Genomic DNA, 57,043 nt, shown 5'->3' on the forward strand with positions numbered 1-57,043 from the left:
TACGCCGCACCATCCAACGCGACATCGAGGACAACCTGTCCGAACGGATCCTGTTCAACGAACTCACCCCAGGACAGATCGTCGTGGTCGACTGCGAAGGCGACCCCAACGACATCGACAAGTCCAAACTCGTCTTCCGCGGTTCCGGTCAACCGACGACTGGCACCCTCCCGGACGTGGGGACGGTGCCCGCATGACCGGCGTACGCGAGCGGACATCCACCGCTGCCCCGACCGGCCGCAGCCAGCTTCGGTTCCTGCGGCCAGCCGGCGGACTGCCTGACGAGGGGGAGCCCGGCAGGGTCGGGACCGGGCAGGTGCTCCGGCTCATCACCCGACAGATGTTCGCCGTCCCCGTGACCGACGACCCGGTTGGCCGGCCGGTGCCCGACGTCGCGCGGGAGGTGCCCACCGTCGACAACGGTGGAATCAGCGCGGACGGCCGTACCTGGCGTATTCGAGTGCGCTCGGGCGTGTACTGGGATGCGCAGCGTGCCCGGGAGGTAGGCGCCACCGACGCCGTGCGGGGCCTCAAGCGCACGGCCCATCCGCTGGCCCGGCCGATGCGGCCGTACTTCGGCGCGCTGATCGAAGGGCTGGCCGACTACTACCGACGATACGACGAGGAGTTCGGGCACTGGGCGGCGCACGCCCCCGCGCTCGCCCAGTTCTCCCACCTCACCCGGGTTCCGGGGCTACGGGTCGAGGGCGACACCGTCGTGTTGCGGCTCACCGAGCCGGCCAGCGACCTGATCGACCTGCTGGCCACCGGGTACGCCGCCCTGGCCCCACGTGAGTACGACTACTACGTGCCGGACAGCCCCGAGTTGTACCGCTGCAACCCGGCCTGCGGGCCGTACCGGATCGCCCGGCAGCTGACCCCCGGTGGTGACTTCGTCCTGGAGCCCAACCCCCGGTGGGACCCGGCCACCGACCCGATCCGCCGGCGGACCGCGTCCCGCATCGACGTCGTGGCCTCCCCGGGAGACCAGCCGCTGGACGACGCTACCGACTTCGGGGTTCGCTCCTGGGACCTGCCGGCGTCGCCAGCCCGCTTCGGCGGCACCGGTTGCAGCTACTACCTGTCCGCGACGCCCGGCGGGGCGGCGTGGTCACTCGCTGCCCGCCGCGCGCTGACCTGGGCGGTCGACCGGGCTGCCCTCGCGGAGGCGGCACGCGCTGCCGGTGCCGTCGGTGCCGCCGCGCAGCACGGTGTCCTGCAACCCGGAGACCCGGGTGCCGCGTCCGACACCGACGTCGCACCCGATAACGGTGACCTGACACGGGGTCGACACCTGCTCGCTGACGCCGGTCTGACGCCGGGAAGCAGGCTGGTCCTGGCGGTGCCGGTCGGGTCACGGCCGGCGGTCGTGGCGGCGGCCGTGGCCGATGTGTTCATCCGGTACGGAGTCGAAGTCGTCACTGTGTCGGCGGGGGAGCCGGGTGCCGATCTCACCTTGCACGAGTGGGTGCCGCGCTGGGCCGGTAACGCCAACCGGGATCTGCTGCACCGGATCTGGCCGGCTGACGGCGGTGCCGGTGACCCGGCCGGCGTCGCCACCGAGGCGTTGCGGACGCTCGACCCGGGCACGGCCACCACGCTGTGGCGCCGCTTCGACCGGTTGGCCACCGCCGACCTGCGCCTGGTGCCCCTGATCGTGGCTGACTGGCCGCGCACCCGGGCCAACGCCGTGGCCACCGGAGTCGCCAGGTGGTGACCGTAGCGGGACGTTGACGATCCCGAGCGGGGGGACCGATCGATCGGTCCCCCCGCTCGTCGATCGGGTCATTCAGCGGATGCCGAACAAAGCGCGGTTCAGGATCGGCTTGGCCGTCTCCTGGAAGTCGATGTCCGGATCGAGCGACCGTACGGTGCCCTCGACCACGAGCAGCGACAGCAACGGAAACACCAGCTCCGGCGACGCCGCGACGCCGTACCGGCGTTGCAGGTCGAACAGTTCGCCCGCGAACGCGATCAGGCTGAACTCCTTGGCGGACAGCTTGTAGCTGCGGGCCACCAGATCCGTGACCCCTTCGGTGAACGCCCCCACGTCCGCGCCATCGGACACCCCGATGGCGCTCTCCAGCACGATCGCCGCGCAGCGCTCGCCCCGGCCGATCGACATGTTGAGGAAGAAGTTGGCGAACAGGTCCCGCATCCGCTCCGACAGTTGGACGCTGAACCCGGCGTCCAGCACCACCACCTGGCCACCTCGGGTGAAGTAGAGGTTGCCCGGGTGCAGGTCACAGTGGACGAACCCGTTGATGAACAGCATCTGGTAGACCACGGTCAGCGCGGAGGCCGCGAACCTCCGGCGCAACGCCGGGGGACACCGGTCCGCGGTGTCGACGGCCAGGTCCGGGACGAAGTCCATGACGATGGCGGCCGGGCGACTCGCCTCCGGATGCACCCGGGGCACCAGGACCCGCGGCACCGTGCCCAGATCCTCGCGCAGGCGGCCGAGGTCCCGCCCTTCACGGCCGAGGTCGATCTGCCCGAGCACCGACTCACAGAGGTTGTCAACGACCTCACGCACCGGCACCCCTCGAAACATCGGTAACCGGGCGACGAGCGCCGCTCCCCGGCGCAGCAACGCGAGGTCGGCAGCCATCCGGGGACCGATTCCGGGACGGCGCAGTTTGAGCGCGACCGTACCGCCGTCGAGCAGGGTGGCCCGGTAGACACAGGCGATGCTGCCGCTGGCCGTCGGAACCTTCTCGACGGTGACGAACACCTCGTCCAGTTCGTCGCCGTACGCCTCGCGCAGCGCGGTGCGTCCCTGCGTCGCGGTCATCGGCGGCACATCGTCCTGGAGCATCGACAACTCGTCGCAGAGCCAGGCCGGCACGACGTCTCGGCGGGTGCCGAGGACCTGGGCAGCCTTGATGAAGGTGGGGCCGAGGCGGGCGACGGTCCGGGCGATCTCCCGGGCGAGCCGGCGCCGACCGGCCGGCCTTCCGTGCCGTACCGCAGTGGCCGAGGCGCCGACGACACCCGCTGCCATCGAGGCGGTGGCCACCGAACCGATGACGAGCGCGCGACCGGTCAGCTGGAGACGTTCGGGGGCGGGCGGGCGGGATGACTCAAGTGACGGCGCGCCGATGGGAGAGAGGCTGAGGAGATACTTGAGCGGTAGCATCAGGCGCCTTTCTGCCGGGGGTCGACCGGGTCCTGATCAGCCCCGCGCGGTGGACAGCCCGGGGACGTCCAGCGCCCGCAGACGCATGTTGCCGGCGTCGGCGTACCACAGGCGGAGCCCGTCCCAGGTCAGGCTGGTGGCGGGTCGACCGTCGACCTGGATCTGCAACACGTTGCGTCCGGTCTGGAGGTCGAAGACCGTGATGGCCTCGCCGAGCAGATCGGTGTGCGCGACGTACCGGTCGGTGACCGTGATGCCGGCGACACCGAGTGGCGCGGGTATGGCCGCGAGCAGCCGCAGGTTGGAGGCGTCCCGCAACTCCAGGGCGTCCGGCCAGCCGAGCCAGATGCCGTCCTTGCCCGCCTCCATGCCGCAGACCTGCGTATCCGGTCGAGGGCTGGCCACCTCACGCAGCACATCCCCGCTCTGCGGTTCGGTCAGCCGCAAGGTGGTCGACGTGGCGTAGAGGAGGCACCCGCCGAGAGTGGTCAGCCCGGTGACCAGACCGGGACAGGCCAGTTCGGCGCCGGGCACCCCGGTACGCGGGTCAAGGCAGACCGCCCGCCCGCGCCCGGCGTCGGCGTACCAGAGGGTGTGACCGGACCAGGTGAGGCCCGAGATCCGGTCGGCGTCGACGGAGTGGTCACGGACGGAGGCGGCGGTGTAAATGATCATTGTTTGCTCACCCGGTCGAGACGACAGTCGAGGCGCCACTGGGTCACGTCCCGCGCGGCGGAACCATCGGGACGTCGGGGACGCACGTGTACGGTGTCGCCGGCCGCGACGGCGGTGTGCCGGAGCGGCCAGACGAAGACCGCCCAGTTGCAGCCCGGGTACGACGGCATGTTGGACAGCTCGATCCCCGGGGCGAGCGTGGCGGTGAAGTAGCCGAGCACGGCGTGCAGCGTTCCGGCTGTGTGCAGCGGTAGGGCCAGGGGCCGCGCGTTGCGTAGTCCGGTGTCGCCACGGCCGGTGTCGACAAGCGCGACCGGTTCGCCGAGCAGGGTCGGCTCCTGGGTGAGGAAGTGCAGGTGGGCGGTGGGGTCGACCAGTTCCTGCACCACGTCGAGCCGCATGCCGAAGAAGTCCGGGGACCAGATGCCCCAACCCTCGGTGCCGAACTGCACCGGCGCCAGCCAGGTGATGACCCGCTCGGGCACGACGACGCCGTCGGGTCGCAGGTTACGGCGGTTGAACACCCGCAGGATACGGGCCATGTCCTCTTCCGGCCCGAGGTTGCCCATCAGCTCACAGACCGTCACGTCCACCTGTTGGGGCAGACGAACGAGCCGGGCGTCCCCAGCGATCAGGGTGACCCGGTCCTGCCAGCCGTTGGCCTTGATGATCCGGTCCGCGACGGCGGCTATCTGAGGATCAGCCTCCACGGCGTACACGTGTGCGGCGCCGTGTCGTAGCGCCAACGCGGTCAGCGCCAGCGTGCCGGCGCCGACGTCGGCGACCACTGTGTTCTCGGCGATGACCGTGGCCAGTGCCCGGTCGTAGGACTCGACGCGTCTACGGTCGCCGAGCATCGCCTGGTGCATGAGCAGGTGGCGTTGGTCCATACGAGATCTCCTGCTCGTCGACCGCCAACATCTACTAAAGAATCATATAGCAGCGATTGGTGAATGTCTCGCCTCAACGGCCGGTGTGGCAGCCGCAGCCGCAGCGGCTGGCGGGGGCCGAGCCGTCCACGCCGTGCTCGCGCAGCATCTGCCGCGCCAGCGCGTGGACCGTGCCGAGCATTCGGTAGCGGCGGCCCGACGCGCCGTGCAAGACCTCCAGCACCGACTTGTCCACCAGCCGATCGAGCAGCATCTGCAGTGTCTCGGGTTCACCGCCGATCGCCCGGCCGGCGACCGCCGCGGCCTCCAGGCCGAACTCCGCCGGAACCGCGCCCAGCGCGGCGAAGCAGCGCTGCTCCGCCGGCCCCAGCAGTTCCATGCTGCGGTTCACTGCGGCGCGCAGTGAACGGTGGTGACTTGGCAACCCCCGGCGGCGCGGACGGATCCGACGAAGTGGGTCGTCCACGACGTTGACCAGCGCCTCCAGTCGCTGGGTACGCAGGCAGGCGGCGGCGAGCTCGATGGCGAGGGGTAGCCCGTCCAGCGCCCGGCACACCGACCGCACCGCCTCAAGGTTGCCCTCGGTGAGTCGGAACGCCGGTTGGATCTGCACCGCCCGCTGGGCGAACAGCGCAACTGCGGGTGCCGTCGAGGAGCCGTGCTCCTTCTCGACCGCCAGCGGTCGCACCGGGTACACCGCCTCGTACGGCAGACCGAGCAGCTCCCGCGAGGTGAGCAGGACGTGGACCTGCGGACAGCCGCGGAGCACGTCGTCGACGAGGTCGGCGGCCTCGTCGGTGACCAGTTCGGCGTTGTCGAGGACGAGCAGGAGCTTGCGGTCGTGCAGTCGATGCGTCAACGGTAGGCAGCCTTTGGCGTGCCAGGATCCCGGCTCGTCGACCACCGCCGCCGTCGCCTGAACCAGCTCCCGGCCGGTGCGCGCGTTCGCCAGATCCACCACCGCGACCCCGTCGGCGAATCGTTCCCGCAGCTCCAACGCCGCGGCCATGCCGAGTGCCGACTTGCCGACCCCGGCCGGGCCGGTGAGGCTCACCATGCGGTAATCGCCGAGCAGGTCGCAGACCGCCCCGAGGTCGGCTGTCCGCCCGACCAGTTCGTCCACCACGGCTGCCGGTCCCCGCCAGGGCGGCTGATGGTCCCCGCTGAGGGCCGCGCCGTCAGGTCGCGGCGGATCGGCGTCCAGTACCTCCCGGTACGCCTCGGTCAGTTCGGCCCCCGGATCGACACCCAGGTCGAGCTTGAGGCGAGCGCGGACGTCGGCATACCGCTCGATCGCCCAGGCGCGTTGCCCGATGCGCGCCAGGGCCCGTAGCACCCGGGCCTGGACTCGCTCGTTGAGGGGCTCGGCCTGGGCGAGCCGTTCGGCCAGTGGCAGGACCACCTCGGGCCGCCCCGACTCCAGGCCGAGTCCGATGTAGTCGAGTGCGGCAGCCAGGAACTCCTGCCGCAGCGGGCCGATGTCGTCCTGTTCGACAAGCAACGTGGTCAGGTCGGCGAGCTGCGGATCCCGCCACCGCTCAAGGGTCTCCCGGTACGTGGTGAAGGCGATCTCGTGCTCGCCGGCCGCGTGCCAGGCCGCCGCCTCCCGGATGCCGGCCCGGAACTGGAGCAGGTCAAGCTGGTTGTCGGCCACGGTGAGTCGGTAGCCGCCCGGTGCCGAGGCGATGACGTTGGTGCGCTGGCGTCGTGGCGTGTCGGGCTCCAGCGTGTGACGTAACCGCGCGACATAGGTGTGCACCAGGCTCGCGGCCCGAGCCGGAGGCCGTCCCGACCAGAGGACGGTGATCAGGTCGTCCAGCGGCACGTGCCCGTCGGCCCGCAGCGCCAGCAGGGCCAGCACCGCCCGCTGCTTCGGGGGGCCCAGGTCGACCTCCTGGCCGTGGATCGTCGCTCGCACGGAACCGAGAATCTGAATCTGGAGTTCGACCTCGGTCCGTTTCACGGGTCCCCCAAGCTGTTCTGGTGCTGGCTCGGTTCTCCTCCACCTTAAGTGAAGAACTTCCATACTTAAAGTAGTCGCGGCGAGCCGCACGGCGTCAACCGCATGCCGGGAGAGTTCAAGTCGCCGTCAAGATGACTGGGCGACACTGTCCGACGACCCGACCCGACCCGAGCTTCCGGGTCGCGTTCGGCGGAGAATCTGACCACCGACCCCGGAGTCAGAAGATGCGTGTGTCCGTACGACCGCCTGCCTGCTGTCGCCGCCGCGGCGTGCGGTGCACCCGATGATCGGCGTCCTCGGACGCGGACGGATGGGCTCTGCGCTGGCCCGGAACCTTGCTGTGCAGGGCAAAAGGGTGCTCATTGCCGGCCGTACGCGCAATGGCGCGCGCCCCGTCGGGTTGGCTTCGTATCCCGAGATCCGCTGCGTGCCGGCACCGGTCGTGGTCGCCCGGTCCGATCTGCTCGTGCTCGCGCTGCCGTTCGACGCCGCGGTGGACCTGGCCCGCGATGGGTTGCTCGATGATGGACGCGGGCGTACGGTCGTCGATACGACCAACCCGCCGTCGAGCGTCGGAGGTGGCCGGCGGAGCGGCCGACTGCTTGCGGAACTGCTACCACAATGGCGGGTGGTCAAAGCCCTCAACACGGTGCCCGCCGGCATGCTCGGTGAGCCCGTGCTGGACGGCCGGCCGGTCACGGTGCCACTGGCCGGGGACCATCCCTCGGCCAAGATCGAGTGTGCCGCGCTGCTGTGTGGATTGGGATTCGTGCCGGTTGATGTCGGCGGGATCGATCGGGCACCGGCGCTGGAGTCGTTGGCGGAACTGCTGATGGCGATCGACAGTCAGCATGCGTTACGTGGCCGGCTCGGCTTCAGCCTCGCCGTGCCCGAGCTGTCGGCGGTGGCGCCCACCAGCGTGGCGTGGCCCGACCGGCCGCCCGTCCCGGTCGGTGAGCGTCAGCGCCTCGCGCCGCCGGCCGTCGACAATATTCGCTCGACACCCGGGCGGCCACCCAGGCCCAGCAGGTAGAGGCAGCGTGGCATGGCCGCCGCCGGCCCGGTCACCGAAACCACCCCGCTGACCACGGCCTCGACCGGCTCGATCGCACCGCTGCCGAGGTCGAAGAAGGTGCGGGCGTCGGTGGCTACCCGGAGGGTCGCGTCCGGACCGGCGGTACCGCTGATCGTCCGCACCTCGCCGTCGCTGACCCGGACGTGGAAGACCTCGCCCTCGATGTCGAACTCGTAGACCTCGTCGACCAGCGCCCGTGCGGGGTCGACCATGGACTCGATGGCCAGCGCGGCCCACGACGCCCGGGTGACCGGCGCCTGGACCTGACCCGGCTGCTGGGCGAGCAGCGTCAGCCCGAAGCGGGCCAGCACCAGGACCGGTTCGCGCAGCTTCTCGCCCAATTCGGTGAGCGCGTAACCGGCGGTCCGCCGCTCGGCGTCCAGCGGCTGGGTGATGCCCACCTCGGTCAGGAAGGCCAGCCGGTCGGCCAGGAGATTGGTGCCGATGCCCGGCAGGGCGTCCAGGAGATCCCGGTAGCGGCGCGGTCGGACCAGTAGCTCACGGATGATGAGCAGGGTCCACCGCTCGCCCACCACATCCAGCGCGAAAGCAAGGCCGCACTGCTGGCCGTAGGTCCGACGGTCTCGTTGCTCTTTCACGGCGCTCCTCCATGCCGCAGTGTGGGCCCAGGCAACGCCCCTTTAGTTAGACATAGTACACGGCGGCCTCTTCGAGATTGCCCTCCTACCCGCAGGACCCGATCGACCGTTGCCGGAACCGGTCCGTCCGGTCGTGACGAACCTAGAATCGGCACGGTGAGCACCGCCGAACCGCTCGGGACGGACCGCGACGAAATGATCCAGCGGCTGCCCAAGGTCGAGACCCACGTGCACCTGGAGGGTTCGGTCCGACCTGGAACGCTGCTTCGGATCGCCCGCCGCCACGGGCTCGACCTCGGTCGGCTCGACGAGGCGCGGATCACCGACCTGTTTCGCTTCCGCAGCTTCCGGCACTTCACCGAACTGTACGAACAGTGCTGTGCCGCACTACGTGACCCGGCCGATCTCCAACTGCTGACCGAGGAACTGGCCGAGTCGGCGCACCGGCAGAACGTCCGGCACCTGGAGGTGACGTTCAGCCCCGGCACGCACTGGCGCGGGCGCGGCATTCCCTTCGACGAGCAGCTCGACGCGGTGCGCAGGGGCGCTGAGGAGGCGTGGCGGCGGTTCTGGGTGAGCATGCGGTTCGTCGTGGACCATGTCCGTGGCGAGTCGGTCGAGGAGTGCCAGCAGATCGCGGAGTGGGCCGTGGCGGGCGGACCCGGCGGGGTGGTGGGGCTCGGGCTCGGTGGCTTCGAGCCGGGACGCCCGGCCTCGCTGTTCGCCGAGCCGATCCGGTGGGCGGCGGCACGTGGTGTGCCGTTCGTGCCGCACGCGGGTGAGGCGGTGGGACCGGAGGGCATCTGGGACTGTCTGGCATTCCATCCGCCCCGGATCGCGCACGGCATCCGCGCGGTCGAGGACCCGGCGCTGATGAGGGTGCTCCGGGACCGGGGCGTCGTCCTCGACGTCTGCCTGACCAGCAACCTGCGGACCGGCGTGGTGTCGACGCCGCAGGCGCACCCGTTGCGACGGCTCTGGGAGGCCGGCGTCCGGATCACCCTCAACACCGACGATCCGTCGATGTTCCACACCGACCTGGTCGCCGAGCACCGGCTCGCGGCGCGCTGGCACGGTCTCACGGTGGCCCAGCTCGCCGGGATGACCATGACCGCCGTCGAGGCCGCGCTGCTGCCCGACTCCGCGCGGATGAGGCTTCGTGAGGGCGTACGGGCGGAGCTGGACGAACTGGGCATCGTCCCGACCTACCCGCCCGGGGTGACGTGGTCCGTGCCCGCTGCCGGCTGACCCTCGTCGGCGTCCCGCGGCCAGCGTGCCCGCAACGCGCCGATGTGCTCCGGGCCGGACCCGCAACAGCCCCCGACGATGTCGAGGCCGCGCCATGGATCCGTGTCCGGAAGGCCGGCGAACGCGGCCGGCGAAACTGCCGGCGACAGGTACCGGTCGACCGGTGTCGCGGGCGGCAGACCGGTGCGGTCCTCCAGGTTCGGATACGCACCGAGCCGCCCGGTGTCGGCCGGTCCCAGCCGGGCCAGCGCCCGTTCCGTACCGGCCGGATCGGTGCAGTTGACCAGCACCGCGCTCGCCCCGACGGCGCGTACCGCGCTGGCGGCGGCCACCACGTCCTCACCGCTGAGCAGGTGACCACCCTGTCCGCACACGAAGCTGGCCCAGGTGGTGAGCCCGTGCGCGCGGGCGGCGCGTACGGCGGCGACCGCCTCGCGGATCGTGTTCATCGTCTCCACCAGGACCAGGTCGACGCCGGCGCGGGCGAGTTGCTCCGCCAGCCAGGCATGCTCGTTGCGCAACACCGCTTCGTCGGGCACCAGCTCGGGCCGGTAACAGTCCTCGATCGGCGCGATCGATCCGGCGACGGCGACCGGGCGGGCCACGGTGGCAGCTGCCTCGCGGGCCAGGGCCACCGCGACGTGCGCCAGGCGAGCGGCGGTGTTGGGGCCGGCGCCGGCCCGGTGAGCGGTACGCGGGGTGGTGCGGAAGGTGTCCGCGGTGAGTACGTCCACACCAGCGGCGACGTATGCGGCGTGCACCTGGGTGACCAGCCGTCGGCCGGCGGCGTCGAGCAGACAGTGCGCGGTCCACCAGGGAGCGCTGACGGACCGACCGTGCCGTTGCAACTCGGTGCCGAGCGCGCCGTCGAGGAGCAGTGGCCGGCCGTTTGGTGCCCCGCGTCCTTCCACCGGCCCCTCCTTGTCGGGTTGGGCCTGCGCCTGCACGTCGAGCCCATCGTGGCACGCCGACGCCGGGCGTTCGAGCCCTCGCAGCCGATCGGTGGGGACCGCGCAAGCTCAGAGTGGCCGGTCAGTCGCGGGTTGCCGCGATCCTTGCCAGCATGGAGATGAGGGCACGCACGTCGGCTCGGGAGGTGTAGCGGGCCATGCCGGCTCTCAGCGCCTCCGGGGTCTCCGGTGCCACGGCCCGCAGCGCCGGCTCCGACCCGAAGGTGCCGTGTCCGACGACGACGCCACCGTCGGCGAGCTGAGCCGCCACCTCGGCGGCCGGACGGTCGGCGACCTGGAACGCGACAATCGGCAGGCGTGCCCCGTCGTCCGACCGACCGAGCACGCGCACCCCATCGATCATGCGTAGGCTCCGGGCCAGCAGATTCGCCAGCCGCTCGCCGTGCCGGAAGACCGATGCGCGGTCCCAGTGCAGCAGCACCTCGGCGGCGACGCCGGTGGCCAGGATTGCCTCGATGCCGGGCCCGCCGGTTGGCGCGACACCGCGCAGCAGCGTGGCGGAGATGCCATCGCTGCGCCGCCACAGGATGCCGCATCCGGGGCCGTACCACGTGGCGGCCGAGGTGACGAAGACGTCGCAGCCCCACGCGGCGACGTCGACCGGCAGGTGCGCCGGTGCCTGTGCGCCGTCGACGAAGACCTGGGCACCGGCAAGCCGGGCGGCGGCGCAGATACGGACGAGGTCGGGCGCGGTGCCCAGCGCGTTGGATCCGGCGGTCACCGCGATCCAACGGGTACGTGGGCCGAGCTGGGTGGCGACCGCGTCCACGGTCAACCGGCCGTCTGAGGACACCTCTGCCATCCGTACCGCGGCCCCCCGACGGTGGGCGGCCTGACGCCATGGATCCACATTGGAACGATGGTCCAACGTGGTGCACAAGACCTCGTCGCCCGGTAGTAGAGCCGGCTCGATCGAGCGGACGAAGGCTCGGGTCAGGCTCGTCATGTCGGGCCCGAACGAGACGGCGCCGCCGGGCGCACCGATAAGCGCCCGGAATCGGTTGGCAGCCCAGTTGAGCGCCACCTGGGAGCGATGCCAGGGGACGCCCACGCTTTTCTTCCGATAGTTTTCGAGCACGTCGAGGACGGCAGCGTGGGCCAGCGTTCCGGCGGGCGCATCGAGATGGACGACACCTGAGTTCAGATCCGGGAACTGCTCTGTGACCGGCCGCGTCGCCAGGGCTTTCAGGGGTAGCCCGTGCAGTTCACCGAAGGTCATCTCAACCGGGGGGATCGGGCCGCGACTCGCGTATGACCGTAGGTGGTGCCGTCGGTCGGTGGGGGCTACGTAGACGGAGCACGGTAGCGAGGCCGCCGCTACGTAGGGCCTTCTCGGTGGGCGCATGTCGACATCACGTTCGTCACGGCAGTGTGCTATTCGAAAGAGGAGCGTAAAGATACCATACTGAATACGGAAAAGGTTCCACTAAGGTGACATTCCGCAAGGCTCTAACCACCCTGCGTGACATCACGGCATCGGGCCCGGTCCGCCCGACATCTCTTCGCCGATTGTCGGCACGGGACCAGCCTCGGCGGGCTCGTAGCCCCAGCGCCACCAGAAGTGGCTGTCCGCTGTCGACCGCTGCCTGACGACCGAAGGCCGCGTCGACCGCTGCCCGGTCGTGTGGCCCGGCCCGGGACGTCGGCTAGCGATGCCGTCCTTCCCTGCTCCGGCGACATCGTCATCCGCTGGATCCGCGCCCTGGTAGGCAGCCGACACGAGCAGACCTTCCTTCCTGTGCCGTCGGCACGGTGATCGGCCGATCGTTGCGGGCAGGTGGCGGCCCGGGCATCAGCATTCGCTCAGGCGCGGATCACCCGGCGGCTTTCACTGGTTGTAGGGCATCGTGGGGAACCAGCCGTAGTCGAACATCGCCGGCAGCCGCACGTTCCAGTAGACGACCATGAACACGCCCAACGCGATCAGCATCCCGCCGGTCAATGCGGCGGTGCGGGCCGGGCTGGCCGCCAGAAAACGAATGAAGCCGCCCCGCGTCACCAGCACGAGCAGGACGAACACGACCGTGACGATGGCGATGTTGCCGAGTGACTGAAGGACAAAGGCCCCTGCGCCGTACCACGGGTTACCGTTCTCCACCGCCCAGTGGAACAGCTTGTTGAACAGCGGGTACGGCCGGCCGATCAGAAAGCCACCGACCAGCGCGCCGAGCACCACCACGCGGGCCACCGGCCGGTGTGCGAAGGGATCCCGCACTACGCCGAGGGAGGCCAGGCCGAGGTAGACGAAAGCCAGCCCGATCACCCCGAACACGATCATCGACTGGATCAGGCGGACCGGGAGCGTCCCGACGCTGGCGGTGGAGAGTTGCGGCAGCCGCTCACCGAGCAGCACGCCGACGAACCCGTAGCTGGCGGAGACCGCCACCATTCCGAGGGTCAGCCAGCCGACCGGCCGCACCAGGCTACGCAGCCCGGCACGGGCCGCCGCACCCGCGTTCGCCTGGCTCATCGGTCCGATCGACGCGGCCATGGCGATGTTGCAGGCGGTGAAGGTGCCGGCCAGACCCGAGACGAACGCGAAGACCAGGGCGGCGACGGTACCGCCGATCGCGGTCGCCTTCGCGTCCCTGCCGAGGATCGCGTTGGCCATCGAATCGCCGATGGTGTGGTCGACGAACTCGTACGACCACAGCACTGACAGCAGTACACCGACTCCGACGGCGATCAGGATCACCCGACCCCGTCGTGGCGGTGAAGTCGACGGGACAGTTTCCAGGCCTGCGCGCTCCGTGGCAGTCATGGCTGAATTCTCGGCGACCCGACATCGAGTGTGTTCTCGCAGTTTGCCGACTGCCGTGATGCACCTGTCCAGCGAGCTTGGTTATCTGCGGACGGACGCCGATCCGCTGGCTGTGCCGGAATGCGCGGCGCATCCCGGCACAGCGACGGAAACCGGTTACGGCAGCCGGTGGTCCCGAGTCGCCCGGCCCCCTGACACGGGAGGCCAAGAAAGTCCGGCACCGAGCCGCACCACCGTGTACGGCAGCACTGGATGCTCCGCCCCGTACTGAAAGTTGACCACGAGAAGGTCGCGGCCGTCGAACGCCGCCGTCGACGGGCCGTGCAGCGCGGGGTCGGTCAGTCGCCCGAGCAGCCTTGCCTGGTCAGCGCGGCGGTTGAGCCGCAGCACGTTTACAGTGTTGCCGTTCCCGTCGATGTTGCTGATTGCGTAGAGCGTGTGGCCACGTACGAGCAGGCCGTCGCCGTGCACCGTGGCGCCGCCCAGGTCGATCGCCCGGACCGTGTGCCGCCGCAGGTCGATGCGGTGCAGCGCGCCGTCGTTGTAGTCGGCGACGATGAGATGGCGCTGGTCATGGGTGACCACCAGGCCGTTGAGGTTGAACCCGGCGTTCCACTCGATGCTGGTGCCGCGCAGGTCGAGGAAGGTGGGTAGCGGGCTGGTGACGCCGGCGCCACCGCGCAGCTCCGCTGCGGGGATACGGTAGAGGGTCGGTTGGAACGAGTCGGTGACGTAGACATCGCCGTTGGCGGTCAGCGCCACGTCGTTCAGCATGGGATTCGGCGCATCGGTGGCGAAGCGGTGCAGGAGTGCACCGGTGCGGGTGTCGTACACCCACACGTACCCGGTTCCTCCGCCAGCGACGATGAGCCGGCCGCGGCGGTCGACCTTCATGCCGCCGGCGGTGGTCCGACCGTCCGCGGCGTTGCCGGGCAGCCACACCGTGGTTTGCGGTGAGCGGACGTCACCGCGGTAGATGCGCCCGTCGGTCAGGCTGCTGACATAGAAGTACGGGCTGCGGGGATCGCGGGCTATGCCTTCGGGGTAGGCGTCGTCACCGGCCAGGACATAACTGTCCGGCCGCGGGCCGGCGGCAGCGGACGCCGGGACCGGCACAGACGCCGATGCCGGCGCGGGTACGGTGCCGAGCGCGCCGGGCACCGCAACGATCAGAATCGCGAGCAGTCGTCGCATGTTTCGCACAGTTCCTTCCGATCAGGGTTGTCGCATCGAGCGTGGCTCCGGTGGGAAGTCACCGACAAGATCCATGAGGTATGGGCGGGTACCTTCGCGGTATGCCGGTGGATCTACGCCTCATGCGGTACGTCGTGACGGTCGCCGAGGAGGGCAGCTTCGAGCAGGCCGCGCAGCGCCTGCACATGGCGCAGCCACCGCTGAGTCGACAGATCCGCGATCTGGAGCGGCAGCTCGGCGTACCACTGTTCACCCGCCGCCCGACCCGCCTCACCGAGGCCGGGACGGCCTTCGTGGCGTCTGCGCGCAAGATGCTGAGCGATGCGGACGCGATGGTCCGGGCGACGCGGGCGGCCGGGCGGGGCCACGCCGGTACGGTGCGCATCGGAACGGTCGTCAGCGCCGCGCACGAGGTGGTGCCGCAACTGCTGGACGCGCTGCGGGCGACGCATCGGGACATCACCGTACGCACGGGCGAGGCGTGGCCGACCGAACTCGAGGCCGGGTTGCGCGCCGGCCGCTTCGATCTGGTGCTGTCGCGGGCCGCGTCTGCTCAGTCGGACCTCGCCCGGCAGACGGTACGACGGGAACCGTTGGTCGCCGTCGTCGGTCCCCGGCACCCGCTTGCCAAGCGTTCGTCAGCGGCACTGAGCGACCTGCGGATCGGCCCGCTCAACCTGCCGCCCGAACACCTGACGCCCGGCTATCGCGCTGCCGTGGTCGCCGCCTGCGTCCGCGCCGGCGTGCCGCTCGACGCTCGGGACTGCCAGCAACTCGGCTGGCGCCGCGTGGGCATCGCCGAGGACACCGGGTTTTCGCTGGTACCCCGATCGCTTGCCGCGCTGCCCACGGTCGACGGCATCGTCCTCACCCTCACCGACGACCTCCCGGCGTCGGACCTGGAGCTGATGTGGCGACGCGATGAGCTGCCGCCGGCCGCTGCGGTCGTCGTCGACGTGGCTGCCCAACTCGCGCGGCAGCGCGGCTGGGCGGGGTAACCGTCCGGCGTCCCGGCCCGCTCCGCACAAGCCCGTCACGGTCAGCGGAAGCGTATGCGCCGCGACAAACAACGCGCATGTCTGAGGTGGCGGCAGCGTTGGCGATCAACGGATCGGACGGAGAGAGTTACTCGCCGGCGCGCAGTACCTCGCTCAGCCGGTCGCGTCGCCGCAGCGCCGACTCGACAGGTACGACCGCCGCGACCGCCGCCAGCAGCGTCACGCTCACCAAACCGAGCAGCCACCACGGCAACACCGCCGTCGGGTCGGTGCCTTGACCGGTGAGCAGCCGTAGCTCAAGCGGACCGAGCGTCAGGCGGGCGAGCAGGGCGCCGAGTAGCGGGCCGCAGACCGCGGCGACCACGACCGGCGGCAACAGCTCTCCGGCGGCGACCCAGCGGGCGTCGCGTGGCCGTAGGCCGAGGGTCCGCAGCCGGGTCAGGGTCTGCCATCGCTCCGACGCACCCGCGGCGGCGGCGAGCGTGAGGCCGAGCATCCCCAGCGCCAGCAACACCGCGGCGGCCGTCCATGCCAGCCGCAGTATCCCTGCGGTCAGCGGAGCCACTCGCTGCGCCCGCAGGACGTCCGTGCGCAGCACGATGTCGGCGGCGACATCGCTGTTCGACAGGGCCTGCGCCGCGCCGGGGCCGGTGACCCAGATGGTGTTGGGAGCAACGGGCAATCCTGCGTCGGCCAGGGCGGCGGCGTCCACGATGACGACGTCGCTGGCGCCGCCGACGGAGGGAGCGGCACCGACCACCGCGAGCCGGATCGCCGGGGCGTCGTCCCGGGTCAGCTGCAGCCGCGTGCCGGTCGGCAGCTCGCCGTCGCTCGACAGGACCAGCGCCGGGACGTCCCCGGCGCCAGGACCGGGTGCCGTGAGCCGGGTGAGCGCTGGCGCGTCGGGCAGCGGGGTGGTGGCCAGCAGCCGCTGGAACGCGGCGGCGTCCACGATGACCAGGCGTGGGGTGAGCAGTGTCGATTCGCTGAAGATGCGCGCCGAGTCGGTCACCTGCGCGACGACGACCTGTCTCACGTCGGGTGCGGCGGCGATGCGCTCGGCGACGGCGGGTGTCCCGGCCTCGGCGTCGTCGCCGATGTCGAGGCGGGCGTCGGCGCCGACGGTGTTCCACGCGCCATCGGCCAGACCCCGGGCGACGGTCCCGCCGACGACAAGCGCGAACGAGGCGAGCGCCGTGGCGCTGACCAGAACCAGCAGCGGTAGCGCGCGTCCGGCCGTCGTGGCCGCCCGGGCGGCACCGAACACGGCCAGCGGGCGGCGCGAGCGCAGGGCCTGTCGCAGCGCGAACCGCGCTCCGACAGGCAGCAGCCGCAGCAGGACGAGCGCGCCGGTGAACATGCCCAGAGCGACGGCGCTGACCGGTAGGACCAGGTCGCCGGTCAGCTCGCCGGTGTCGCCGTCCGCGGCGACGGGCCGCAGCCCGCGCTGGTGCAAGGTGACGAAGGCGGCGACCGCGGCGATCAGCACGGCGGCCTCCACAGCGGCGCGGCGCAGCTGACCGGTGGCCAGGATCCAGCGCCGGGCGGCCGGATTGGCGGGTTGGCGCCGGTCGCGGCTGGCGCGGGCGGCGGCGAGGGTGCCGAACGTCGGCCCGGCGACGGCACCGGCCAGAACCACGGGCACGGTCCAGATCCAGGAGACGCCCGGAGCGGCCACGCGGGCGAGCGCGAGCCCGACGGCAGCGGCCGACAGGGACACCACGCTGGACTCGATGATCAGTTCCGCACCGAGGTCGGGCAGCGCCGCCCCGCGCTGCCGGGCGGCGGTCAGCGCCGGGGTACGGCGGCGGACCAGAAGGTCGGCGGCGAGCAGCAGGACCAGCACCGTGGCGGTGAGGATTCCGGCGAGCAGGACGGCGGCCTGTGCGTAAGCGGCGCTGATCTGGGTGCGGGCGTCGCGCAGGACAGCGTCGAGCTGTGATTCCCACTTCAGGGACTGGTCGCGGACGCTTGATGAGCCGGAGGCCGCCTTGAGCCTGACCAACTGGCTGGCGAGCGCCGCGGAGTCGTCCCAGGTGAGCGCGTCGGGTTCGGGGGCGAAGTGGACGCTGCGCCGCAGTTCATCCTCGTCGAAGGCGAGCCGGGCGTCCGGCAGCGACTCACGCGACAGCAGGCCGGCGAACCGGGTCGTGCCCACGCCGTCGGCGCCGGGATCAGGGCGCAGCAGCGCCGGGGCGAGTCGCCAGGCGGGGTCGGTGCTGTCCGCGGGTCGGTAGATCCCGCTGATCCGGACGTCCTTGTCGCGCCGCTGGCTGTCCTGCACCGGGATTCGATCGCCGGGCCCGAGGTCGAGGGCGGCGGCGTCCGCCTCGGAGAGGCCGACCTGCACGGGCCAGGGCGGTCCGTTGTAGGGGATCTCGATGGACCGTTCAGGGTTGGCGGGGCCGGGAGCGCTGCCAGCGATCCAGGTCACCTCCGGGCCGCCGACGTCGCCGGCCAGGTAGGTGAGCTGGAAGGTACGCGGCACGTTGCCCCCGGTGATGCGCAGGATCGGGCCGTTGACAACCGCGGTGGGCGGGAGCAGTGCGGCGTCCAGGCCCGGCCCGAGGGCGTACGTTGCCCGGGCGCGAAAGTCGTCGACGTCCTCGGCGAGGCGGGATATCCGGATCCGTCCACCGGTCGGGCCGTCGTCGCGTTCCCAGTTGGCGTGCACGAGCACGTTCGAGTCGTGTCCGGCGCGGCGGACCGTGTCCTGGACAGCGTCGTCGGCGGCGGCACGCAGCAGCGCCGGCACGGCCCCGGCGAGCAGCGCGACGGCCGCGATGACCGCGGCGGTGAGCAGCAGCGGTCCGGCGTCGGCACGGCCACGGCCACGGACGCTGGGCCAGTGCGGCGCCGGCCATCGGCGGGTCAGCCACCCCTTCACGGCGTCACCCGAAGGTGCGCGGCGTCGGCCCGGCGGACCTGGACGACGACCACCGTGACGACCGCCAGCAGGCATCCGGCCAGCAGTGCGGCGAGCAGCGCGGCCTCGGCCGGCCCCGGCCAGTGTGGCTGGACGGCCGGGACGGGCGCGGCACCGGTGTCGGAGCGTACGAGCAGGGGAGCAACGACGCGGGTGGCGAGCGCACCGACGGCCGCGCCCGCAGCGAGCAGCGGCAGCAGCACTCCGGCGTGCTGGCCGATCAGCACGGCCCGGATGTCGCGCCGGGACATTCCGAGACCGCGCAGCCGCGCCACCTCGACGGCGCGGACCTGGAGGTCGCAGGTGACGTGCAGGACGATCCCGGCGAGCAGCAGCAGGGCCGCAGCCGGGACGATGAGCCGGAGCGCGGCCGGCAGCCCCGCGTGCAGCGGGCCGCCGGTGAGTCGGGCGGTCTCCGCCTCGCGGGTCGTGACGGTGCCCAGGTGCAGGGCGGTGGCCCGCTCGGCGGCACCGGGACCGGCTGGTTGGCCGACCCACCAGGCGTCGACCGGGAACGTCAGGTCGCCGGCGACGGCGCGGGCCCTGGACAGCGTGTCCAGGTCGGCCAGGACGGCGACGGCGCCGGGGGCGGACGGCACGGTCGGCACGATCTCGGCGACGACGATCGGCACGGGCGTGGTGCCGACCGTGACGCTGAGCCGGCTGCCGCTGCTGGCACCGACCTCGCTGGCGAAGCGGGCGGAGACGGCGACCGGCACCGGTCCGGGGTCCGGAAAGGCGGTGGCGACGAGGTTGGGCGCGGTGTAGGCGACGCTGCCGAGGTCGACGGAAGCCGCCATCCGAAGCGCGGTTCCCGTTGGCGTGGCGGAGAGTCCCACGGTCGGGTCGCGCAAGGTGCTCGGGACCGTCTGCACGGATGTGGCGGTCCAATCCGATCCGTCAGCCGATCCGGCTCGCGGCACGGTGAGGGTGACGTCGATGGCGGTGCGGCTGCCGACCGGGGAGCCGGCATCCGGCCCGGCCTCGACCGGCAGGGACACCGCGACGAGGCGCAGTCCGTCGGCGCGCGCGCAGCCGGGCAGCCGGTGCTTGCGGCCGTCGAGCGGCACGGGAGGACCGGTGCAGGGTGTGCGCAGGCCGCTGGCGTCCTCAAGCAGCAGCCGGGGGGTCACGAGGAGCGAGGTCGCGCCGGCCGCGGTTCCGCTCATCACGAGCGGGGCATCAACCGGAACGGGGACGCCGGTGACCCGGGTCGGTGGGGCGAGCCTCGCCGCCACGTCCGACCACGTGCGGTCGCGGTCGAGCCGCCCGCGTAGCAGCGCGTCGGCGCGGGTGGTGTCGACGGCGACCAGGCGCGGCGCATCGCCGGCGGTGCCGAGCCACTGACCGACGGCGGTACCACGGTCGAGGGCTGGACTCACCGTCCCCGCGGTTGCCGCGCCGACGACCGCGCCCTCTCCGGCCACCGGTGCCGTGCCGATGGTGAGTGCCAGGTCGGTGCCGACGGAAAGCGCGGCCTGATCACGCTGCGACTGGTGCCACGTGGTGTCGAAGGCGAGGCCGAAGGTTCCGGCCGCGCAGGCCAGCCCGACGAGCAGCCCGACGGCGACCGCCTGCGGCCGACGGGCGGCCTCGGCGACCGCCAGCGGAAGCGCCAGCCCACGGGCGCGGTACGCCAGCCGGTCGGCGCCGCGCAGGGCGGGCAGTACCACCCGCAGCGCCAGGGCGGCGCCTGCGGTGAGCAGCAGCGCCGGCGCGAGTACCCGGACCGCGTCGACGCGTGGGTCGGCGGCGGAGGGCTGCGCGTACAGCTGCCACCAGGCGGCGGCGGCGAACACCGCGAGCATCAGATCGACGCCGGACCGGGCCAGCAGTTCGCGGCGGGTGCGTCGGTCGCCGGCTGCCGGACCGGGCCGGACCGCCAGGACGGTGAGTACGGCGGCGAGTACCAGCGCGCCGCCAGCCACCGCGAGGACCTGGGCGCCGGTGATGTCCGGCCGGACGGTCAGGCCGGCACCGTCCAGCGGTGGTAGCTGGGTCAGGCCGGCGTGCAGGGCCGACGAGGCTGGTATCGCGAGCGCGGCGGCGACGGCGGCGACGAGCCCGGCTTCGAGCATCGCGGTGGCGGCGAGTTGGCGGCTACTGGTGCCGAGGGCGGACCGCAGGGCGGTCTCGTCGGCGCGTACCCGTGCGGTCAGCCGGCCCGCGAGGACGAGTGCCGTCGCGGCCAGGACACCGCCGAGGGCGGCGATGGCGAACACGACGGCGGCGGTGACGTGCCGTTGGTCGTCGGCGGACCGCAGGGTCAGCGGCAGGTCGGAGGCGACCCGTGCGAGCCGGACGCGGTCGCCGAGGGTGCCGGCCAGCCGGCGGTCGGCACTGCGGACGGCGCTGGCCACGGCCGCCAGGTCGCGGCGGTTGGCGTGGGACAGGTCCGGATGGGCGGTGACCTCCATCCGGTCGACGGTGGCACCGGTGGCGACCAGATCGGCGAGGTCGACGAGGAACGGGCCGTAGGCGTTGACCGGCTGCCGGAAGCGGCCGTCCTGGTGCCCGATGGCGGAGCCGGCCGCGGCCAGCGGGTCGCGGTCCCAGCCGCGCCCCGGCAACGGGCGGACCACACCGACGACGGTCAGGTCGATGGCCGGGACGGGTGCGTGGGCCAGCTCGGCGCCGAGGCGTACCCGGCCACCGGGAGTGAGGCCGAGCAACTGGGCGGTGGACTCCAGCACCACGGCGTCACCACGCTCGTGCGGCCAGCGCCCGGTGACCAGCTCGGCTCGGGTCGGCAGGTCGTCCAGCCCTGACAGGTACGCCTGGGGCGGGACGGTGGTGCCCGGGGCGAGCGCGGGCGGCAGCGCCCGCAGCACTGTCGACGCCCGCGCGGTTGTCGTCACCGGGAACGGTGCGAGCGTGGCAGCCACCACGCTGCGGGTGTCGGCGGCGACGGAGAGCGCGTCCGGGCCTTCGACGGTGCCGGTGTAGACGGTCACGTCGACGGCGGCGGGAGCGGCGCGGGCCATCGCGACCTCCAGCGCCCGCTCGGCGGTGCGGGTGCTCAGCAGGGTGCAGGTGCCCAGCAGGGTCGCGCCGACCGTGACGACCCCGATGAGGGCCGCGAGCAACGGCCACTGCACGCGGGCGCGTCGGGTGACCAGCCTCAGCATCGTCGCGTCACCTGGCATCCGGCACGGGCTCGTCCGGTCGCCCGGCTGTCCCCTCGTCGAGGTGCCCGTCGTGGATTCGGATCACCCGGTCCGCCAGTGCCATCATCACCGGATCGTGGGTGGACACGAGTGCGGTGACGCCTTCGGATTCGACCACCCCGCGCAGCAGGGCCATCACCGACAGCCCGGTCTCAGCGTCCAGTTGCCCGGTGGGCTCGTCGGCGATCAGGAGCCGGGGTGAGGCGGCGAGCGCGCGGGCGATCGCCACCCGCTGCTGCTGGCCACCGGACAGCTCGGCCGGCCGCTGCCGGGCGTGGTCGGCCAGGCCGACCAGCTCCAGCAGCAACTCGACCCGCCGCTCGCGCTCGGCCGGGGCGACGCGGGCCAGCCGCAATGGGGCGGCGACGTTCTCCGCGGCCGACAGCACCGGGATCAACCCGAAGCTCTGGAAGACGTACGACACCTTCTCGCGCCGCAGCCGGGACAGGCCGTCCTCGTCGAGCGCGGTGACGTCGGTGCCGTCGACGTGCACCGTGCCGGCGTCCGGGCGATCCAGGCCACCGATGGTGTTGAGCAGGGTGGTCTTGCCCGAGCCGGACCGCCCGACGAGCGCCACCATGGCACCGGCGGCCACGTCGAAGGACACCCCGCGCAGGGCGTGTACGACGGTCGGTCCGGTACGGAAGCGTCGGTGCACGCCGCGCACGCGCAGCAGCGGCTCGCTGCTCATCCGCCGCTCCCCGAGTCGGGGCGGATCGTGATGTGGTCCGGTTCCAGGGCCAGCCGGACCCGTCGGGTCAGCGCCAGCGCCTGGCGGAAGTCGCGGGGCACCTGCACCCGCCCGGCCCGGTCCATCACCGCGTACTCCTCGGCGATCGTATGCGTGTCGCCCGCCGCGTCGGTGGTGGTGCGGCGCAGCACCTCGCTGCTGGTGCGTCCGTCCCGGATCGCGACGGTCCGTTCGACCTGGCCGCTGACCTCCGGGTCGTGGGTGACCACGACGACGGTGACGCCGTAGCGCCGATTGACCTCTCGCAGCACGCCGAAGACCTCCGCGGACGTGGCGGCGTCCAGCTCGCCGGTCGGCTCGTCGGCGAGCAGAACCCGCGGCTGGTTGGCCAGCGCCACCGCGATCGCGACCCGCATCTGCTGCCCTCCGGAGAGCTGCCCGGGACGCCGATCGGCGCAGTCGGCGACACCGAGGCTGTCCAGCAGCTCGGCGGCGCGCTCCCGGCGCTCCTCCTTCGCGGTACGTGCCGCCGTCATCGGCAGGTCCACCATCTCCCGCGCGGTCAGGTAGGGGATCAGGTTGCTCGCCGTCTGCTGCCGGACGAACCCGACGGTGTGCCGCCGGTAGTTCACCCGGTCCGCTCGGGACATCGCCAGCAGATTCCACCTGTCGACCCGGACCCGCCCGGCGGTCGGGGCGTCGATGCCGGCCAGGATGGAGAGCAGCGTCGACTTGCCTGACCCGGAGGCGCCGACGACGGCGACCAGCTCGCCGCTCTCCACGGTCAGGTCCAGTCCCTGTAGTGCCTGCACCTCGATCGAACCGGTCTGGTAGATCCGGACCAGGTTCTCGCAGACGATGAGCGCGTCCCGGCCGAACTCGGGCGCCCGCGCGGACGGCTGCGGCAGGGACAGCGGTGTGCTGGACATTGCGTCCTCCGTCCGGGTCGTGCCGAGCCTGCCTCGGGTAGTGGTCCGGCCCACCGATCGGGCACCTGGTGTTACCTGGCTGGCACGCCTGGTTGCCTGATGCGTCAAGAGCCCTGACTGCCCTGCCGGTGCTGACGCAATTGAAGCAGTTTCGCAATCGGCGGCTCCGTTGACCATGCCCCTGCACGTTTCGCCGCCCCGCAGGTCGAGCGAAACCGGTGAAGAACCGCCACGGGTTGTGTGGTGGCCCCCGCTGAGGCACCGGGGCGACCTCGCGGACCCGCCGGGGCATCCTTCCGGTGTCCTCAGAAAGTCCTCAGACATTCGAAAAGGTTCGGCGCGACTGTTCCCGCAGGCTCTGAACCGGGTCCGCACCGGCGGCCCCGGAGCAGAGGGAGAGCTGCCGCAGTGACCACGGGTCATAGCACCGCCGATGCCGTCGGCATGGGCCAGGGCGGTCTGCAGGAACAGAGCCGACGGGCCTGGCGAAAGAGATCCGGAGAGACCATCCGGAACAGCTGTGACACGGGGGGCCGGGGCGGGCGGCGGTCACCGGATGTCGTACGTGCCCCGGCTCAGCCAGCGACGGCCGAGCAGGTCTATACCGACCTGGTGGCACAGAATGGCGCGTCCGTTCGCGCGTACCTGCTCCGTCTGACCCGCAACCAGAGCATCGCCGAGGACGTCTATCAGGAGACCCTGCTACGGGCGTGGCGTCACCGGCAGAGGTTGGTCGGCCGGGAGGGCTCGATCAGGAGCTGGCTGTACACGGTCGCGCACAACGCCGCCGTGGACCAGCTGCGTGGACGACGGTCGCAGCCGGTGGGCGGTGATGTCTGGGACAGTATCCAGCAGCCCGTTCCGGACCATGCCGATGCGGTCGTGGCCAGTGCCTGCCTCATGCCGGCCCTACGCCGGCTGACCGCGGAGCACCGTGACGTGATCTTCGAGCTCTACTACCGTCGCAGTACGGTGACCGAGGCCGCGAGATCCATCGGCATACCGCCGGGAACCGTCAAATCCCGGGCTCACTACGCCGTCCGGGCATTGCGGGCCGAGCTGGTGTCGGCGGCTTCGTCCGGTTCGGGAAGCCCTTCATGAGCCGGCGGCACACCTCCGGGTTCAGCATTCTCGGCATGGACCGGGATCCGACCCCCGGAGACCCGGATCAGATCGATCAGCTGGCCCGCTTCTACGAGGAGATCCGGGACGACGCCCAGACCGGTGTGCGGGTCCTCGGGCGGGGCGGATCATTGTCGAGAGCGCGCGGCGAATCGATGGAGAAGCTGCGGGACATGCTCGACAGCCTGCCACGCAAGCTGCAGCAGGCAGTTGACTCCTTCGACACGGCGGCACAGGCGTACCGCATCTACAGCCGGGCGCTGCGCGAGCAGCAGACCCGCATCGACACCGCGATGGATCAGGCGACCGAGGCCGTGCAGGTGGTACGGCTTGCCGTGCCGCGAGTGGCTGTCGATGCCACATCGGAGCAGGAGGCGGCGGCGCGGGCGTCGGCCAACGAGATCGCCGGCGCACGGGACCAGCTCTCGGCCGCGCAACGGCTAGCCGCCGACGCCCGCCGACTGCGGGAGGCCGCGTCAGCGCGATGCAATCGGACGCTCGACGACGCCGCATCGAAGGCCATCAAGCCACCGCCGAGGCGCAACTTCTTCCAGCGCATCGGCGACTTCTTCCGGAACAACCCAATCCTCCGCTTGATCATCGACATCGCGATCGCTGTCGTCGGGGTGCTGCTGCCGGTGGTCGGCATCGTGCTCGCCACAGTGGCCCTCGTGGTGACGGTGGCGGTCCAGGCTGCGAACGGAAACTTCGAGTTGGGCACGCTCGTGGTGGGCCTGGTGGCTCTCGTACCCGGAGCGAAGCTGTTCGGTCCGTTCGTGCGAGGTGCGAAAGCGGTAGCACCCGGCCTGGTGAAGACGGCCGGCAGCGGAGCCGCGGCATTCGGCCAGTTCGGCCGGAACAACACCGTCATCAGTGGCCTGCTCCGGTTGGGTGGCCGCGGTGGTGGCTTCGGCAACCAGGTGGTGGCCGATTTCGGTAAGGGCGTGGTGGAGGAGGTCGCAACCGTCGGCCTCAACAAGCTCGGAAAGGCCAACGACGCAGACTTCAACGCCGCCTCGATCTTCGGCGGTGCGGCGGCGGGTGCCGCCGCCGGAGGGCTCGCCGACGGCTTCCGGAAGGGCTTCACCGGTGACCCGGATTTCGATCTCTCTCCCGGTGGTGGCACCGAGGGCTTGTCGGGGGCGAACACCGCACGTGGTGGTGACGGTGTGCCCGCCGGTGACGTTCCCAGCGGGGATCGCGCATCGGCCACCGAACCTGTCGCCGCGGGTAGCGGGCCGCCGGGTGCATCCACCGTCGTCGACACACCGGCGAGTAGCCCGGCACCGTCGTCTGCTTCCGGCGGCGACGGCTCTGTCGGCGACGTCCCGGCACCGACTGCTGCTCCACCGCAGCCAGCTCCAGCACCGGTGATCAGCGGCGCACCCGCTGCCGGCGGTGGGGCCGGCGTTGCCGATCCGGCCACCGCTGCTCCTGCGCCGACGCGACCGCAAGGAACGGGCGCCCCGGCAGGACAGGGGCCGGGCACGTCGGGTTCCGTGCCCGAGGCTGGCTCCCCGAAGGGGACGCTCCCCGACACCAGTGGATCCTCACCGCCGGGGGCGGCCGCCGGCGGACCGACCACCGGGGGAGCAACGCCGCAGGGACCGGTGGCGGATGGTGGCACGGCGGATGCGCTACCGGGATCGGACCAGCCCGAGGCGGTCACCGAACCGGCGGCCAAACCGGTAGACGCCGGGCCGGTACAGCCGGACGCGCCCCCGAACGGCGAGGAGGCACCGGACGTCCGCAAGGTCGACGAGGAGCCGGCCGGTGAGAAGTCCGTCGAGGAGCGCGCGGGCGAGGCGGTGACGGGGATCGTCTCCAGCGGTGCGAGCGACGCGGCATCGGCCGCCATCGAGAACGAGGAAGCCGAGGATCCGCCGACCGACGCGCTGGTCGAGGCGGCAATGAAGGCGGGATTCGTGTTGGGCGCAGCTGATGCCGCCACGGGGGCGTCAACGTCCGACCACGACACCGGCATCACCAGGAAGTTCCGCAGGTAAGGGCCCACCGGCTGCCCGCCGGTGGCTGTTCAAGAGATCAAGGAGTGTCACCATGCCGGATTTCGCGGTCAACAGTGAAGAGACCGCCCAGACCTCGGCGGCGCTGCTGAACGACTTCTCGCAGCTTCAGGACAAGCTGGTCGAGGTACGTGGCAAGGTGCAGAACCTGCTCGCGCAGGGCTATCGCACCCCGGCCGCCCAGCAGAAGTTCCAGCCGTTCTTCGACGAGTTCGCCAAGGGATTCGACCAGGTGAACCAGGGCCTGCAGGGCATCGGCAACTACGTCCGTTCGGTCGGCGAGGCATTCGCCTCCACCGACCAGGACCTCGGCTCGCGTCTCGGCTGATCGCCGTTTCCAACGGATCGGACACGCCCGGCGTGCGCAAGCGCTGGGCGTGTCCGCTTGAGAAGAAAGGAGGAGGGTCGAGATGCGGCTCAACGTCAGTCTGGTCTCCGACGCCTCACCTGCGGCGGAGCCGCTGGTCGTGGAGGCGGAGCCGGGGACCTCGGTGGGGACGTTCGCCGCGGAGCTGGCCGACGCCGTCGGCGGTCGTCCCGGCACGCTGTTCCACGGTGCCCAACCCCTGGACCCGGGACTCTCGCTGGCCGCAGCGCGGCTGGGTGCCGGCGCCGAGTTGGGCCTGAATCGTCCGGCCCGGCCAACGGCAGGTCGGGCGGGTGCGGTGGAGGTGCGCCTGGTGGGCGGCCCGGGAGCCGGCGGGATCGTGCTCCTCCCACCCGGGGAGTACGAGGTGGGCAGCGCGCCCACGTGCCGGGTACGCCTTGCCGGTGCTGTGCCGCCGGTCGCCGCTCGGCTGCTGGTCACTGTGGACCGTACGGTCGCGGTCACCGCGGTCACGGCTGTCGAGTTGGATGGCGTTGCCCTGGACGGCACCGCTGAGTGGCCGGCTGGCCGTCAACTGGCGGTCGGCGGCATCCTGCTCGAACTGGCAACCGGCGTGCCGGTACGCGCCCCGGTGACCCGTGCGGCGGACGGCTTCACCTGGGAGTTCAACCGTCCGCCGCGATTCTTCCCGAAGATCATGGGCGGGCAGTTCCGGCTGCCCGCCGCGCCGACCGAGTCCGACAAGAGCCCGATCGGCCTGGTGACGTTGCTGCTGGCCCCCGCGATCGGCGCGCTGGTGGGCATTCTCGCGACAGGCAACTGGCGGTTCATCTTCCTCGCGCTGGTCTCTCCGCTCGCTGCGCTGCTGACTCAGTTCGGTGCCAAGCGCCGCGGTAGGCAGAGTTACGCCGAGCGGATGCAGGAGTACGAGGAGAAGCTTCTCCGGGTCCGTGCCGACATCGACGAGGCGGTGTTGGAGGAGCAGCGGGCCCGCCGGTACGCCTACCCGGATCCGGCGTTGACCGGCCGGATCGCGACCCTGCCGGGTGAACGACTGTGGGAGCGGCGCTGGCGTGACGACGATTTCCTCGCCCTGCGGGTCGGTACCTGTTCGATGCCGTCGGGGGTGCGGGTGGAGGATCCGGCGCTGGACGAGCACCGCCGAATCACCGCGCCCGAGCTGGGCCAGGTGCCGGTGGCCGTGGACGTTCGCGACAGCGGTGTGGTCGGGGTGGCCGGGGACCGCCTGGCCCGGCTGGCTCCCTGGCTGGTGGCGCAGGCGGCCGTGCTGCACAGCCCCGACGATCTGCGTATCTGTGTGCTCACCGACGCCGCCGGTGAGCAGCGCTGGTCGTGGCTGCGCTGGCTTCCCCATACCCGGGCCGACGGCGAGGAGGCGTACGTCCGGATCGGCACCAGCGCCGAGTCGGTGTCGCGGCGCATCGCCGAGCTCAACCGGGTGATCGCGGCGCGGTCGGCCGGTGACCAGGCGAGCGGGCCGGAACGGGGTGGTGCAGCCGGCGATCCGGACATCCTGGTGGTGTTCGACGGTGCGCGGCGGTTGCGGTCGATGCCCGGCGCGGTCACGCTGTTGCGGGACGGTCCCGCCGTCGGCGTCTACGTGATGTGCCTGGAGCCGGAGGAACGGCTGCTGCCCGAGGAATGCCGGGCGGTGGTGGTGTCCGGCGCGGACGGCGCGTCGCTGCGGACCGCCAAGACGGCGCTGGTCGCCGGCATTCGCGCCGACGAACCGGACGCCGGATGGTACGAGCGGGCGGCCCGGCGGATGGCGCCGTTGGGGGTGTCCGGCGACGGCGACGAGGCGGTGCTGCCGCCGTCGGCACGGCTGCTCGACGTCCTCGACCTGGAGCCGCCGACGCCGGACAGGATCGCGGCGGGTTGGGCGGTCCGGCCGGCCAGCACCGAGGCGGTGCTCGGCGTCGGGTTGGACGGCCGGTTCGCGATCGACCTGGTACGCGACGGCCCGCACGCCCTGATCGCGGGAACCACCGGAGCCGGCAAGTCGGAGTTGTTGCAGACCCTGGTGGCCACGCTGGCGGTGGCGAACCGGCCGGACGAGATGACCTTCGTGCTGGTCGACTACAAGGGCGGTAGTGCCTTCGCCGAGTGTGAACAGCTGCCGCACACCGTCGGCATGGTGACCGACCTGGACACCCACCTGGTCGAGCGGGCGCTCACCTCGCTCGGCGCGGAATTGCGCCGTCGCGAGCACGTGCTGGCCGCGGCCGGCGCCTCCGACATCATCCGCTACCAGGAACGCCGAGCCCGGGACGCGAGCATGCCCGCGATGCCGCGGTTGGTGCTGGTGATCGACGAGTTCGCGTCGATGGTGCGCGAGCTGCCGGACTTCGTCACCGGGCTGGTCAACATCGCGCAGCGCGGCAGATCTCTGGGGATTCACCTGGTCCTGGCCACCCAGCGGCCGTCCGGAGCGGTGACCCCGGACATCCGGGCGAACACGAACCTGCGGATCGCCCTGCGCACCACCGACCAGGGCGAGAGCCGGGACATCATCGACGCACCCGACGCGGGTGAACTGTCGCCGCGCACGCCGGGTCGGGCGTACGCCCGGCTGGGCTACGCCGCGCTGCTGCCGTTCCAGGCTGGCCGCATCGGCGGCAGACGACCGGTGCTGGGGGACCGGGCCGACGAGGTGCGCGTCGAGGTCACCCACGTGAACTGGTCACGGCTGGGCGACCCGGTTCCGGCCCGCCGCTCGTCGGCTGCCACGTCTGGTGGCCCGGCCGACACCGACCTGCGGGAACTCGTCGCGGCTGTCGTCGCGGCGACCGACAGGCTCGGGGTGCCGCGGCAGCCGAGCCCGTGGCTGCCGGCGCTCACCGAGGTGGCACAGTGGGCGGATCTCCCTCAGCCGCCCCCGGCCACGATCCCGGGCGACCTGGGTGCGGTCGCCTACGGCATCGTCGATCTGCCCGCTTCGCAGAGCCGCGAGCCGTTGCTGTTCGACACCGACCGTACCGGGCACGTGTTCTTCATCGGATCCGGCCGCAGCGGCCGTTCGCAGGCGCTGCGTACCCTGGCGGTCGCGCTGACCACCCGGCACTCCAGCGCCGACCTGCACCTGTACGCCGTCGACTGCGGCAACGGTGCGCTGCTGCCGCTGGTCGGGTTGCCGCACTGCGGCGCGGTGGTGGACCGGCTACAGACCGAGCGCCTCGATCGCCTGCTGACCTGGTTGAACAGTGAGTTGACCAGACGGCAGGCCTGGTTCGGTGAACAGGGCGTCGCGGACCTGGCGGAGCAGCGGCGCAACGCCGCCGCCGATCGGCGACTGCCACACGTGGTGCTGCTGGTCGATCGTTTCGAGGTGTTCGAGCGAGACTTCGCGACGTACGACAACGGCAGCTATCTGGAACGGCTGACCCGCCTGCTGCGTGACGGTGCCGGCGTCGGTGTCCACGTCGTGCTGGCCGGCGACAAGGTGCTCGGCTCGGGCCGGTTCGCCGGCGCCACCGAGGAGAAGCTGGTGTTGCGCCTCAACGACCGCAGCGACTACTCCCTGCTGGGTCTCAACCTGCGCGACGTACCCCCGGAGCAGGCACCGGGCCGGGCGATCCGGCTGGCCGACCACGCGGAGGCGCAGATCGCGGTCCTCGGTCCGGACCTCAGCGGGCAGGGACAGGCGGCGGAACTGACCGACATCGCCAGGCAGATCACCGTGCGGGACGCCACGGTGCCGGGGACCGCCCGGCCGCGCCGGTTCGCGGCGTTGCCCGACCTGATCGGGTACGCCGAGATGCGCCGGATGCTGCCGGAGCCGGGCCGTGCCCTGACCGCGATCGTCGGGGTCGGCGGCGACGAGGTCGTCCCGCTCGGCCCGGACCTCGCCGACATTCCGACCTTTGCGATCGGCGGGCCACCGCGTTCCGGCCGGAGCACCGCGCTGCTGTCGGTGGCACGGACGCTGCTGGCCAACGGCACCGGACTGCTCGTGGTCGCGCCGCGGCGCTCGCCACTGCGTGACCTGGCCGGGCAGCCCGGGGTGGCCGCGGTGGTGACCGACGCGGGCATCGCCGCGATGGACTTCCGGGATCTACTGAAGAGCATTCCGGAGGACACCGGGACGGTGGTCATCGACGACGCCGAACTGCTCGCCCAGTCGGACATCGACGGAGACCTCAACACCCTGGCCCGGGGTGCGGCAGGCAATGGGTGGGGCCTGGTGGTCGCGGGCAACGCCGAGGCGCTCAGTCTCGGCCTGGCCGGTTGGCTGACCCAGCTCAAACGTAACCGGGCTGGCCTGTTGATCGCACCGCAGAGCATCACCGACGGGGAGCTGATCGGGATGCGGATCCCACGGGGGATCGTCGGGCAGGCCGCCCGGCCAGGGCGTGCCTACCTGCATCTGGGCGACGGGGTGCTGACGGCCGTGCAGGTGCCGAAGGCGGACTGACAGTACGGGATCCGGTGGCGCCGGCTCGGCGTCGCCGGATCCCGTGGTGTTCGGGCGGCCGGTCAGGTGAAGCGCAGCGTTCCGGTGATCGCGTCGAAGACGTCGTACAGAGCGTCGGCCAGCGGCAGGTTCGGACTCATTCCGGTGACCACGAGGTACGATCCGGGCTGTCCCGGCACGGGAATGATCGTGTGCATGGCGACCATCACCGCGGACGTGCTCTCGGTCAGCTCGACGACCTCGGTTCCGGTGATCCGGGCGACGGTGCCGATCGCGGGCAGGGTGGCCGAGGTGACGGTGCGATCCCCGTGGCCGTTGATTCCGGCGGGGCGAGTCAGTTGCTGGGCGATGTCGGCCACCGATGGTTGCGTACCGTCCGGGACGGTGATCCCGAAGGCCGCCACGAACGCCATCAGCAGCCCGCCGTCGTCGTCGCGAGCAATCATGCCGGCCGCGGCCGCGGCGCCCTGCTGACGAGCCGCCCGCAGCAGGCGGCGTGCCTGGCGCAGCGCGTCGTCGACCGCGCTGCGCTGTTCGGCGGTGGACACCGCAGCCCGTAGCTCGCGTTGTTGCCGGCTGAAGTCCTGCCCCGCCAGGTCGTAGTCGAGCCAACCCTCCGGCACCTCGAAGGTAAATGATCCAGAGGTCGGTACGGGGGCGGTCACCGGCCACCGCCGAGGCTGTCGCCACTCTGGTCATCGACGGCGGTGAAGGCGTTGAGAATCACGTCGATCGCCTCGACGATGTCGTCGCACTCGTTGCGCAGCTGCTTGCGGCCAGCGTCCCAACGGTCCTCGAAGTTCTCCGCCGCGTCCCGGACCGGAGGTCCGACGGTCCGGTTGAAGTCCGCCGAGCTGCGCTTGACGCTGATGGTCCGCAGCACCTGCCGCATCGCGTCCGCTGCCTGTTGAAGATCTTCGCCCGGGATGACGATGTCTGATCTGGCCATGCGCCCGTCACGTCGGACACCCCGCGACGGTTCGGCGAATGTGACCTGGAACACAAGCCTCGAACCGGATCGGTGGCCCGGTCGTGAAGACCGCACCTGTCGAGCCCGATCGAAACGGAGGTGTCATCGTGTCCCGCACCCCGGTCCGCGCTCTGGCCGCCCCACTTGCCGCGGCCCTGCTCCTGGCGGGCTGCGCCGGGAACGAAGCCGCCGATCCGGCGGCGGCGCCCGTTCTCGCCGGTGGTGAGATCAAGCTGGTGGACGCACCGGCCTCCAGCGCCGGCCTGACCGGCGACGGTCGCGACGACAATGCCGCGGCAGCCAGCCCAGCATCTCCGGCGGCGGCCGGCACGACGCCTCCGGCGCCCGACCCGACGGCCCCCGGCCCGCAGGCCCCGGCCAAGTGGGTACAGCTCTCCACCAACAAGGCCACCATCGGGGAAACGGTGACGGACGTAACCGGGTTCACCCTCTACAGCTTCGCCCGGGACCCGGCCGAGCCGCCCGCCTCGGCCTGCACCGGCACGTGCGCCGAGAGCTGGCCACCGGTACTGATCCAGGCCGGGGGCCGGGTATTCGTCGACGGATTGCAGACCGACGACATCGGTGCGATCCGGCGGCCCGATGGTGGCGTGCAGGTCACCATCGCTGGCCGGCCGGCCTACCGGTTCGGTGGCGACACGGTGCCCGGCGACCTGAATGGACAGGGCGTCGACAACGTGTGGTTCGCGTTCGGGCCCGATGGAAAGGCCCTCGACGCACTGATCACCACGGCGGAGCTGAAGGCCGCGAAGCCGGATCGCACCAGCACGCTGACCGCGAAGGAAGGCAAGGACGGCCCGATCGTCGTCGACGACGACGGCGCGACGATCTACCGCTTCGACGGGGACGACACCGACCCGCCGGCCAGCAACTGCACGGACGCGTGCGCCGCACTGTGGCAGCCCGTGGTCGCCAGGAACGGCGGCAAGGTCAAGCTCAAGGGCATCGACGGCGACCGGGTCTGGTGGCTGAGCCGCAAGGATGGGACCAAACAGGTGACGTTGGACGGATCGCCGCTCTACCGCAACGTCGCCGACAAGAGCACCGACACGATCATCACCAGCGCCGCCACCCAGGGCTGGACGGCGGCCCGATGATCCGCCGTGCCGTCCTGCTGCTGCTCGCGGCGCTCACCGCCGTCCTGGCCGTACCGGCGGCCGTCTCGGCCGCTCCCGACGAGGTGGTCAAGGTCGCCGTGGTGCGAAGCCCCGAACAGAACGGCGGGCGCGCCGACTCCCTGGCACAGATCGCCCAGCGAACGCTCGGCGACCCGGCCCGCGCCGCCGAGATTCTCGACCTGAACCGGTCCCGTCCGCAGAGCGACGGCGGTGCCCTCACCGACTCCGGCGAGGTACGTCCTGGATGGGTTCTGCTGCTGCCGGCCGATGCGACGGGGCCTGACGTACGGCTCGGCCGGATCGGCTCCACCGCAGCCGCCGACAGCACGCCGTTGCTCACCTGGAAGGTCGCCGCCGCGCTGCTCGGCGCGGTGATCCTGGCTCTGCTCAGCCTCCTGGTGATCTTCCGCCGCCGGATCGTCGCCCGGCTTCGCCGACGTCGCCGCGCCTACGCCGACAACGCCCGGTGGCACCGCCAGATCCAGGAACGGATGCGTACGCGCGCGCAGCTGTCCGCCGAGTTCGCCGCCGACCAGAATCGTCCCGCGCTGGCCTGGCAGGCGTCCGCCGAACTGACCGCCGATCAGGTCGAGGCGTACGCTCTGCGCGTGGACACTGGCGCGGTGACCGCCTGGGTCACCGCCGACCACACCCCCCGAACGCCCTGGCTGGCCGAGGCCGACGGTGTGTGGACGCGCCCCGTCGACGCCGACGCCGGACGGCCCACCCGGGGTGACGAGGTCACGCCGTGCCTGGTGCGGGTCGGCGGAGACGACAACGGAACCCTGTTCGTGGATCTCACCTGGCTCGACGGCGTGCTGGCGATCGGCGGATCGGCCGGGGTCGCCATCGACGTCCTGGCCAACCTCATGGCCGACCTGACCCGCTTCCGTCCGGATCTGCCGGTGCTGTCGGTGCCGGGACTCGGCGGCCAGCCACCCGGCCTGCCACAGTCCGCACTACGCCTGCGATCCGTCACTGAGCTGCGGATAAGTGACTCTGGCCCGGAGACCGACGACGGGATGGTGCGCCTTGCCGCCCGCCGCCGCTCGCTCACCGCCCTGGCGGTGATCGCCGAGACGCCGTCGTCCGACGAGGCAGCGCATCTGCTCGCCGCCTGCGGGCCCGGCAGCGGGCAGGTCGCGATCGTGCTCGGCGATCTTCCGGGCGCGCGGTGGCGCTGGCACGCTGAGGCGGACGGAAAGGTCCGGCTGCCGGAGATCGGTGTGACGGCGACCGCGCCGTCCCGCTAGGCCACCGATGAAATCTCACGCCGGCCCGAACAGGACCGCTTCAGGAAGGCTCGCGATGTCCACGACCACATTCACCGCCGCCCCGGCAGCACCGGTGCGGCGCATCGGCCAGGCCCGGGTCGCGTACCTGCTGCTCTGGACCTTTCTCCTGGTCAACCTGGTGATCCTCCAGGTCATGTTCGCCCATCCGAGCCGGCCGGTGCCCAACACCCTGACCGGGATCGGCCGTTTCCTCGGCCTGCATCTGGGTTTCGTGATGGCACTGCAACTGCTGCTGATCGGTCGGGTGCCGTTCCTGGAACGGCGGATCGGCATGGACAAACTCACCAACTGGCACCGCTGGACCGGGTTCGCGATCTTCTGGCTGGTCGTACTGCATCCGACCTTCGTGATGCTCGGCTACGCACAGCTCGACCGGATCTCGTTCTTCGCCGAGATCCCGAACCTGGCCAAGCAGATGCCGGTACTACTCGGCATGATCGCCGCGGTCCTGATCGGCGTCATGGCGTTCACCTCGGTACGGATGGCCCGCCGCCGCATGTCGTACGAGACCTGGCACGCCATCCACCTGGTGGTGTACGTGGTGATCGTGCTCTCGGTGATCCACCAGATCTACGAGGGCGCCTCGTTCGCCAACAGCGACGTCACCAAGGCGTACTGGTGGGGGTTGTGGGCCTTCGCGGTCGGTTCGTTGCTGATCAACCGCCTGTTCGTGCCGCTGGTGCGCAACTTCCGGCACCGGCTGCGGGTCGTCGCGGTGGTGCCGGAGACCGACAACGCCGTGTCCGTCTACATTGCCGGCAACCGCCTCGACCGGCTGCGCGCCCGTCCCGGCCAGTTCTTCTGGTGGCGCTTCCCTGGGCACAACTCCTGGTGGCAGGTCAACCCGTGGTCGCTGTCCGCGGCACCCGACGGCCGCACGCTGCGGCTGACCGCGAAGGCGATCGGCTCCACCAGCGCCGGGCTGCGGCAGTTGCCGGTGGGCACCCGGGTCTACGCCGAGGGCCCGTACGGTGCCCTCACCACCGCCGGCCGTACCCGGGAGAACACACTGCTGATCGCCGGCGGCATCGGCATCACTCCGATCCGGGCGCTGCTGGAGGATCCGGAGCTGACCGGAGACGTGGTGGTGCTCTACCGGGCCCGCACCCCCGCCGACGCGGTGCTGATCGGTGAGCTGCGCAATCTCGTACAGGCCAGGGGTGCCCGCCTGCATCTGCTGACCGGTCGCACCGCCGACGGCAGCCAGCCGTTCAGCCCGGAGAGCCTGCGCGGCCTGGTACCCGACATCGCCGAGCGGGACGTCTATCTGTGCGGTCCCGCGGCGATGGCCACCACCGTGCAGCGCAGCCTTCGCGCGCTGCGGGTCCCGGCCCGCCAGCGACATGTCGAGGCGTTCCGGTTGGGGGTGTGAATCTCAGCGGAGACGATCGCGCAGTTGCCGGGCACGACGGTCGACGAATGCGAAATTGAGGCGCCTGGCGGCGGCTTGCGCGTCGGTGACGAGAGACTGCGCCCGGTCGGGTTCGGTCCCGGCAAGCAGATCGGCATAGGCGATCTGGGTGCGGGCGACGAGCAGGGGGGAGCGCAGCCGCCGGTTAACGGTCAGGGCGAGGTCGTAGGCGGCCGCCGCCTCCTCGCGGTGGCCGACGGTGGCCAGTGCGAGGCCGAGCCCGTAGGCGATCGAACCCTCGGTGGTCGCGCCGGTGCTGGCGACCCGGTCGCGCCAGCCGTCGAGCAGTGGCACGAGCCGGGAGGCGGGGATGGGAAGGACGAGCCGGTGGCAGACCTCGGCCCACAGCATCAGGGAGGTCGACCAGAACTGGGGTGCGCCGCCGGCGGAGACGTCGAGGGAGTCGGTGAGCGCCCGGGCGTCGGCTGCCCGGCCGAGTTCGCACCACACGTAGGCCATGCCCGCCCGGAAGACCTGCAGCGTCGGGTTCTGGTCGAGGACCTGCCCCATGGCCTCGGCCACGTCTGCCAGTCGGTCCTGGGCCCGGCGGATCTGGAAGAGTTGGCCCGCGTAGCCGAAGAACGCCTCGGGCTGGCCGGTTGCCACGCCGAGTTCGAGGGCGGCGTTCGCGGCGGCCTCGGCTTCCGCCAGGTCACCGTCCAGGAAATGGTGCATCGACGACGTCTGCGCGTTGGTCCAGCGGACGAAGGGTTCCGGGCTGCGCTGGGCGAACGCGTTACGGATGTCCTTCTCCCGGTTCATCACCTCGCGGTCGCCGCGCTCAAGCGCGATCTCGTGGTGGGACATCGAGAGGATGCCGCGCAACCGCGCGTCACCGGTTCGCTCCGCGGCCGTGATGCCCGCCTGCAACAACTGCTCACGACGATCAAGGGCGTCCAGCGTGCGCAGGGCGCTTTCGGTGAGCCGCACAACGTGCGCGAGGACGTGGTCGTCGCCGGCCTCGTGGGCGAGCGTCACCGCCCGGGCGGCGGCCTCTTCCAGATCCTCGGCGGCGGTGGCATGGATCTCGATGGCGAGAATCGCGTGGAGCAGCGCACCGTCCGCCGGGTTGGGCTGCGCGGCGATCGCACGACGCAGGATCTGGACCCGGTCGTCGTCTGTCGTCCCGAATCCGCTGACGTCGCCACGGTTGTTGGCGAGGGCGGCACGAACGAGAAGGTCGTCGTGGTGGAGTTCGATCGCGAGGCGACCGGCTTCGAGCAGCGTCTCACGGTGCGCGGGGTCACCGGATTGACGCTGCGCGGTGCCGAGACCGACGAGGCATTCACAGCGTTGCACCGTGGGACCGGCGGGAATGAGCTCAAGGGCGTGGCGATACCAGATGACCGCCTCGTCCGGTGCCACGTGAGTCAGCGCGTAGGCGCCCGCCCGCCGCGAATATTCCGCTGCCTTGGCCCGGTTCGCAGGTGCGACGGCATGGATCCAGTGGTGGGCGATCTCGGCCGCCCGCTCGCCCGCGTCATCGCCGACACGTCGCTCCATCGCCATCGCGACCGCCTGGTGGATGAACGCCCGCGCGGTGGGTTTCAACTCGGCGTACAGCGTGTGGGCGACGATGGCGTGCGTGAACGCGAATCGCCCGACGGCGTCGGTGACGAGAGCGTTGTCGATCGCCGGCGCCAGCCGTTCGAACGTTTGCAGTGGAGCTTCGCCGAGCAGTTCGGAGAGAAGATCGAGCTCGAAGTCCCGGCCCAGCACCGACGCGGTGTCCAACGCTCGGCGCGTTTCGGATCCGAGGCGCTGGACACGGCGGCCCACGACCTCCCGGACGCTGACGGGCAGGCCCCGGGTCAGCAGCCGTGTCGGAGTCGCCCAGCGGCCGTCCTGCTGGCGGCTGATCGCCCCGGTCTCGGCGAGATGACGCAGAATCTCGGTGACGAAGAACGGGTTGCCCTCCGTCTCGGCGCGCAGCAGATCCCGCAGCGTGAGCCAGTTGTGGTCCATCTCGTGGCCGGCGATCGTCTCCAGCAGGCCGAGCATTTCGCTGTTGTCGAGACCGCGCAGGGCCAGCCGGGTCGTCCCCGGCTCGCGATGGGTGGCGGCCAGCAACACGTTCAGCGGATGCGAGGCGTCGAAGTCGGAATCGCGGAAAGTGGCGATCACCAGGACCGGCGTCGTCAGGGCGCGCTCGGCGAGGTGCCGCAGCAGAGCGAGTGTCTGCATGTCCGCCCAGTGCAGGTCGTCGAGCACGACGAGCACCGGTCCACTGCGTATCGAGACGGCATCGAGTATGTCGAGGACCGAGTTGTAGAGCGCGAATCGGGCCGAATCCGATTCCAGGTTCACCGCGCTCGCGCCACCCAGCAGCGGTGCGAGCGCGTCGCGGCGGCTGTCGACCACATCGTGGGCATCGCGGTCGAGATCTGTCAGCACTTCCCGCCAGGGCTGATAGGGAATCGACAACTCCTCGTCGCAACGCCCGTACAGCACCACCGCCTCGTGCTGCACCGTGGCCGCGAACACCGAACACAGCGTCGTCTTACCTATGCCCGCCTCGCCGCTCAGCAGCACCATCCGACGCTGCCGCGAGGCGAGCACCTCCTTCCACGCGTCCGCGAGCGTCGCGCGCTCGTGTCGCCGGCCGGTGAAGCCGAGACCTGACGACATCGCCAACCGAGCGGGTAGGGCCCGGTCATGTCCTGCCTCCGCACCGGCCGGTGCCTGCGTGACGGGCCCGATGAACTGGTAGCCGCGGCGATAGACGGTACGGATCAGCCGGTGTTCCTTGCCGGCGTCGCCGATGGCCAGCCGGATGGCGCGGAGCACGGTGGTGACCGCGGCGTCGGTCACGAAGCGGTCGCCCCACACCGAGTCGAGGAGCTCTTCCTTGGCGACGACTCGGTCTCGGTGCCGGATCAGGTGCAGTAGCACGTCGAAGGCCCTCGGCTCCAGCGGGACACGCTTGCCTGCGAGCCGGAGTTCGTAGCGGGCGGTGTCAAGCTCGAACCCGTCGAAACGGTACGGAGCTCCTTCCACGGGCGGACGATACCACCCACGCCGGTCTGAGCCCGACGCGCGACTGATGGCATGATCCTTACTCCGCTCGACCGGTCGGAGACCTCGTGACTGACTTGCGCCGCTCCCCGCACGCACCGGCGTCACGGCCGCGTGTCGGCCGCCTGCTGATTCTGCTCTTTCCGGCCACGGCGGCCATGTACGCGCTTTTCAACGGCATCTCGGCGGTCATCCTCCCGGCGCAGGTCGAGGCGGTGGACCCGGCGTCGAAGGTCGGCAACCTCGCCTTGCTCAACACGCTTGCCGCCGTCGCGACGATGGTCGCGATTCCCGTCGGTGGTGCCCTGTCTGACCGCACGCGTTCCCGGTTCGGCCGCAGGACGCCGTGGGTCGCCGGGGCCGCGGTGGTCTCGGCTGTCGCCTGCATCCTCATGGGCTTGGCCGACAGCCTGCCGGGGCTGATCGCGACCACAATGGTGTTGTGGTTCGCGGCGAACCTCTACTCCGGCGCGATCACCGCGATCCTGCCCGATCGGGTTCCCGATGACCGCCGTGGTCTGGCGGCCGGAGTCATCGGGATGGGTACGCCGGCCGGCGTTGTGCTGGGCGTTCAGATCGCCAGCCGGATGAGCCAACTGACCGCCTATGCCGTCATCGCCGTGGTGCTGCTGGTCACCACCGTGCTGCTGTTGGTCGGAGCCCGGGAGGGGTCGGCGCGGGACCTGCCGCTCGCCGTGCGTGAGCGCTGGCGTCTCGGCGAGCGGCTGCGCTCGTTCTTCGCCGCCTTCGCCGCCCGCGACTTTCGGCTGGCATTCGCCAGCCGGTTCATGCTCTTCGCGTCCTACTACGTGGTCAGCGGCTACCTCTTCTACACCTTGCAGGACTACATCGGCTCCGAAAACGTGCCGGGCGGCGATGTGGCCGCGGCGGTGACCACCATGCTGACACTGAGCATCCTGGTGTGGGTGGTCGTGGCTGGCCTCACGGGCTGGATCGCGGACAAGGTGGATCGCCGGAAGATGGTCGTCGGGGTGAGCGCCCTCGGCGTCGCCGCGTCGATGACCATCCCCCTGGCGATGCCCACCTGGACCGGAATGCTGATCTACGCCGCCTGTCTGGGCGCCTCGATCGGCACCTACTTCGCAGTCGACCTGGCAGTCATGTCCCTGGTCCTGCCCGATGCCGACAGCGAGGGCCGTGACCTGGGAATCCTGCAGGTGGCCACCGGCTTGCCCCAGCTGCTGGCCGCGGCGGTGGCCGGTGCGTTGATCACCTGGTTCGGCGGTTATCCGGCGCTGTTCGTCTTCGGATCCCTGTGCGCGGTGGCATCCGGGCTGCTGATGCTACGTATCCGCAGCATCCGATGATCGCGGAGCGGCGCAGAAAAGTGCGTGGCGCACCGCGGCGGCCCGCTGCTAGTTTGTCGAGGCCGTGCCAGAGACCGAGGAGGTGATACCCGTGAACGTTTTCGACATGGGTGCTCTCCCCGTAGTCACGGTTGGGCGATAGGTCGTCCGGGAGCGCCGTTCACGAGCACTCCCGAAAGGCACGACCCATGCGATTCACCTCTGCGCAAGACCTCGATGGCGGTGTCGTCGAACGCGAGTTCACTCTCGGCGAGATCCCCGGCATCCTGTGGACACCCGCATCCGCAACAGCGCCGGTCCCGCTGGTGCTGCTCGGCCACCCTCCACTCGGGCTGGGCAGGATGTACCCCCGTCTGGTGGCGCGGGCCCGGTGTGCCGTGGCGGATGGGTTCGCCGCAGCCGCGATCGAGCTGCCCGGCAGCGGTGATCGGCCCCGTTGGGACGCCGTCGAACAGGCCCGCGTCGACCTGCGCCGGGCGCTGGAGGCCGGCGAGCGGGTCGACGACGAGATCATCGATGCCCTCATCCTCCCGCTCGTCGACAAGGCGGTCCCGGAGTTCCAGGCCGCCCTGGATGCTCTCCTGTCGCTGCCCGAGATCGGCGGTCCGGTCGGGTACTCGGGGGGAGTGATCTCCATCGGCATCCAGCTTGCGGTGGTGGAGCCGCGCATCGTGGCCGCCGGCTTCTTCGCCGGGAGTTTCGTGCCGCGCATCATGTTCGAGCAGGCCCGAAAGGTCACCATTCCGCTGCACGTGCTGTTGCAGTGGGATGACGAAGGGAACGACCGTCAGGCGGCCCTCAAGCTGTTCGACGCCTTCGGCTCGAAGGAGAAGACGCTGCACGCCAACATGGGCGGACACACCGGTGTTCCCTGGTACGCGGGGGAAGGCGCGGCCGAGTTCTTCGCCCGGCATCTACGCTAGTGCGACGCCGCACTGACCGTGCGCCGGGGGCGATCCGGACGCAGGCGGTACCAGCTCCTGGCAGGCGGCGCGGAACCAGCTCGGCCGCCGCGATCCTTCAGTCGATGGATTCGGTCGACGGTCGATCGGCGCTCGGCTGAAGAAGGTCTTCGACGCCGTGTAGGAATGTCTCGGACACCAGCGCGGGGTCGAAGAGGCATCCGGCTGCCATGGCGCCGTCGCGGAGCATGACGAAACGGCGCGCGGCCGGGTCAGCCGTTTCCGGGTGAACCTGCGCCATCAGCTTGCTGAGCGTGTCCAGGAACCACTGCCGGTGGGCGATGATCTCCTGGCGCACGGGGTGTCCCGTCTCGGGATACTCCGCTGCGGCGTTCAGGAAGGCGCAGCCACGAAAGCCGGGGGACTGGATGTTCTGAGCTATGGAACCGGCAATGGCCAGGAGCGGGTCGACCGGTGATGAATCGGTGGCGATGGCCGCGTCGACCGTGCCGCGCTCCATCTCATGGACTTCGCGTAGGTAGGCGAGAATGAGGTCGTCCTTGCTCGGAAAGTGCCGGTAGAAGGTCGCCCGGGTCACCTTCGCCTCGGCGATGATCCGGTCAACGCCGACGGAGTGGATGCCCTCCGAGTAGAAGATCCTGGTTGCTGTGGCGAGAAGCCGGAGGCGTGCCTCAGAGGGCCGAGTGTCGGGTTTGCCACGCGTCATGCCCTCAACTTTAGCGAACAGAACGTTCGGTCTGAGGGAAGCGAGCGACCTCAGGGTCCAGCAGCGCCACGTCGATGACGGCGCGTCGCGCGATGCGACGAAGAAGGGGCGGCGGGCTTTCGGCGAGGGCCGTGGTGCGCGGTGGTCGCGCGATACCGAGGCGGCGGACAGAACGTTCGGTCTTGACGGTACGAGCCAGTCCTGGCATGCTTGCGGAGACAGAACGTTCGTTCTCTCACTCCTCCGTTGGAAGGGTCATCCGTGACCACCATTGCTGCTTCGCCCGGTATCTCCGAGGCTGCCTCCGCGCTGCGGCGGCTGTACTTCATCCGCTTCGCGTTCGCCATCGTGTGGGCCGGCGTGACGATCGCCACCGCCAAGGAGATCGGTCCGCTCGCGGTGGCGCTGTTCGTGCTCTATCCGTTGTTCGACGTGGGTGCCGCCATCTACGATCTTCGTTCGTCACGGGCCACCGGCTCGCCGGCCCTGCTGTATGTGAACATCGCGGTGAGCCTCGTCGCGGCGGTCGGAGTGGGTGTCGCCGGAGCGTCCGGCGTTTCCGCTGTCCTGCGGGTCTGGGGTGCCTGGGCGATCGTGGCCGGTCTGGTCCAGTTGGTCGTAGGTGTCACCCGTCGGCGGATGGGCGGCCAGTGGCCGATGATCATCAGCGGCGGCCTCTCGGTGCTGGCCGGCGGGTCCTTCATCGTCGCAGCCGCCGCGGAGCACCCGTCGCTGATCAATGCGGCTGGCTACGCCATTCCCGGCGCCATCTTCTTCCTGATCGCGGCCGTCCGTCTCGGCCGTGCCGCGAAGGGCAACTGACATGACCTCACTTGAGTACGACGTCGTCGTGATCGGTGCCGGTCCGGTCGGGGAGAACGTTGCCGACCGGGTCGTGCGGGGCGGGCTGACCGCCGCCATCGTCGAGCGGGAACTGGTCGGTGGGGAGTGCTCGTACTGGGCCTGTATGCCCACCAAGGCGTTGCTGCGCAGCGCGTCCGCGTTGCGGGCGGCTCGCCAAGTGCCGGGTGCTCGGGAGGCTGTGACGGGCAACCTGGACGCGGCCGCGGTGCTCGGCCGGCGCGACTCCTTCGCGTCCCATTGGCGGGACGACGGGCAGGTTTCCTGGCTGGAGTCGGCCGGTATCGCCCTGCACCGTGGTCAGGGGCGGATCGCTTCCGCCCGCGTTGTCGAGGTGGCCGGCGTGGACGGTGTCACGACCAGGCTGACCGCGCGGCGCGCGGTGGTCGTCGCGACCGGCAGCAGCGCACTGTTGCCGGACATTCCGGGTCTGCGTGCGGCGGCGCCGTGGTCCAGCCGTGAGGCCGCCTCGGCCGGGTCGGTTCCCCGTCGACTCGCCATCATCGGTGGCGGCGTGGTGGCGACCGAGATGGCGACCGCGTTCGCCGCTCTGGGGTCTTCGGTGGAGGTGCTTGCCCGTGACGGTGTGCTGCCGTCGGCGGAGCCGTTCGCCGGCGAGTTGGTCACGGAGTCGCTGCGCGAGGCCGGTGTGGCGGTACGCCTCGGCGCGGAGGCCGTTTCCGTCGACCGCGACGACCGCGGAATCGTCCACATCGCAACTGTCGACGGCGAGCGGGTCGAGGCGGACGAGGTGCTGGTGGCGATCGGCCGCACGCCCAACACTCAGGACATCGGCCTCGACCGCGTGGGACTGGTGCCGGGTGCCTGGCTGGCGGTCGACGACACGCTGCGCGTGGTCGGCGGCGGCGGGTGGCTGTATGCCGCGGGTGATGTGAACCGGCGGGTGCTGCTGACGCATCAGGGCAAGTATCAGGCGCGCGCGGTGGGCGATGCGATCGTTGCCCGGTCGAAGGGTGAGAAGGTCGAGGACGGCCGGTGGGGGCGGCACGCCGCGACTGCCGATGAGCGTGCGGTGCCACAGGTGGTGTTCAGCGACCCGGAGATCGCCTCGGTGGGGCTGACCGCGGCTGCGGCCGAGACGGCCGGACTGCGGGTTCGGGTCGTGGACTACGACCTGGCAACCGTCGCCGGAGCCAGCCTGCAGGCCGATGGCTACAAGGGACACGCCCGCATGGTTGTCGACGAGGACCGGAAGGTGATCGTCGGCTTCACCCTCGCCGGTCCGGACGTCGCGGAACTGATCCACGCTGCGACGATCGCCATCGTCGGAGAGGTCCCGCTGGACCGACTGTGGCACGCGGTGCCGGCGTACCCGACGGTCAGCGAGGTCTGGCTGCGCCTGCTGGAGACGTACGGCCGCTGACGGGGAGCCGAGCGCTCCGACAGCTACGAAGACGCCTCCCACGCGGTCGCGACGCCCGTTGCCGCTGACGTCTTCGGCACGCTCGTGGGGACGCAGGTCGCGTTCAAGGGGTTGTTCTCGGAGGTCGAGCTGTCCTGACACGTCCGAGCAGGGCTCAGCTCTCCTCGGTGCCGGCGAGCAGGGCTTGCCGCAGGGCCAGTCGGTGCTCACGGCGGATCTGCGCCTCGCGGTAGCGGTGCCGGTCGCCGTCGGTCTGAGGTAGCAGTGGCGGCGCTGGCCGGGGTTGGCCGTCGTCGTCGACGGCGACCATGACCAGGTGGGCGGTGGCCACATCGGTCGGTGGTACGGCGCGGTCCCCTCGGTCGGCGGGGACCTTTACGGTGACCTCCGGGCCCCGCCGGCGGCATGGGCCGTACGATGGCGGTGGTGCTGGTTCGTCCCGTCCGGGTGGGTGGGGCGTCGTAAGAGGGAACCCGGTGTGAATCCGGGACTGCCCCGCAGCGGTAAGTGGGAACGACCGCCGTCAACAAAGCACTGGACCGTGAGGTCTGGGAAGCGACGGCCAGTAGGCGACCTGGTGTCATGCCCGCGAGTCCGAAGACCTGCCAGTGCTGCGCACGCCGCCGGTGTGCGCCGCCGGCGGCCGCTCGGGAGGGCCAGGGCGGAAGCCGGTACCTAAGGTGTATCCGTCTTCCCCTTCCGTGTCCGCCGGACACTTCGAGGGAAGGACCCCCTTGGTGAGTACCGCATTCGGGCAGAGCACCGTGCTCGGCTATCCACGTATCGGCGCCAACCGTGAGCTGAAGAAGGCTGTCGAGGCGTACTGGGCCGGCACCATCGACGCCGAGGCTCTGGCCACCACCGCCGCCGGTCTCCGGGCGCAGGTGTGGCGGACGCTGCGCGATGCCCGCCTCGACGCGATTCCGTCGAACACCTTCTCCTACTACGACCAGATGCTCGACACGGCCGTCGCCGTCGGCGCGGTCCCGACCCGGTTCGCCCGGCTGGGTCTGTCCGCGCTGGACACCTACTTCGCCATGGCCCGCGGAGTGGATGCCGAGCCGGCGCTGGAGCTGACGAAGTGGTTCGACACCAACTACCACTACCTGGTGCCGGAGATCGCTGCGGACACCGTCTTCACGGCCAACCCGGCGAAAGCGCTGGACGAGTACGCCGAGGCCCGCGACCTGGGCGTCACCACCCGGCCGGTGTTCGTCGGCCCGGCCACGTTCCTGCTGCTCGCCAAGGGAGATGATCCGTTCGCCCGGCTCGACGACCTGGTCCGGACGTACGCCCGGATTCTCGCCGCCCTGGCGGACGCGGGTGTCGGCTGGGTGCAGCTGGACGAGCCGGCCTACGTCGCCGACCGCAGCCCCGCCGAGATCGATGCCCTCCGTCGCGCCTACACCCGACTCGGTGAAATCGCACACCGGCCGCGGATCTTCGTGGCGACCTACTTCGGTGACCTCGGGGATGCGCTTCCGGCCCTGTTGGACACTCCGGTCGAAGCCGTCGGCGTGGACCTGGTCGCCGGACCGGGCAACCTGCACCGGCTCGCCGCCGCCGGCCCGCTGGGCGGCAGGACCATCGTCGCCGGCCTGGTCGACGGTCGCAACATCTGGCGTACCGACCTGCGGGCCGCCGTGACGGCCGGCGCGACGGTCGCCGGGCTTGCCGATCACGTCGCCGTCTCCTCGTCCTGCTCGCTGCTGCACGTGCCGGTCGACGTGTCCGCGGAGACGCACCTCGACCCCCGGTTGTCCGAGCGGCTGGCGTTCGCCCGGCAGAAGGTCGACGAGATCGTCGTGCTCGGCCGTGCGTTGCGCGACGGCACCACCGCGCTACCGGCGCCGTTGCCGTCCACCCCGGCGGCCTGGCGTCACGACGACGTACGCGGCCGCCTGGCCGCGCTGCGTCCCACCGACCGGCAGCGCGGTGAATACCCCAACCGGGCCGCTCGCCAGCAGGAACGACTGGGCCTGCCGGAGCTGCCGACCACCACGATCGGGTCGTTCCCGCAGACCGCCGAACTGCGCAGGGCCCGTGCCGCGCACCGGGCCGGCAGCCTTGACGACGCCGGCTACGTGTCGCGGATGCGCGCGGAGGTGGCGCAGGTCATCCGGTTGCAGGAACAGCTGGGTCTGGACGTGCTCGTGCACGGGGAACCGGAACGCAACGACATGGTGCAGTACTTCGGCGAGCAGCTCGACGGCTTCGCCGCCACGCGGCACGGCTGGGTGCAGTCGTACGGCTCCCGCTGCGTACGCCCACCGATCATCTACGGTGACGTGTCCCGCAAGGCACCGATGACCGTCGAGTGGTCCACCTACGCGCAGTCGCTTACCAGCAAACCGGTCAAGGGCATGCTCACCGGCCCGGTCACCATCCTGGCCTGGTCGTTCGTCCGTACCGACCAGCCCCTCGCGGACACCGCCGACCAGGTCGCGTTGGCGCTGCGCGACGAGTGCCGCGACCTGGAGTCCGCCGGCATCCGGGTCATCCAGGTCGACGAACCGGCACTACGCGAGACGCTGCCGCTGCGTAAGGCCGACCAGAAGGCGTACCTGGACTGGGCCGTCGGAGCGTTTCGGCTGGCCACCGGCGGCGTCGCCGACGACACCCAGATCCACACCCACCTGTGCTACTCGGAGTTCGGCGAGGTGATCCACGCCATCGACGCCCTCGACGCCGACGTCACCAGCATTGAGGCATCACGGTCCAAGATGGAGGTCCTCGACGACCTGGCCGCGATCGGCTACGGCCGGGGCGTCGGGCCCGGCGTGTGGGACATCCACTCGCCCCGAGTGCCGCCGCGCGACGAGGTGATCGAGGCACTGCGCCGGGCCGTCGCGGCCGTGCCGGCCCGCCGGTTGTGGGTGAATCCGGACTGCGGCCTCAAGACGCGCGGCTATCCGGAGGTCGAGGCGTCCCTGCGGCACCTGGTCGCCGCCGCCGCCGAGGTGCGCGGGGGCTGACCGCACCGAGCCGGGCGGTACCGACCAGAGGCGACCGCCCGGCTCGTGGTCGGTACCGCCCGGCAACACTGATCAGCCCGACCGGGTACGTGATGATCAAGCGCCCCGGACGGCGAGTGGGGCGAGCACCGTCAGCAGCGGAGCGGGTCGATCATGTACCGGGCGACCTTTTCACCGCCGATGGGCCCGAGGTAGTGGATACCCGGGTACTTGGTACCCACGATCGACCATTGGCCGCCCTTCCACTGCGCTACATTGACGCACCAGCCGGGGCCGACGTAGACGCCCTCGGCACGCGGCCAGCCCCACCAGGTGTCGGTCCGCCGCTTGGCGGGGAGCACCGCGTCGTAGCTACCGTGCACGTACTGCCCGTCGAACTCCGAGATGACGCCGATCCCGATCCCGTACCCGCCGGGGATCCAGGAGTCACGGTTGTAGATGTAGCTGCGCAGCTCATCTGCTGCCGCTTGGCTGGCCGCCGCTTCTTCCGTCGACGTCGCCATCGCCGGTGCCGGCAGCATCATGGCGACGACCACCGAGAGGGCAGCGATCGTGGTCCCGAGCCGCCGGTTCTCGATCCGTCGATCGTCTCGCGCTGTCAGCATGCGTCGCCCGCCTGCCGGTAGACGCTCACCTGATAGCGCGCGATCTTTTCACCGTCGATAGGCGGAAGGTAGTGGATACCAGGCGAGAACTTCCGGAGCAGGAGCCGCCATTTGTTCCCAGCGTAGTACTCCACGCTGCCACAGTAGGGCGCGCCGATGTAGAAGGCCTCCGCACGGTTCCACCCCCACAGGGTGTCCGTGCGACGGAATACGGGAAGGACCGCGTCGTACCTCCCATGGGTGTAGTCGCCGTCAAAGGACGAGATGACGCCGATTGCGATGCCTAGTCGCTTCTTGTCCGCGTTGTATATGTAGCCTTCCAACGACTCAGCGGCTGTGGGCTGTGGAACCACTTCGGCGGCGGCGCTGACGGGCATGGCCAGCAGCAGAGCGATTGCTGCCGCGACCGTTTGCGATCTCCAGCGAATGGGTCTCATCGTTCCTCCAGGGTGATTCGATTTAACCGTGGTCCACTCTGAACCGCAGATGCAGAACCCGGTCTCCGCGCAGGACGACGTGCGGATCCTTGAGCACGTGCCGGGAGCAGAGGCTGCCGAAGAACCGTCTCCCTGATCCGAAGACGACAGGCACCACGTCCATGGCCACCTCGTCCACCAGCCCGGCCGCGAGTATCTGCCCGCCAACCTCCCCGGCGTTCACGGAGACAGTGCGGTCACCGGCCAGCTCCCGCGCCGTCTCGATTGCGGCTGTCACGTTGTCGACGAAGTGGTAGGACGCCTCCGGGTGCCACCCCTCGGGTTTTGGACGGTGGGACACCACGACCACGTGGTCACCGGTGGGTGGATCGCCTTCCCATCCGTTCACCAGGTCGAACAGGCGACGCCCCATCACTATGGCGCCGACCGAGTCCCACATGGACCGTACGTATTCGGCCGATGCCGAGGAAACCTTGAACGCAACCCCGATGCCGGAGTGATCGAAGACTGATGTACGGGACTCCCTGATCGGGGTGTCGCCGCTGAAGTACCAGTCGTGTAAGGGTCCGACATCATCGTCTTCGTCGGCGATGAAACCGTCGATCGAGACCACGTTGTGCATGATTACCGTACCCACTGATCTCCTTCTTCTCGTCGCATAGATTCGGCACCGCGCCGTGAAGGGCGCCACCAAAAGGGCGGCTGTCGCACCAGGGCCGTGACAGCTGATCCTTGCCGGCCTTCCCGGAAGCTCCCGCTCGGTCTCCGACGCTACGGATCACGTTGGTAGGCTCGACAGGTCCAACTCAGCATGAAATGAGCAGACCAAATCGTCGTCATCCGGGACCGCCGATGGAGTTGTTCCTCGACCCCAGCGACCACCGCAGCCTGAGCAGGCAGCTGTACGACCAGATCAGGGAGGCGATCGCCGATGGGCGGCTGCCGCCGGGCGGGCGCCTGCAGCCGAGCCGCGCCGCCGCGAAGGATCTCGGTGTCGCGCGATCCACCGTCACGGACGCATACACGAGGTTGGCCGCCGAGGGACACATCGCGGGACGCCGTGGCGGCGGTAGCGTCGTCGTCGGTCACGCCTTCCCCCGCCCGGCGCAGGCCGCCGCCCGGACCGCGCTGACGCCCACCGCGCAGGCCGCCGCGGTACGCCGCTACGGCACCGACTGGCAACCACACTCGGGATTCGACCTTCGAGCGGGACAGGTCGACACCCGCATGTTTCCGGTTGCCGACTGGCGGCGCAGCACCAACCGCGCCGTCACCAGACTCGCCCGGCACTACGGGCACTACGGCGACCCCGCCGGAAGCATCGCACTGCGCGGTACGCTGACCCACTGGCTGGCTCGGTCACGCGGAGTCGCCGCAACTCCGGAGAGCATCGTGGTGACCCAGGGCGCCGGACACGCGGTCGACCTCCTGGCGCGGGTCCTGCTACGACCGGGCGACGTTGCCGCCGTCGAGGAGCCCGGCTACCCGCCAGTCACGAACCTGCTACGGTCGCTCGGCATCACCGTCGTCGGTGTACCGGTCGACGACCACGGTCTGATCGTCGATGCGCTGCCCGCCACCGCCCGGCTCGTCCATGTGACACCCTCACACCAATATCCGCTCGGCGTCATCCTCAGCAGGCAACGCCGGCTAGCGCTGTTGCACTGGGCCAGTCGTCACGGCGCTGCCGTCATCGAGGACGACTACGACAGCGAGTTCCGCTACACAACCCGACCGTTGGAGCCGTTGCACCGACTCGACCGGGACGGTCGGGTCATCTACGTCGGCACTTTCAGCAAGACCCTCAGCCCGACGCTTCGGACAGGTTTCGCCGTCGTCCCACCCGGACTTGTTCCGGCGATCACCACCGTTCGACAGGTTGTCGATGCCGGCCCGCCTCCGCTGATCACCGAAGCACTCGACGTCTTCATCGAGCAGGGGCATTTCGACCGCCACCTCCGTCGGTCCCGAAAGGTCTACGCCGAACGCCACAACGCCATCCGTACGGCGTTGTCATCGCTGTCCAGGTCCCGCTTGACCGTTATCCCGAGTCAGGTCGGCCTGCACATGACACTGCTCGCCCCGGACGCACCAGACGACGACGAGCTGATCGAACGGGCGGCCAGGCGCGGACTGCGACTGTCCTCGCTCCGGCTGACCTACCAACATGGTGAGCCGCAGGCCGGCATCGTCCTGGGGTTCGGAGCGCTCAACACCGTCGACATCGCGCAGGCGATCCGCCTGCTGGACCGTTGCCTGGGCTGACTCGTCACGCCCGGCCGCAGCGGACGGCGGCCGTGCCGAGGACCGGCTGTCCTGCCTCGCGCCCGGCGAGGTCATCGTGGTTTGCCCGCTCGGCGGGTGGACTGCTCGGTCACCTGGCGGAGTTCCGGCTGGAGCCGTAGCGGCCCTCGGGGCGTGTCACCGACTGGGCCGGGCGGCTGTTCGTGCGGTTTCGTACGGTGGCGGATATACCGGGCCACCTCGACGATGATCGTGGTGCCGGCGGCGATACCGAGGCCGAGCATGAGACCGTGAAGCTTGTTGTCCTCGAATGCCTCGCCGCCGATGTACCCGACGGCGGCCGAATACACGGCCCAGGATGTGGCCGCCACGGCGTCGAAGAGCGCGAACCTGGTCCTTGGGTAGCGGACGGCACCCATGGTCATGGTCGCCGCCGTCCGGCCGCCGGGGATGTACCTGGCGACCACGAGCAGCAGGCCACCGCGGCTGGCGAGAGCGTCGGCGGCCCACCGGAATGCCGTCCGGCGCCGGCTGGCGGATGGCAGCCGGTCCATGAGTCCACTGCCTGCCGTACGCCCGATCTGGTAGGAGACGTGGTCACCGCAGAATGCGCCGAGTGCGGCGGCGACGACGACCAGCGTCAGGTTCGGCTCGCCACTCGCCGCGAACACGCCAGCGGTGATCACCATGGTTTCCGACGGCACGACCGGGAAGAACCCGTCGAGGGTCGCGATCGCGAACAACGCAAGGTAAACCCAGGGCGAGGTAATCGCGGTTTCCAGCAGGTCGATCATGTTTCGACGGTATGAGCCGGGAGCGGTCCGCCGCCGTGCCCGAAAGGCAGTCACCATCCCTGAGATTCACCAGGGTTCTGGCCCTCGCTTTCGACAGGGGTCGGCCTGATCATTCCTTGGACGGATGGTCGACGAGGCCAGCCTCGACGGCGATGATCGCCGCCTGAACCCGGTTGCGGATCTCGAGGCGGCTGAGGATCGCGCTGACGTACGTCTTCACAGTTCCTTCGACCAGGTGGAGGCGTTTGGCGATGTCCGCGTTCGACAGTCCGGAGCCGACGAGGGCCAGCACGTCGCGTTCTCGTGGAGCCAGGGCGGCGACCCGGGTACGCGCGGCCTGCCCGCGTGATGGGCCGGATCGCCGCAGTTCGGTGATCACCCGCTGTGCGACGACCGGCGACAGGCAGGCTGCCCCGCTCGCCACGGCATGAACGCCAGCGATCAGCTCCCGTGGATCGAGTGCCTTGAGGAGGAATCCGGCGGCGCCGTAGTCGAGAGCCCGGGCGATGTACTCGTCCTCGCCGAAGGTTGTCAGGATGATGACGGCCGTTTCCGGCAGGTCCGCACGGATCTGCCGGGTGGCGGTGAGGCCGTCGACGCCGGGCATGCGAATGTCCAGCACCGCCACATCGGGACGGTGCCGGCGGGCTTGTTCGACGGCCGTGCGACCGTCGGCGGCGTCCGCCACGATGTGGATGTCCGCGTCGGCCGTGAGGATCGATCGGATGCCGGCTCGAACCATCGGTTCGTCGTCGGCGATCAGGACTCGGATCATGGGTGCTCCCACAGTCGGCGTCGTGGTCGCGTCATCGCTGTAGGACATCCTTGGAGACCAGGACGTCATCGGTGAAGCACAACCGGTACATGTTCTCGGAGAGGTCGATGAGACGTTGCGACGCGCGGTAGTACTCACATCGTGCGCCGGTTGGTGCCGGCGGTTGCGTGAGAACCGGTGGCGCGCTGGCGATTCGATGTGCGGGCAGGCGGGCGGCCATCTCGGCCCGGGTCTGCCCGACCTGGAGACGGGCGAAGTCGTCGGGTGAGAGCGAGGTGGTGGCCACGGTCGCGGTGTACACCGCCACGAGCGTTCCGACGGTGACGAGCGCCAGCGTCCCGGGCAGTATGGCGCGGCGGAACAGATGCGCTCGGAGTCGCTGCCTGGTGCGGATGAATTCGCCGGTCAGTTCCGGTGCTGCGGGAACGCCTGCCAGCTGCGGGGGTGCGTGGGGTAACCGTGCCACGACGCGGAAACCGCCGTGGTGTGGACCTGCGCCCAGCGTGCCACCCGCGACCCGAACACGCTCGCTGAGACCGACGAGCCCGACCCCGCTGCCCTCCGGGCGGTTCGCAGGGGCGCGTGGTGGCGCTGTGTTCGCCACGGACACGGTCGAGTCGGTAGCGGACCGGTCGATGCGGACGACGACCTCGGCACCCGGGGCATGTTTGGCGGCGTTCGTCAACGCCTCCTGCACGACCCGGTACGCGGCGCGATCCGCCGTCGTGCCTGGTCGAGTGGCGGTGTCCGGGCAACCGGACCGCTGCAATGTCACCGGAACGCCGGAATCCCTGGCGTGCTGGACCAGGGCGGTGATGTCCCCGCCGGCCGGCTCGACCGAGGCAGGCTCGGCGTCCAGTCGGAGGAGCCCGACGACTTCATGCAGCCGCTTGGTGGCCGACACCGTGCTCGCACGCAGTCGCGTCGCCGTGACCCGATGTGCCTCTGGCAGGTCACGGGCGAGCTCCAGGCTGCCGGCAAGCAGCGACACCAGGCTCAGCTCATGGCCCAGGGAGTCGTGCATGTCCCGCGCGATACGGGTGCGTTCACGCAGCCGGGCCTGCTCGACGACGATGCGTCGTTCGCGCTCCAGTTGCTCGGCTCGCTGCCAACCTGCTCGAGCCAGTTCGGTGCGCTGCCGCCACCAACTGCCCGCCCACCACGGCAGGGCAGCAGTCACGAACTCCACCAGCAGCATGGTGATCCAGCCGCTGATGTTGCCGAGCGCGACGGCAAGTAGCAGGCCGGCCGCGGCGACCGCAACGATCCCGAACTGCGGCGCCCAAATCAGGCGGGAGTGCCGGCCGGCCAGGAAACTGGGCACGGCAGCGATAATCACCTGCCACGCGTCGGGGTTGCCGGAAATGAAAAACAGGCTTGTCGACGCAGCCAGCACCAGTGCAGCAGTCGGCGATCGCCGATGCAGTAAAACTGCCAGTATGAGTATCGAGGTCGCGGTCAGAGTCTGTATCGACATTATGGGCGTCGCCGACGCCCGTGCCACGACTGCGACCACCAACGACACACCGAGCAGCAGGGCTGCCGCGACGGCGGCAGGGCGCCGGCCCAGGAGAACGGGCCAGCGCCGACGCCGACCAGCATGACGTTGATCCACCCGGTAACGCTATCAGCCGCGCGACATCTCCGGCACCTGCCGAACGGGCTCGGCCAAACGCCGTCGCCGTATTTCCGCAATACACTAAGCGCCGGTTCGATCGGGAACGTCAATCGGCGGCGAAGGGTCATCGGGCGGTTATGGGAAATACGTTAACTGACCAATAATTACGGCGCGACGAACCATCTCCAGCCTGACAGTAGCCACTCTGCCGGGTCCGGATGACCGTAGGTCGGCCTTGTGTCGAGCGCGGCGCGCTCCGACCCGGGTCAGCCCACGGCCCGCTTCACTAGCGCGCCGAGCTGCGTCTCCACCTCGGTGGTCAGGTCGGTGAGCGCGAACGCGGCTGGCCACATCGAGCCCTCGTCCAGCTTGGCTTGGTCGCTGAACCCCAACGTGGCGTAACGCGTCTTGAACTTCGCCGCAGGCTGGAAGTGGCAGATGATCTTGACATCACGAGTGTACGCGGGCATTGGCGCTCCACGCGAAGCCGTCTGGGTCGGTGAAGGTTCCGGCAGTGCCGGCGATGGCAAGCCGGTGTGATCCGGTCCCTTCGGGAGAAACGCCGACGTCCTTGGCGGCGGTCCGCCGGCTGTAGAGCGCCAGTTTGATGTTCGAGGTGGCGAACTCGACGTACCTGCGGCCAAAGCTCTTGGCCACGGGCAAGCCACGTTCGGCATAGAGCCGCCTGGTCGCGGCGACGTCGGCCACTCCGAGCAGGAGGACGATCTCGTCGATGTGTCGGCTGGTCGGTCCGGTGTTCTTCTTCGTCGAGGTCGCGATCTTCCAGATCGTGCCGTACGGGTCACGCAGTACGCCGCCGTAGCCCCAGAAACTTTCGCGGCCGGTTTCAACTCTGTCGCTCCGGCGTTCAGCGCGGTGTCGAAGAAGCTGTCCACCGTGCTTGGCTGGGATACCACGAGCGACATGGCGAAGCCGCGGAAGCCGGTGGTCGGAGCCTGCGAGGCGCGTACCCGCAGTCGTTCGCCCAGATCGAACGCCACGGTGTAGAAGTGGTGGGCGGCGGTGGGGTCGGTCACTTCGAATATGACCGAGTCGATGGAGGTCATGGCTGAGGGTCCTTCCGTGAGTGCGGCTTGCCGCAAGATGCCCACAAGTAGCCGTTTTGCCGGATCGGATTGTCGGGTGGTTCCGACGATGGTGGGGGTGACGCTGCTGCTCACCGGTCTTGGATCAGCCCCAGCACATTGCCGTCGGGGTCGGTCACGGTGGCTACGAGGCGGCCGCCACCGACGCCGTGTGCGGGCTCGGTCAGGGTGGCGCCGGCAGCGCTCAGCTCGGTCAGCTTCGCCTCGATGTCGGTCACGTGCCAGTAGGCCACGGGGGAAGTCATGCGCTGCGGTCCACCACCCGGCACGAGCCCGATGTGCTGGCCAGCGGCGTTGAATCCGACGTAGTAGGACGAGTCGTCTGCCGGCGGGATACCGAGTAGGGCGGCATACAGCGTTTTTACCCTGGTCAGATCCGACACCGGATGCAGCACAGTTCTGATCCCCCGGGTGGTAACACCGGTCATGGTGACTCCTTCGGTTCGTCGGCCGCGGAGTAGAGCCCTCGAATGACCGGTTGGCCGGTACGGACCACCCGTACTGGCCAACCGGCCTCAGAATCGATGAACGTTGTCAGCCGAGGGTGCCGCCGATGTGTTTCCAGTCGCTCCAGGTGCCTTGCCAGGTTTTTTGGTAGACGGTGCCGCCGGGGCTGCGGGCGAAGACGTCGTACTGTCCGTCGAGGTAGGTCACGGCCGGGGTGCCGGCCACCGTCCCGCCGAGGGATTCCCAGCCGAGCCAGCCGCCGGGTCGCCAGGTGTTCTGGCTGAGTTGGCCGCTGGGGCTGATGCCGAAGACGTGGTATTCGCCGTTGGCGTGGACGGCGGCGAGTCCGCCTTGGATGATGCCGCCGATGCTTTTCCAGTCGCTCCAGGTGCCTTGCCAGGTTTTCTGGTAGACGACGCCTCGGGGGCTGCGGGCGAAGACGTCGTACTGCCCGTCGTGGTAGGTGACCGCCGGGGTGCCGGCCACCGTCCCGCCGAGGGATTCCCAACCCAGCCAGCCGCCGGGTCGCCAGGTGTTCTGGCTGAGCTGACCACTCGGGCTGACACCGAACAGGTGGTACTCACCCTCGGCACGCACCACAGCCGGACCACCGACGTCGGTGTTCAGCCACTCGGCGACGGTCTCCCCGCGCAGAACGCTCAGCAGCGCCCTCTTGTTCTCGTAGCTTTCCACCTTGTCGCGGTCCTCGCTCAGGTGGATGTGCCACACATGCGACGGGTCATCAGTGGAGGACGTGCGCCGATACCTGAAGTCCCAGCTCTCAACTTCAAGGTCGTTGTCGGTTTGGCCGAAGAACTCGCGCCAACCATTCATACGGGGGTCGTCCGGGTCCCGCCCCGACGCCAGCAGCCGGTTCGAGAAGCGGGCGATGTTGGAGAAGTCGGAAACCTCTGCGGTGACAGTCGACGGAAGATGCTGATCGGCGTGCGGGTCGGTGTCAAGCGAGCGCAGTGCGCGGCTCTGGGCCTCGGGGAAGGTCCAGTCGTACGCGGCGGCCTTGTCCGAGGGACCGCCCCGGTCTTCGGCGTCCTGGACGGAGTAGTCATCTGGCTTGTTCGCCGCGCGAGTGTTGTGGTAGCCGTCCTTGTTATTGTAGATGCCGCCGTCCAGGCTTCCCGGTTGCAGCTTCCGAAGTTCCTGCATCAGCCACCAGGAAGCGTCGGTGATTCGCGCCGGATTGGGGTTGGCGGCAGCCTCCGCCGGAGTGGTCGCCACGACCGCGCCGGCAACGAGCATCGCGGACGCGGCCATGACAATGGGGCGCCCGATGCGGTGCTGTGACACGGACCGCGTCCGTGCCGACGCCCTGGCCGGGAACAGTGTCGTCAATCGACGACGTAATTGTAGGTACATTGAATCCTCCCCGTTGGGGTGCCTGGCCTTCTGCAGGCAACGAAGAATGGGCGTGTTCTGTGCGTGAGCGTTGGCTGGCGGCGCCAGCGCGGCCTGCGGCTGGTCGGTGATTGTGGGTTGTCAGCCGAGGGTGCCGCCGATGTGTTTCCAGTCGCTCCAGGTGCCTTGCCAGGTTTTCTGGTAGACGGTGCCGCCGGGGCTGCGGGCGAAGACGTCGTACTGTCCGTCGAGGTAGGTCACGGCCGGGGTGCCGGCCACCGTCCCGCCGAGGGATTCCCAGCCGAGCCAGCCGCCGGGTCGCCAGGTGTTCTGGCTGAGTTGGCCGCTGGGGCTGATGCCGAAGACGTGGTATTCGCCGTTGGCGTAGACGGCGGCTAGTCCGCCTTGGATGATGCCGCCGATGCTTTTCCAGTCGCTCCAGGTGCCTTGCCAGGTTTTCTGGTAGACGACGCCTCGGGGGCTGCGGGCGAAGACGTCGTACTGCCCGTCGTGGTAGGTGAC

44 protein-coding genes, 3 pseudogenes and 1 riboswitch are annotated in these 57,043 nt (G+C 70.4%); of the genes and pseudogenes, 18 read left to right on the forward strand and 29 right to left on the reverse strand.

The features are described 5' to 3' along the window. A pseudogene (locus tag KBX50_RS26595) lies at positions 1–197 on the forward strand (AAA family ATPase); the annotation flags it as partial. Continuing rightward, entirely contained in the window at positions 194–1,717 is a 1,524-nt protein-coding gene (locus KBX50_RS26600; RefSeq protein WP_210940414.1) for an ABC transporter substrate-binding protein, read from the forward strand. The pseudogene KBX50_RS26595 and the gene KBX50_RS26600, both read left to right, overlap by 4 nt. 72 nt (positions 1,718–1,789) lie before the next feature. On the opposite strand, the gene KBX50_RS26605 is transcribed toward KBX50_RS26600, so the two are convergent. From KBX50_RS26605 to KBX50_RS26620, 4 genes are all read right to left on the reverse strand, one after another. After that, positions 1,790–3,139 (reverse strand): AarF/ABC1/UbiB kinase family protein, encoded by a 1,350-nt coding sequence (locus KBX50_RS26605; protein ID WP_210940415.1) that lies wholly within the window; start codon positions 3,137–3,139, stop codon positions 1,790–1,792. A gap of 36 nt (positions 3,140–3,175) precedes the next feature. Continuing rightward, positions 3,176–3,814, reverse strand: coding sequence for a hypothetical protein (locus KBX50_RS26610; protein ID WP_093402505.1), 639 nt, complete (start codon positions 3,812–3,814; stop codon positions 3,176–3,178). Beyond that, complete coding sequence (locus KBX50_RS26615; protein ID WP_210940416.1) at positions 3,811–4,704, reverse strand: methyltransferase domain-containing protein; 894 nt, start codon at positions 4,702–4,704, stop codon at positions 3,811–3,813. The genes KBX50_RS26610 and KBX50_RS26615 overlap by 4 nt, the downstream gene beginning before the upstream one ends. Before the next feature lie 73 nt (positions 4,705–4,777). Next, positions 4,778–6,667, reverse strand: a complete 1,890-nt coding sequence (locus tag KBX50_RS26620; RefSeq protein ID WP_210940417.1) for a BTAD domain-containing putative transcriptional regulator — start codon at positions 6,665–6,667, stop codon at positions 4,778–4,780. 283 nt (positions 6,668–6,950) lie between these two features. Here KBX50_RS26620 and KBX50_RS26625 point away from each other — a divergent pair, with 283 nt between their 5' ends. Then, entirely contained in the window at positions 6,951–7,700 is a 750-nt protein-coding gene (locus KBX50_RS26625; RefSeq protein ID WP_210940418.1) for an NAD(P)-binding domain-containing protein, read from the forward strand. Here the strand turns inward: KBX50_RS26625 and KBX50_RS26630 are convergent. Continuing rightward, positions 7,628–8,341, reverse strand: coding sequence for a helix-turn-helix domain-containing protein (locus KBX50_RS26630; protein ID WP_210940419.1), 714 nt, complete (start codon positions 8,339–8,341; stop codon positions 7,628–7,630). The genes KBX50_RS26625 and KBX50_RS26630 overlap by 73 nt on opposite strands. Before the next feature lie 156 nt (positions 8,342–8,497). On the opposite strand from KBX50_RS26630, the gene add reads away from it, so the two are divergent. Then, positions 8,498–9,589: an adenosine deaminase gene (gene add / locus KBX50_RS26635; RefSeq protein WP_210940420.1), complete on the forward strand. Its 1,092-nt coding sequence runs from the start codon at positions 8,498–8,500 to the stop codon at positions 9,587–9,589. Here the strand turns inward: add and KBX50_RS26640 are convergent. From KBX50_RS26640 to KBX50_RS26655, 4 genes are all read right to left on the reverse strand, one after another. Then, complete coding sequence (locus KBX50_RS26640) at positions 9,547–10,500, reverse strand: homocysteine S-methyltransferase family protein (RefSeq protein ID WP_210940421.1); 954 nt, start codon at positions 10,498–10,500, stop codon at positions 9,547–9,549. The genes add and KBX50_RS26640 overlap by 43 nt on opposite strands. Before the next feature lie 121 nt (positions 10,501–10,621). Next, positions 10,622–11,905 carry an aminotransferase class V-fold PLP-dependent enzyme gene (locus tag KBX50_RS26645; RefSeq protein ID WP_307871081.1) on the reverse strand — a complete coding sequence of 428 codons (1,284 nt, stop codon included), beginning with the start codon at positions 11,903–11,905 and terminating at the stop codon, positions 10,622–10,624. 483 nt (positions 11,906–12,388) lie between these two features. Continuing rightward, a complete protein-coding gene (locus KBX50_RS26650) occupies positions 12,389–13,321 on the reverse strand; it encodes a hypothetical protein (RefSeq protein WP_210940423.1) in 933 nt (310 codons plus the stop codon). A gap of 156 nt (positions 13,322–13,477) precedes the next feature. Beyond that, positions 13,478–14,515, reverse strand: coding sequence for an SMP-30/gluconolactonase/LRE family protein (locus KBX50_RS26655; RefSeq protein WP_210940424.1), 1,038 nt, complete (start codon positions 14,513–14,515; stop codon positions 13,478–13,480). A gap of 101 nt (positions 14,516–14,616) precedes the next feature. Between KBX50_RS26655 and KBX50_RS26660 the strand changes: the two genes are divergently transcribed. Further along, positions 14,617–15,513, forward strand: coding sequence for a LysR substrate-binding domain-containing protein (locus KBX50_RS26660; protein WP_210940425.1), 897 nt, complete (start codon positions 14,617–14,619; stop codon positions 15,511–15,513). 127 nt (positions 15,514–15,640) lie between these two features. On the opposite strand, the gene KBX50_RS26665 is transcribed toward KBX50_RS26660, so the two are convergent. Genes KBX50_RS26665 through KBX50_RS26680 form a run of 4 tightly spaced genes read right to left on the reverse strand, consistent with a single transcriptional unit; the run spans position 15,641 to position 23,226 of the window. Then, positions 15,641–18,400 carry an ABC transporter permease gene (locus KBX50_RS26665; protein ID WP_210940426.1) on the reverse strand — a complete coding sequence of 920 codons (2,760 nt, stop codon included), beginning with the start codon at positions 18,398–18,400 and terminating at the stop codon, positions 15,641–15,643. Beyond that, positions 18,397–21,567 (reverse strand): FtsX-like permease family protein, encoded by a 3,171-nt coding sequence (locus tag KBX50_RS26670; protein ID WP_210940427.1) that lies wholly within the window; start codon positions 21,565–21,567, stop codon positions 18,397–18,399. The genes KBX50_RS26665 and KBX50_RS26670 overlap by 4 nt, the downstream gene beginning before the upstream one ends. A gap of 7 nt (positions 21,568–21,574) precedes the next feature. Continuing rightward, positions 21,575–22,297 (reverse strand): ABC transporter ATP-binding protein, encoded by a 723-nt coding sequence (locus KBX50_RS26675; protein WP_210940428.1) that lies wholly within the window; start codon positions 22,295–22,297, stop codon positions 21,575–21,577. Next, on the reverse strand, positions 22,294–23,226 hold the full coding sequence (locus KBX50_RS26680; RefSeq protein ID WP_210940429.1) for an ABC transporter ATP-binding protein: 933 nt from the start codon (positions 23,224–23,226) through the stop codon (positions 22,294–22,296). The genes KBX50_RS26675 and KBX50_RS26680 overlap by 4 nt, the downstream gene beginning before the upstream one ends. Before the next feature lie 612 nt (positions 23,227–23,838). On the opposite strand from KBX50_RS26680, the gene KBX50_RS26685 reads away from it, so the two are divergent. The 4 genes from KBX50_RS26685 to KBX50_RS26700 all read left to right on the forward strand — a co-directional run bounded on the left by KBX50_RS26685 (position 23,839) and on the right by KBX50_RS26700 (position 31,135). Next, positions 23,839–24,327 (forward strand): sigma-70 family RNA polymerase sigma factor, encoded by a 489-nt coding sequence (locus KBX50_RS26685; RefSeq protein ID WP_307871082.1) that lies wholly within the window; start codon positions 23,839–23,841, stop codon positions 24,325–24,327. Beyond that, entirely contained in the window at positions 24,324–26,354 is a 2,031-nt protein-coding gene (locus KBX50_RS26690; protein WP_210940430.1) for a hypothetical protein, read from the forward strand. Before KBX50_RS26685 ends, KBX50_RS26690 begins: the two co-directional genes overlap by 4 nt. Positions 26,355–26,406: 52 nt before the next feature. Continuing rightward, complete coding sequence (locus KBX50_RS26695) at positions 26,407–26,700, forward strand: WXG100 family type VII secretion target (protein WP_093402533.1); 294 nt, start codon at positions 26,407–26,409, stop codon at positions 26,698–26,700. A gap of 82 nt (positions 26,701–26,782) precedes the next feature. Continuing rightward, on the forward strand, positions 26,783–31,135 hold the full coding sequence (locus KBX50_RS26700) for an FtsK/SpoIIIE domain-containing protein (RefSeq protein ID WP_210940431.1): 4,353 nt from the start codon (positions 26,783–26,785) through the stop codon (positions 31,133–31,135). Positions 31,136–31,197: 62 nt separating this feature from the next. Here KBX50_RS26700 and KBX50_RS26705 read toward each other — a convergent pair whose 3' ends face one another. Further along, on the reverse strand, positions 31,198–31,800 hold the full coding sequence (locus tag KBX50_RS26705) for a hypothetical protein (RefSeq protein WP_210940432.1): 603 nt from the start codon (positions 31,798–31,800) through the stop codon (positions 31,198–31,200). Continuing rightward, positions 31,797–32,084 carry a hypothetical protein gene (locus KBX50_RS26710; RefSeq protein WP_210940433.1) on the reverse strand — a complete coding sequence of 96 codons (288 nt, stop codon included), beginning with the start codon at positions 32,082–32,084 and terminating at the stop codon, positions 31,797–31,799. The genes KBX50_RS26705 and KBX50_RS26710 overlap by 4 nt, the downstream gene beginning before the upstream one ends. 128 nt (positions 32,085–32,212) lie before the next feature. On the opposite strand from KBX50_RS26710, the gene KBX50_RS26715 reads away from it, so the two are divergent. The 3 genes from KBX50_RS26715 to KBX50_RS26725 are packed head-to-tail and all read left to right on the forward strand — an operon-like array spanning position 32,213 to position 35,911. Then, positions 32,213–33,223 (forward strand): hypothetical protein, encoded by a 1,011-nt coding sequence (locus KBX50_RS26715; RefSeq protein WP_210940434.1) that lies wholly within the window; start codon positions 32,213–32,215, stop codon positions 33,221–33,223. Further along, entirely contained in the window at positions 33,220–34,497 is a 1,278-nt protein-coding gene (locus tag KBX50_RS26720) for a hypothetical protein (protein WP_210940435.1), read from the forward strand. Before KBX50_RS26715 ends, KBX50_RS26720 begins: the two co-directional genes overlap by 4 nt. A 55-nt stretch (positions 34,498–34,552) precedes the next feature. Next, positions 34,553–35,911 (forward strand): ferric reductase-like transmembrane domain-containing protein, encoded by a 1,359-nt coding sequence (locus KBX50_RS26725; protein WP_210940436.1) that lies wholly within the window; start codon positions 34,553–34,555, stop codon positions 35,909–35,911. A 3-nt stretch (positions 35,912–35,914) separates the two neighbouring features. Here KBX50_RS26725 and KBX50_RS26730 read toward each other — a convergent pair whose 3' ends face one another. Then, on the reverse strand, positions 35,915–38,947 hold the full coding sequence (locus tag KBX50_RS26730) for an AAA family ATPase (RefSeq protein WP_210940437.1): 3,033 nt from the start codon (positions 38,945–38,947) through the stop codon (positions 35,915–35,917). An 86-nt stretch (positions 38,948–39,033) separates the two neighbouring features. On the opposite strand from KBX50_RS26730, the gene KBX50_RS26735 reads away from it, so the two are divergent. Together KBX50_RS26735 and KBX50_RS26740 are read left to right on the forward strand one after the other, a co-directional pair. Continuing rightward, positions 39,034–40,293 carry an MFS transporter gene (locus KBX50_RS26735; protein ID WP_210940438.1) on the forward strand — a complete coding sequence of 420 codons (1,260 nt, stop codon included), beginning with the start codon at positions 39,034–39,036 and terminating at the stop codon, positions 40,291–40,293. 188 nt (positions 40,294–40,481) lie between these two features. Then, positions 40,482–41,216 carry an alpha/beta hydrolase gene (locus KBX50_RS26740; protein WP_210940439.1) on the forward strand — a complete coding sequence of 245 codons (735 nt, stop codon included), beginning with the start codon at positions 40,482–40,484 and terminating at the stop codon, positions 41,214–41,216. Positions 41,217–41,313: 97 nt separating this feature from the next. Here KBX50_RS26740 and KBX50_RS26745 read toward each other — a convergent pair whose 3' ends face one another. Then, complete coding sequence (locus KBX50_RS26745) at positions 41,314–41,922, reverse strand: TetR/AcrR family transcriptional regulator (protein ID WP_210940440.1); 609 nt, start codon at positions 41,920–41,922, stop codon at positions 41,314–41,316. Between the two features lie 261 nt (positions 41,923–42,183). Between KBX50_RS26745 and KBX50_RS26750 the strand changes: the two genes are divergently transcribed. Both KBX50_RS26750 and KBX50_RS26755 read left to right on the forward strand, forming a co-directional pair. Further along, a complete protein-coding gene (locus KBX50_RS26750; RefSeq protein ID WP_210940441.1) occupies positions 42,184–42,744 on the forward strand; it encodes a hypothetical protein in 561 nt (186 codons plus the stop codon). Position 42,745: 1 nt separating this feature from the next. Continuing rightward, positions 42,746–44,167 carry an NAD(P)/FAD-dependent oxidoreductase gene (locus tag KBX50_RS26755; RefSeq protein ID WP_210940442.1) on the forward strand — a complete coding sequence of 474 codons (1,422 nt, stop codon included), beginning with the start codon at positions 42,746–42,748 and terminating at the stop codon, positions 44,165–44,167. 154 nt (positions 44,168–44,321) lie between these two features. Here KBX50_RS26755 and KBX50_RS26760 read toward each other — a convergent pair whose 3' ends face one another. Continuing rightward, a complete protein-coding gene (locus KBX50_RS26760; RefSeq protein ID WP_247674490.1) occupies positions 44,322–44,498 on the reverse strand; it encodes a hypothetical protein in 177 nt (58 codons plus the stop codon). A gap of 82 nt (positions 44,499–44,580) precedes the next feature. Then, a riboswitch (cobalamin riboswitch) is annotated at positions 44,581–44,792 on the forward strand. Between the two features lie 112 nt (positions 44,793–44,904). On the opposite strand from KBX50_RS26760, the gene metE reads away from it, so the two are divergent. Further along, positions 44,905–47,142, forward strand: a complete 2,238-nt coding sequence (metE, locus tag KBX50_RS26765; protein WP_210940443.1) for a 5-methyltetrahydropteroyltriglutamate--homocysteine S-methyltransferase — start codon at positions 44,905–44,907, stop codon at positions 47,140–47,142. A gap of 131 nt (positions 47,143–47,273) precedes the next feature. Here the strand turns inward: metE and KBX50_RS26770 are convergent, their stop codons facing one another. The 3 genes from KBX50_RS26770 to KBX50_RS26780 all read right to left on the reverse strand — a co-directional run bounded on the left by KBX50_RS26770 (position 47,274) and on the right by KBX50_RS26780 (position 48,821). After that, the gene (locus KBX50_RS26770; protein WP_210940444.1) at positions 47,274–47,747 is read right to left on the reverse strand and encodes a hypothetical protein; all 474 of its coding nucleotides are present in this window, start codon (positions 47,745–47,747) and stop codon (positions 47,274–47,276) included. Then, a complete protein-coding gene (locus KBX50_RS26775; RefSeq protein ID WP_210940445.1) occupies positions 47,741–48,124 on the reverse strand; it encodes a hypothetical protein in 384 nt (127 codons plus the stop codon). The genes KBX50_RS26770 and KBX50_RS26775 overlap by 7 nt, the downstream gene beginning before the upstream one ends. Before the next feature lie 82 nt (positions 48,125–48,206). Beyond that, positions 48,207–48,821: a dihydrofolate reductase family protein gene (locus KBX50_RS26780; protein WP_210940454.1), complete on the reverse strand. Its 615-nt coding sequence runs from the start codon at positions 48,819–48,821 to the stop codon at positions 48,207–48,209. A 215-nt stretch (positions 48,822–49,036) separates the two neighbouring features. Between KBX50_RS26780 and KBX50_RS26785 the strand changes: the two genes are divergently transcribed. Beyond that, positions 49,037–50,449 (forward strand): PLP-dependent aminotransferase family protein, encoded by a 1,413-nt coding sequence (locus tag KBX50_RS26785; RefSeq protein ID WP_210940446.1) that lies wholly within the window; start codon positions 49,037–49,039, stop codon positions 50,447–50,449. 71 nt (positions 50,450–50,520) lie between these two features. Here KBX50_RS26785 and KBX50_RS26790 read toward each other — a convergent pair whose 3' ends face one another. The 8 genes and pseudogenes from KBX50_RS26790 to KBX50_RS26825 all read right to left on the reverse strand — a co-directional run. Further along, positions 50,521–51,222, reverse strand: coding sequence for a DedA family protein (locus KBX50_RS26790; RefSeq protein ID WP_247674491.1), 702 nt, complete (start codon positions 51,220–51,222; stop codon positions 50,521–50,523). Between the two features lie 109 nt (positions 51,223–51,331). Continuing rightward, positions 51,332–51,997, reverse strand: coding sequence for a response regulator transcription factor (locus KBX50_RS26795; RefSeq protein WP_210940448.1), 666 nt, complete (start codon positions 51,995–51,997; stop codon positions 51,332–51,334). Positions 51,998–52,028: 31 nt separating this feature from the next. After that, positions 52,029–53,612, reverse strand: coding sequence for a sensor histidine kinase (locus KBX50_RS33020; protein ID WP_210940449.1), 1,584 nt, complete (start codon positions 53,610–53,612; stop codon positions 52,029–52,031). 269 nt (positions 53,613–53,881) lie between these two features. Continuing rightward, positions 53,882–54,085, reverse strand: a complete 204-nt coding sequence (locus KBX50_RS26805) for a hypothetical protein (RefSeq protein ID WP_210940450.1) — start codon at positions 54,083–54,085, stop codon at positions 53,882–53,884. Beyond that, positions 54,066–54,323 (reverse strand): hypothetical protein, encoded by a 258-nt coding sequence (locus tag KBX50_RS33025; RefSeq protein ID WP_247674492.1) that lies wholly within the window; start codon positions 54,321–54,323, stop codon positions 54,066–54,068. Before KBX50_RS33025 ends, KBX50_RS26805 begins: the two co-directional genes overlap by 20 nt. 469 nt (positions 54,324–54,792) lie before the next feature. After that, positions 54,793–55,149, reverse strand: a complete 357-nt coding sequence (locus KBX50_RS26815) for a VOC family protein (RefSeq protein WP_210940451.1) — start codon at positions 55,147–55,149, stop codon at positions 54,793–54,795. A gap of 646 nt (positions 55,150–55,795) precedes the next feature. Continuing rightward, a pseudogene (locus KBX50_RS26820) lies at positions 55,796–56,440 on the reverse strand (hypothetical protein); the annotation flags it as partial. A 222-nt stretch (positions 56,441–56,662) separates the two neighbouring features. Then, positions 56,663–57,043, reverse strand: a pseudogene (locus KBX50_RS26825) (hypothetical protein); the annotation flags it as partial.

The organism is Micromonospora sp. C51 (assembly GCF_018070435.1).
Taxonomy (GTDB): domain Bacteria; phylum Actinomycetota; class Actinomycetes; order Mycobacteriales; family Micromonosporaceae; genus Micromonospora; species Micromonospora sediminimaris.

Bases quoted from the DNA above. Each gene is read 5' to 3' on its own strand.
- KBX50_RS26600 (WP_210940414.1), top strand. From the start codon at position 194: ATGACCGGCGTACGCGAGCGGACATCCACCGCTGCCCCGACCGGCCGC.
- KBX50_RS26605 (WP_210940415.1), bottom strand. From the start codon at position 3,139: ATGCTACCGCTCAAGTATCTCCTCAGCCTCTCTCCCATCGGCGCGCCG.
- KBX50_RS26610 (WP_093402505.1), bottom strand. From the start codon at position 3,814: ATGATCATTTACACCGCCGCCTCCGTCCGTGACCACTCCGTCGACGCC.
- KBX50_RS26615 (WP_210940416.1), bottom strand. From the start codon at position 4,704: ATGGACCAACGCCACCTGCTCATGCACCAGGCGATGCTCGGCGACCGT.
- KBX50_RS26625 (WP_210940418.1), top strand. From the start codon at position 6,951: ATGATCGGCGTCCTCGGACGCGGACGGATGGGCTCTGCGCTGGCCCGG.
- KBX50_RS26645 (WP_307871081.1), bottom strand. From the start codon at position 11,905: ATGCGCCCACCGAGAAGGCCCTACGTAGCGGCGGCCTCGCTACCGTGC.
- KBX50_RS26650 (WP_210940423.1), bottom strand. From the start codon at position 13,321: ATGACTGCCACGGAGCGCGCAGGCCTGGAAACTGTCCCGTCGACTTCA.
- KBX50_RS26655 (WP_210940424.1), bottom strand. From the start codon at position 14,515: ATGCGACGACTGCTCGCGATTCTGATCGTTGCGGTGCCCGGCGCGCTC.
- KBX50_RS26660 (WP_210940425.1), top strand. From the start codon at position 14,617: ATGCCGGTGGATCTACGCCTCATGCGGTACGTCGTGACGGTCGCCGAG.
- KBX50_RS26670 (WP_210940427.1), bottom strand. From the start codon at position 21,567: ATGCTGAGGCTGGTCACCCGACGCGCCCGCGTGCAGTGGCCGTTGCTC.
- KBX50_RS26675 (WP_210940428.1), bottom strand. From the start codon at position 22,297: ATGAGCAGCGAGCCGCTGCTGCGCGTGCGCGGCGTGCACCGACGCTTC.
- KBX50_RS26680 (WP_210940429.1), bottom strand. From the start codon at position 23,226: ATGTCCAGCACACCGCTGTCCCTGCCGCAGCCGTCCGCGCGGGCGCCC.
- KBX50_RS26690 (WP_210940430.1), top strand. From the start codon at position 24,324: ATGAGCCGGCGGCACACCTCCGGGTTCAGCATTCTCGGCATGGACCGG.
- KBX50_RS26695 (WP_093402533.1), top strand. From the start codon at position 26,407: ATGCCGGATTTCGCGGTCAACAGTGAAGAGACCGCCCAGACCTCGGCG.
- KBX50_RS26700 (WP_210940431.1), top strand. From the start codon at position 26,783: ATGCGGCTCAACGTCAGTCTGGTCTCCGACGCCTCACCTGCGGCGGAG.
- KBX50_RS26710 (WP_210940433.1), bottom strand. From the start codon at position 32,084: ATGGCCAGATCAGACATCGTCATCCCGGGCGAAGATCTTCAACAGGCA.
- KBX50_RS26720 (WP_210940435.1), top strand. From the start codon at position 33,220: ATGATCCGCCGTGCCGTCCTGCTGCTGCTCGCGGCGCTCACCGCCGTC.
- KBX50_RS26725 (WP_210940436.1), top strand. From the start codon at position 34,553: ATGTCCACGACCACATTCACCGCCGCCCCGGCAGCACCGGTGCGGCGC.
- KBX50_RS26740 (WP_210940439.1), top strand. From the start codon at position 40,482: ATGCGATTCACCTCTGCGCAAGACCTCGATGGCGGTGTCGTCGAACGC.
- KBX50_RS26745 (WP_210940440.1), bottom strand. From the start codon at position 41,922: ATGACGCGTGGCAAACCCGACACTCGGCCCTCTGAGGCACGCCTCCGG.
- KBX50_RS26755 (WP_210940442.1), top strand. From the start codon at position 42,746: ATGACCTCACTTGAGTACGACGTCGTCGTGATCGGTGCCGGTCCGGTC.
- KBX50_RS26770 (WP_210940444.1), bottom strand. From the start codon at position 47,747: ATGCTGACAGCGCGAGACGATCGACGGATCGAGAACCGGCGGCTCGGG.
- KBX50_RS26775 (WP_210940445.1), bottom strand. From the start codon at position 48,124: ATGCCCGTCAGCGCCGCCGCCGAAGTGGTTCCACAGCCCACAGCCGCT.
- KBX50_RS26785 (WP_210940446.1), top strand. From the start codon at position 49,037: ATGGAGTTGTTCCTCGACCCCAGCGACCACCGCAGCCTGAGCAGGCAG.
- KBX50_RS26790 (WP_247674491.1), bottom strand. From the start codon at position 51,222: ATGATCGACCTGCTGGAAACCGCGATTACCTCGCCCTGGGTTTACCTT.
- KBX50_RS26795 (WP_210940448.1), bottom strand. From the start codon at position 51,997: ATGATCCGAGTCCTGATCGCCGACGACGAACCGATGGTTCGAGCCGGC.
- KBX50_RS26805 (WP_210940450.1), bottom strand. From the start codon at position 54,085: ATGCCCGCGTACACTCGTGATGTCAAGATCATCTGCCACTTCCAGCCT.
- KBX50_RS26815 (WP_210940451.1), bottom strand. From the start codon at position 55,149: ATGACCGGTGTTACCACCCGGGGGATCAGAACTGTGCTGCATCCGGTG.